The sequence below is a fragment of the Streptomyces sp. NPDC047000 genome, assembly GCF_040644295.1.
Lineage (GTDB): Bacteria > Actinomycetota > Actinomycetes > Streptomycetales > Streptomycetaceae > Streptomyces.
In genome coordinates this window covers 265,809-323,479 of the sequence record NZ_JBEYWE010000003.1, presented here as the reverse complement: position 1 = coordinate 323,479, position 57,671 = coordinate 265,809, and the positions used below count along the sequence as shown (strand labels likewise).

Here is a 57,671-nt window from a genome sequence, read left to right as displayed (position 1 = left end):
CAACGCCCCGTCCTCGCCGACGAACACCACTCCGGTCGCATCGGTCTCCAGGCACTGGCCGAGGGTGGAGGACTCGGCGGCCGTACCTTATGCGACGTCGGGCTGGGGGTCGTCGTCCTGGTCGGCCGCCAGTGCGGTCGGCAGCGGCAGCCCGTACTTGTCGCACAGGAATCGGGTCTGGCAGTACCGCTGGGCGTCGGCGGCCACCCTGCCGAGGATCGCGGAGTTCATGCCGGCGCCGATGAGGACACCCACGAACGGCACGGCCTTGGCGACGCTTTTGACCGGCACCCTGGAGCCGGCCGGGCCCAGCTGCTGCATCAGCTTCTCGAGGGCGGCCAGGAGGCGGTGGTCCTGGCGGAGCTTCTCCGACCACCTTATGCGCCCGTTGACCGCCTTCGCGGCCCGTGCGGTCTCGGACAACGGCTTCACTTTGGCCGCCTGTGCCATGAAGGACCGCTGGACCAGGCGTTGGATGAAATCCTGCTCCTTGGAGTCTTTGGCGTCGTAGCCGTAGGAGTACGCGATGCGCGCTGCGATCGACGTGCTCAGTACCTGGATGACGAGGATGTCCGCTGTTATCGCGGCGAGGGTACCGGCGACGGGGACCATGGCCAGCAGGCCCATGGCGCCGCCTTCGAACGCGCCGGTGGCCCGCCATTTGAGGGTGTTGCGGGTCAGCAGCCGGTCGCAGACCTTGAGGTCCTGGTGCCGTAGTTCGGTGAAACTGTCGAGTTCGATGCCACGTTTACGGGCGAGCTTCTCGACGTTCTTCGGGTCGTTGAGTTCCAGGGCTGAGGCGTTGACCAGTTCGAGCAACGCCACCGCGCCGGCGAGTGCCGGCCGCATGGCCTTGTCGGCGACCGCATCGCCGACAAGGCGGATCGGTTCCGTGACCGCCTCCGGCACAGCGTCGGCAACCCGTCTCACGGCGTTCCCCGCGACCTCACCGGTGCGTCCGAGTGCGGTGCTCGCCCAGTTCGGAAGACCACGGCGGTCGTTGCGGCGCTGCCAGTGTCCGTTGAGCGCGTCCCATACCTCCTCCTCGTACGCGCTCATCGGGGTTGCACCGTCGACGGGTGGGTTGGTGTAAGTACTCATTGGTGTTCTCCATTTCAACTGCTATCGCCGGGGCAACTGTTCTACCGGACGACACGTGGGTGAAGACGCAGTGCGGGGGCGATACCCGAAGTCGGCGGCGCTGGCCGCCGGCGGGTCACGTAGTGGGGCGAGCGTCCGTGACCCAGCCGCGTGGGCCGGGATCGGCTGTTCGCCGCCTGACGGGCCGCCAACCGTCTCACCACTCCGTCAGAGCCCGGCAGGGTCCAGCAGGGCAAGGACTGCAGCGACTTCGGATCGCCAAGCACGCACCTGGTCCTCCGTGGGGCCGATCTCGTACTGGTGGTAGTGGCAGCCGAGGCAGAGCTGGCTCCAGGCCGCCTTCGCCCGGCGGGCGGTCCCGGCTTCGGCGCAGCCGCGGAGCCAGAGGAGCGCGGACCGCATGGACCCTTCGAGGATCGCGGGCGGTGCGCGATGAGCGATGAGACGGGCGGCGACCGCGCTCTCCAGCGCGGTGCGGAGGGCGAAGGCCGCACCGCGGCTCCGGCTCGCCGCGGTCGCGGTGAGCGTGGTGGGCGCGGTGGGCGCGGGGGCCGGTATGTCGCCCCCGGCCCCCGTGACGTCCGAGCCGCCCGGGACGACACCGGAGGTGGCGGGGTCGCACTCGCCGTCGATGAGCAGGTCGGCCGTGTCGAGGAGTTGGCGGATCGTCGCGTTCACTGGGTGGCCTCCGGCTTGCGCACGGTCTGGGCGACGGCCTCGACGTCCCGAACGAACCGAAGGGGGTCGGGCATCGAGGTGCCGGAGGGGTGCGCGCCCTCCTGGCACTGCCGGATGAGGTCCACGGCCCCCACGCCGCAGCGCCTGCGCAGCTCGCGGTAGACCTCACCCGTCCTCGTCGGGTCTCCGAAGAGCCCCAGGGCGGCGATATCCATCAGCTTCACGGCGGCCGTGACGGTCTTCTCCGCCTCCTCCTCGGTCACCCCGGCCCGGTGCAGGCGCAGCCACGCGGCCTCGGTGAGGGCCCGTTCCAGGACGGTGCGGCAGAGGCTGGGCAGCACGTGGGTCATGGCGACCGGCGGGAGATCACGCGTACGGACGAGGGCGCGCGCGTCGTCCAGGGCCTGGCCGACCGGATCGGTCACCCGCTTCACCGTCACCACCGAACGCGCCTGCCGTTCCACCTCCAGGACCGTCACCGCGAGTTCCTGGTTGGTGAAGGCCCGCTGAAGCCGGGTGTCGTGGGTGAACACCACGACCTGGCGGGTCTCACCGAGGTCGTGCAGGACCCTGGCGAGCCCGTGGACCTTCGCGGGGTCCATGGACTGCACGGGGTCGTCGATGACGACGAACCCGAAGGGGCTGTCCGGGGCGGTGGCGCGGGGCAGGAAGAGCGAGAGCGCGAGGGAGTGCAGTTCACCCTGGCTCATGACGCCCAGGGCGGCGGCCTCCGTGCCGTCCACGGACACGTCCATCACGAGCTTGCGCACCGCGGCCTTCTCGCCACCGCTCAGGCGTACGGAACGCAGGTCGACGTTGCTCTGCTGACGCAGTTCCTCCCAGATCCGCTGCGAGTGGTCCTCGAAGGGCCGCAGCCGTTCCTCGCGCAGCTCCGCACCCACCTCCTTGAGCCACTTGCGGGCCGCCTTCACCTGACGCAGCCGGGGCTTGCCGGCGTGCGCGGTCCGGGCCCGCTCGAGCCAGGCGGCGAGGCGGGTGACGCAACGCCGCCACTCCTCGTCGAGCTTCGCCAGCTCGCGGGCGGCGTCCTCCCGCAGGGCCGCGCAGGCGTCGGCGAGGACGAGCGCGGCGGTCTCGGCGCGGGCGGCGAGCCGTTCGGCGTCGTCGATCGCCCGGCAGGCCGTCCACTCTTCCCACGGATCGACCAGCGGGGCGGGCAGCCAAGCGGGGGTCCGGGTGACGAGGTAGCGGACGGTGTCGATCGCGTCCCGCAGCGCGGTGCGGGCGTTCTGCGCGGTGGCGGCCTCCTGCCGCAGGGCCGCCACCTGCTCGGCCGCCCGCTCGGCCCACGTGTCGTCGAGCGGCCGGTCGGATCCGCATACCGGGCAGGTGTCCTCGTCACCGTGCCGACGACTGTGGTCCAGGGCCTTGGAGAGCAGTTCGGCGCGCTGGTGGGCGTCCTCGGCTCCCGAGGCACGTACGTCGTCGAGGACGGCGGCGGCCTCGCGTAGGCCGTCCACGGCAGCACCGACCGCGTCGAGGTCGGGGCCGGTCAGCGCGACGGTCGCGCGGAGTTCCCGGAGACGGCCCTCGTCCGCGTCGGGAAGCCCGGTCACGAGGGCGTGCAGCGTGTCGAAGTCGGGACTCCCCGTGGCGCTCACCGCCGCGAGCGCACGTTCCGCCCGGTCGTCGTTCAGCGTGGACAGCGCCTCGACGAGGGCGGGCAGTTCCGCCTCGGCCGTCCGCACCGCCGTGTTGAGCGTCTTCTCGATGCCCTGGAGTCGCTGGTCGGCGGCCGTCAACTCGCCGAGCCCGAGGATGGTGGCGACCGAGTCGTACAGCTCGGCGGGCTTGCCGCTGACGACCTTGTCGAGATCGGAGTACGACAGGAAAGGCCGGTAGTTGTGCAGCGCCTCTTCCCAGCCGGCGTCCTTGAAGGGCTGGCGCCCGTGCCCCGGCCGCTTGAACTCGACCTCGCACGCCGCGAGGTCGTCGCCCGGCCAGGTGCAGGTCAGCGTGGACGGCCGGGCGTCACCGGCGATGGCGAGGCGGACCTCGACCTTCGGCGCGGTCCCGTCGTGCAGGTTGCGCCAGTGCCGGCTCCACACCTCGCCGCGCTGCTTGTCGAGGCGGGCGGTCCGGCCGGTGAACGCCGTCTCGGCGCCCTCGGCGAAGCTGGACTTCCCCGATCCGTTACGGCCCACCATGAGGGTGACACCGGGCTTGGCGTTCAGCGGCAGGCGCGCCGTGCGCCCGATGCCGCGGAAGCCGCTCACGCTGATGGATTCGAGGAAAGCCCGCTGGTCCGGGTGCGGGCCGGCGGGCGCGTCCCCCGAGCCGGTTCCGGGGCCGCCCTCGCCGTCCGAGCCGCCCCCGTCCAGCGCTTCGCGGAGCATCTCCTTGGTGGCCTGGGCGAGGGTGGACGCTTCGAGGCGGCCGGTCAGCCGGGAGAGCGTCGAAGAGCCGCCACCGGGGGTCTGCCCGGCCTGTTCGGCCTGTTCGGCCTGCTTCTCGTGCTCCGGGGGCTGGTGCTGGTTGGGGTGTTCCGTCATGGCGCTCTCCGCCCTTCCGCGGTCTGTTCCGGTGAGGCGTCTACCGGGCGCGTGCGGTGGCCGGGAGGGGTGAGCCCTCCCGGCCAGCACGCGCCCGGGGTGACGGAACAGACGTTAGGGACGCGGGGGGAGTCGACTCTATGTTTTCAGCGATAACCCGGGTTATCGCAATTCGCCTTTCTCACAGTTGAGTTGGCGCCCCGACGGCCACCTCGGCCCAGATCGTCTTACCGATGGGCTGACGAGGCTCCGACCCCCAGCGCTCGGCCAGGACGTCCACCAGGAGCAGTCCGCGACCGGACTCCCCGTCGGGAGGTGCGGTGGGGAGCGTCGCGGGCGGACGTTTGGCGGCGGAGGCGTCCGCCACCTCCACCCGGATCAGCTGCGCCTGCTCGTCGTACGCCAGGTGGAGAGCGAAGTCGTGGCCGGGGGCGCGGCCGTGCTGCACGGCGTTCGCCGCGAGTTCCGCGACCACCAGGGCCACGGTGCACGACGCGTCCGACTCCGGTGCGTGGCCCCACACGTCCATCTGCCGTACGGCGGCCTGGCGGGCCAACCTCGCGCCCCGGGGCGACGACGTGAACCGCTCCCGGAGGAACGTGGCCCGTGCGGCCCGTTCGGGGTCCTCGTTCGTGGTGGGCATCTGCGTGAGCACTGCGGCCCCTTCCGTGACTGCCGAGCCGCTCTACGTCTCTCGGCGTATGCGGATCATTACGTTCCGTACCCAAGAGTCGACCGATCGCCCTACGCTCGGAAGGTGACAGAGCATTACCTATCCGCTCGTAAGGAACGGAAGTGACGCCTTGGCCAACGGAATCGACCCCACCACCTCCATGGCCGCCCTCTTCGGCTCACGCGTCCGCAAGCTCCGCCTGGCGGCCGGGCTGACCCAGGTCGAACTCGGGCGCATGGTGCACGTCGTGGCCACCCGGATCACCCAGATCGAGCGGGCGTCCGGTGCCAAACCGACGCTGGAGCTCGCGCGGGCTCTTGATGTGGCGCTGGTCGCGGACAACCTGCTGGTGGACCTGTGGCCGTACGTGTACCGGGAGGCGTTTCCGGACTGGTCGCGGAAGTTCATGGAGTACTCGGAGCAGGCGGTGGCCATCCGCGAATACGCGGCCCATGTGGTGCCGGGGTTGTTGCAGACCGAGGACTACGCGCGAGCGGTACTGAAAGTCGGCCGGACGCTGGGTAGCCCAGCGCAATTGGAAGAGCGGGTTGCCCTTCGTATGGGTCGTCAGGAGCGCCTCGGTACGCCGGAGCGTCCCGAACTATGGGTGGTCCTTGACGAGGCGGTGCTTAGGCGCCTGGTGGGCGGCCGCGCAGTGATGCATGAGCAACTGGCCCGGCTGCTCGCGACCGCAACGGAACCTCACATCACCGTGCAGGTACTGCCGTTCGACCAGGGGGAGCACGATGTCATGGGCGGCTCGCTCACTGTCCTAACCCTGCCGGACGGCTCGGAGAACACCTATACGGAAGGCGCGCATTACGGCCAACTCGTCGAGGATCCGGACGAAGTTAGGGGCTTCACGCTGGCCTACGATCGGCTGAGGGCGGCAGCTCTGCCGCCGCTCATGTCACTCGACATGATCCGATCCGTGATGGAGGACAACCACCGTGGAGCGAAGGTCCCATCCCGATCTGAACGGCGCCGCGTGGCGCAAGAGCAGCTACAGCAATCAGGAGGGCGGCAACTGCGTGGAGGTGGCCGACGGGTTCCCGGCCATCGTCCCCGTCCGTGACAGTAAGGTCCCGCAGGAGTCTGTGCTGTGCTTCAAGGCAGTCTCCTGGGCCGCCTTCATAGACGAACTGAAGGCTAGCCCGCACCGTCTCTGAGGCGGCCGGCACCCGATCAACGTCCGCCTTCCCTGCTCACCGGGCCCTTGTCCACGAGGGCCCGGTCTGCGGTCGGCCTGTTCACTTACGTGGGCAATTGCGCTTCTCGTGCCCGTGGTCCGTTCGCCAGATCCTGGAGGCTGGCACAGTCATCACCGGCCCCAGGATCCCGCCTCCCCCCGCCCTACCGCTATTTCGCCCCGGGAGCCCAGAGGGCGGCCACGATCTCCATCTGCTTGAGGACGAGGTCGATCGCCTCGCGCTCCTCCTCCGGCGGGTAGTCGAACATCGCCAGCACGCGGCGGATGCGGGTGCGCAGCTTGGCCCGCACGGGCTCACGGGAGAGCCAGTCGACGGAGAGGTTGTTCCGGATGTCCTTGACCAGAGCGCGGGCGATCTTGGCGAGGGTCTCCTCGCCGCCCTCCATCAGTTCGGCCATGTCGCGGTGCGCGACCGCGTCGTAGAAGGCCAGTTCGGCATGGGTGAGGGGCGGGTCGAACCGCTCGCCGCGGCGGGCCTCGGCCGACACCTCCCTGGCGAGGGCCGCGAGTTCGGCGATGACCTGGGCGCTGGTGAGCTGTTGGAGCATGTACCGCTTCATCAGGTCGTCCAGGCGCTTGGCGAAACTCTCGTTGCGGACGACGTTGTGCTTGGTCACCTCCCGCATCTTCTGCTGGATGAGACGACGCAGCGCCTCCGCCACCAGGTGCGGGGTCTCGGAGTTCTCCAGCTTGCGGACCTGTGCCTCGTTTATGCGGGTGATGTCGAGCCGGCCGATCCCGGCCTCCGCGTACAGATCGGTGATCTCGTCCGCATCGACGACCGAGGCCGCTAGTGCCTGAAGATAGCGCTGGACCTCGGCGCTCAGCGTCTCCCCGCTCGCCTCGCGCTGGGCGGCGTCGAGCTTGATCATCCAGGCTCGGACCTCGCTGAAGAAGGAGATGTCGCGACGCCAGTCGCCCATGTCCTCGCAGCGTTCGGCGATCTCGCGGCTCATCGCGCAGACGTGGTAGAACCGGTCGAGCCGGGCCGCGCTGTCCTTGAAGCGCACGGAGAGCGGCTTGGCACCGGGCTCGACCTGGTTGCCCGGGTTCTTGGGGTCCCGCAGGAAGTCGGCGGTCAGACGCAATGCACGCTTACGGGGGTCGGGGCGACCGGTGTCGGCGAGCCACTCCCGCCAGTGGCACCCGGCCAGGAGCCCCTTGATGGTCGAGAGCTCGTTCTTGACCTCGGTGATGGCCCGCTCGACGTCCGCCCCGAGCGTCTGGTCCTCTCGGTCCTGGTCCGAGTACTCGCGCAGGGCCTTTTCGAGATTGTCGGTGAGGGGCGCGTAGCCGACGAGGAGACCGTCCTGCTTGCCGCGGAAGCGGCGGTTGACGCGGGCCAGTGCCTGCATGAGGTTGGCGCCCCGCATCGGGCGGTCCATGTACAGGGTGTGGATGGGCGGCGCGTCGTAGCCGGTGAGCAGCATCGAATGCACGATGAGCAGTTCCAGCTCGTCGTCCGGGTCCTTGGCGCGGGCCTGGACGACCTTCTGCTGGGCCGGCCGCAGAGCGTGCTTGCGCAGGCGCTTCTCGTCGTCCGGACCACTGTGGAAGACGATCTTCATGACGCCCTGGTCGGGCTCCTTGGCCACCCAGCCCGGACGGCGCTCGGCCAGCGCGTCGAAGAGGGACACGCAGATGTCCCGCGTCATGCAGACGACCATGGCCTTGCCGGGACCGCCCAGGTCCGGCTTAACCAACTCCCGGCGCGTCTCCCAGTGGGCGATCAGGTCGTCGGCGAGCTTCTCGATCCGGTCGGGGGCGCCGTAGACGGTGTTCATCGCCGTGGCGTACTGGATGGCGCGGCGGCGCTCGGCATCGTCCATGCCCTCGGTGAGGCTGTTGGCCTGCTCGTCGATCTTGCCCGGGTCGATGTCCTTGGGCAGGTCGACCTGTATGACGCGGGGCTCGTGGAACACGCGGACCGTGGCCCCGTCGTCGACGGCGCGCTTCAGGTCGTAGACGTCGATGTACTCGCCGAAGACGGCGCGGGTGTCGGCCTCGGCCTTTGAGATGGGCGTACCGGTGAAGGCGAGCAGGGTGGCGTACGGGAGCGCGTCGCGCAGGTGGCGCGCGTACCCGTCGAGGCTGTCGTAGTGCGAGCGGTGCGCCTCGTCGACGATCACCAGGATGTTGCGGCGCTCGGAAAGGAGCGGGTGCGACTTGCCGGCCGCCTTCTCCTCCTTGCTCAGGCCGAACTTCTGGAGGGTGGTGAAGATGATTCCGCCGACGGTGCGGCTCTTCAGCTCGGTGCGCAGTTCTTCACGCGTGTTGACCTGGCAGGGCTCCTGCCCGAGCAGGGTCTTGCTGTCCTGGAAGGTGTCATAGAGCTGGTCGTCGAGGTCGTTGCGGTCGGTGATGACGACGACGGTGGGGTTGTTGAGAGCGGGGTGGCGGGAGACGAGCGCTGCCGTCTCCACCATCTCCTCCGACTTGCCCGCGCCCTGCGTGTGCCAGACGACGCCGGCCTGCCCGCTCGCACGGGACGCCTCGACGACCGCGTCCACCGCCTTGTTGACCGCGAAGTACTGGTGCGGCTTCGCGATCCGCTTGCCGGAGAGGGGCTCTCCGGGCTTGGGCGGGGGGAAGTTGACGAAGTTACGGGTGAGGGAGAGGAAACGGTCCTGGGTGAACAGGCCGTGGAGCGCGAGGTTCAGCGCGTCGAGGCCGTCGTAGCCGGGCTCGTTGGTGTCGACGCGGTCGCCCTCGTGGTCGACGTTCCAGGGCGCGAAGTGCTCGTACGGTGTGAAGACCGTGCCGTACTTGGCGGTGATGCCGTCCGAGACGAGGCAGAGCACGTTGTAGCGGAAGGCGATCGGGAACTCCGAGACGTAAGTCTGGAGTTGTGCGTGGGCTGACCTGAGGGTCGCGTTCTCGTCGGAGGCGCTCTTCAGCTCCACGACGGCCAGGGGCAGGCCGTTGACGTACAGGACGATGTCGAAGCGACGGTGGCTGCCGTCGGTTTCCCGGACGATGACCTGGTTGACAGCGAGGTAGGTGTTCGCGTCGGGGTCCGCGAAGTCGACCAGACGGACGGTCGGGGTCTGCTCGGCGCCGAACTCGTCGGTGTAGGCCAGCCGGATGCCTTCGGTGAGGTGCTCGTGAGCCTGCCGGTTCTCCGGGTACGCCTCGCGGGAGGTGGGGTCGGTGGCGATACGCATCGCCTCGTGGACGGCGGCGGCGGTCAGCTCGGGGTTCAGCCGCTCGATGGCCGCCTGAAGCTCGTCGTGCAGGATCAGGTCGTCCCAGTCCCGACGGTGGCCCGTGCCGGGGGCGAGGTCCTTGCCGGCCTTGGTCTCCCAGGCGAGCTCAACAAGTTCGTCGAGGGTGAGGTGCTCCCAGGTGGACTCGGTCATCTTGGCGTCGAGGTGGGCGGGGGCGGGGTCAATGCCGCCTTCGGGGGTCATACGGCGTCCTCCACGATCTTCTCGGCGTCTCGGACGCGGAGCTTGCCGGACATCAGTTGGGGGAGGAGGGTGTCGCGGAGATCGGCAAGGACGCGAGATTCCTTAATGTGGGCCTCGATTTGCCTATGGAGACACGCGAGATCATCTTCGAGACCCGGTCTCGCCTCAACTTCGACCATTGGCACCAAAATATGATCGAAAGTCTTCATGTTAACTGTCGAAAAAACAGTTCCATGAGCAACGCCTAGAATATTTTCAGCCCCTTTTCGAACCAAATGAAAGAGTATTGCTGGAGGGATTTCGCTGGACCGAAATGCGTAGCAGGACTGATTAATCGCCATCGGCCAGGCAAGGCGAGCCACAGCGCCGACGGTACCGCGAGCAGTCAGAACCACCGACCGTTCGGGCAACGGCTTCACGCGGGTACTGTTCACAGCTTCTTTTGTAATTTGCTCTGCCGTGTCCGCGACGACGCCAGATGCGGCATTGGCCACATCCTTCGCCGATGCCCAGGGAATCCCTAGCCCCCAATAGGAATCCACCTTGCGGTCTGGAGTACCGCCCAGAATGGGCTCCACAAACTCAGACAGCGCCACCAGCCGGGAATCACGCGTACGTCGGCCGAAGATATGGTTGGCCAGATCGTCGGCAGAGGCCGCGATACGCGCGTTAACGCCAATCTTGTCGTCCAGTGCTCCTAGCACTTCAACTATGGCTCGCTGCTCTGCCAGAGATGGCAATTTCAAGGTCATCCTCTTAGCTGAGGCGACATTGAAGTGCTGCTGCACGGCTCCCACCGTGTGGGCTCGAATAAAACTCCCTGCAGTCTCATTGATCGCATAACACAGAAATTGGACATTCACGCCAGGTTTCGGTCTGGCAATTACGAGATCAGCACAGTTCAGCGAGTCAATTCCTTCCGGAATAACTGCTGCCACACCAGGAACTCCGGTTCGAACAATAACCAAGTCGCCAGCCCTAAGTTGCGACTTGGAGAGCTCCACATGAAATCCCTCATCGATATACGCGAGAGAACTCAAGTCTATTCTACCGGGCTTCACATTTTGAGATCGCAGAAATGGAACTCCTCTCGGAACGTAACGCGACGCCATAGAGCCCACATGCCCCACCGTGATCCGGGAACAGAGGTCACCAAGTTCCCGCACTGGCCACTCAGCCATCGATCCTCCCCATCTGCTCCCGCACCACTGCATCCAGGCGAGCCGACTCATCCAGCTGCTGGAACAGTTCCTTCGTCAGCCGAGCAATCCGCTCCTCCACTGGCTCGGCGTCCGGGTCCTGCTCGGCCTCCGCCGCCCCCACATACCGCCCCGGCGTCAGCAGATAATCCTGCTTTTCGATCTCTTCCAGCGTCGCGCTGTAGCAGTACCCCGGCACATCCTCGTACGTTAGGCCCTTGCCCTTGGCTGACTTTGTTCCCCGCCAAGCGTGATACGTGTCGGAGATCTTCTCCAGATCCTGATCGGTGAACGTACGCTCGGTCTTGTCGACCATCGTGCCCATCGCCCGCGCGTCGATGAACAGCACCCGGCTCCGCCGGTCCGTCAACGCCTTCGTACCCTGCGGGGACTTGTCCTTCGTCAGGAACCACAGGCACGCCGGAATGGCCGTCGTACGGAACAGGTTGCCCGGCAGGGCGATCATGCAGGAGACCAGGTCCGCCTCGACCATCGCCGCGCGAATCTCACCCTCGCCCGACTGCTTCGACGACATCGAGCCGTTGGACAGGACCACTCCCGCGCTGCCCCGGTCCCCCAGCTTGGAGACGATGTGCTGGAGCCAGGCGTAGTTGGCGTTGGACTGGGGCGGGACCCCGTACTTCCAGCGACGGTCGTCTGTCTTCCTCGCCCAGTCGGACATGTTGAACGGCGGGTTGGCCATCACGAAGTCGGCCTTCAGATCAGGCAGTTTGTCGTCCGCGAACGTGTCCGCCCAGCGGTCGCCGACGCCCTTGGGGTCCATGCCGTGGATGGCGAGGTTCATCTTGGCCAGGCGCCAGGTGCGCTCGTTGGCCTCCTGGCCGTAGACCGCGATGTCGTGCGTGTGGTCCTTGCCCTGCCGCCGTTCGACGAACTTGCCGCTCTGCACGAACATGCCGCCCGAGCCGCACGCCGGGTCGTACACCCGCCCCTGGTACGGCTCCAGCACCTCGACGATCAGGCGGACCACGCTCGCCGGGGTGTAGAACTCGCCGGCCCGCTTGCCCTCGGCGCGGGCGAACTTCTCCAGGAAGTACTCGTATGTCTCGCCCAGCACGTCCTGCGCCGGGCGGTCGCCGTGGCCGGTGAAGCGGGCGTCGCTGATGAGGTCGACGAGTTCCTTCAGACGGTTCTGGTCGACGTTGTCTCGGTTGAAGATCTTCGGGAGGACGCCGGTGAGGGCCTTGTTGGCCTTCATCACCTCGTCCATGGCCGTGTCGAGGAGCTTGCCGACGCCGCCCTCCGCGCTGGCCGCGTTCTCGGAGATGTAGTCCCAGCGGGCGTTCTGGGGCACCCAGAAGACGTTCTTCTCGGTGTACTCGTCCTTCTCCTCCAGGAACGCCGCGCGGCGGTGCTCCGGGATCTGGGCCAGCTCGGGGTCGGCGGCCAGCTCCTCGCGGCGCTCGGTGAAGGCGTCGGAGACGTACTTGAGGAAGACCAGGCCGAGCACGAACTCCTTGTACTGGGCGGCATCCATGGAGCCGCGGAGTTTGTCCGCGGCCTTCCACAGGATGTCCTGGATCTCCTTGGTGCTGGAGACACTGAGCAGTTCGCCCTGTCCGGCGGCTGCCGCGGCTCGCTTGCGGGGAGGCATCGTTCCTTCTTCCAGATGATCGGAGGGTGGATGGACTACGTACGGTCGGCGGGTTGGGCGGGCCGAGCCCATGGATCGGCGAGGGTGAGCGTGCCGTCCGCCAGGCCGGCGACCGTCAGCCGGCGGGCTTCGGCCAAGGCATCGGCCTGGGCCCGCAGCAGGTGCTGCCGGTAGTCGGCCTCGGCCAGCAGGGCGTCCAGGTTCTGCACCTCGTCCGGTTCGAGGTCGGGGAGCTGGTAGTCCTCGACGCGGCGAGCGGGACGGACCGCGCCGGGGCTGCGGGCGGTGCCCCGAGCCGCGCCCAGCAGGGCCGCCAGGACTCGCGGGGTCAGCGGGCGGGCGGCGTCGGGGTTGACGCGGAGGACACGGGCGGGGAAGGCGACGACCGAGAAGCCGTCGTGGTCGACGTACACACCGAGGCGGGGTGTGAGGGTGTAGACGACGTCGCCCGGTTCGGTGAGCGCCACCCGGTCGTACTCGGCGGCCAGGACCAGCCGGTCGATACGGCGTGCGCCGGCGGGCCGTTCGCCCGTGATCTCCTCGGGGCCGAGGACGGCGTGGTGGCCGTCCGCCGTGAGGTGCCGGTCGTCGACGCGGTGGCCGGGGAGCCGCGTCACCCGGCGTGCGGCGATGAGCTTGCCGAGCGTGGTACGCGCGGGCAGGCGGCCGACCCGGCGCAGTACGCCGCCTCGGTAGGGTCCCTGCTCGTCCTCGTACGCGCGGCTGTCAGCCGCCGCGCGCTCCAGGCGCGCTTCTGCCTCGGCGATCAGGGCGGGACGTTCCCTGACCTCGTCGGACCAGATCGCGTAGGCGGGCGGCGCGGGCGGGGTCAGCGGGCCGCCGAAGGCCCGGTCCAGGACGGCGACGGGGACCACGCGGCCGTAGCGCGGATCGTGGCCGTCGAGCTCCCGGAAACCCTCCGCACGCCAGAGGAGGATGTCCTCGGCGAGCCGCGTGCACACTCCTGCCGTGAGCTGCTCGGAGCTGATGTCGGCCAGTAAAACCATGCCCTTCGCCTCGGGAACGGGGTCACGGGTGAGCGTCCACAGCGCGGGGCGGTAGCCGGGGCGGAAGGGCAGCACACCGCCGGGGAGCGCGACGACGGACTCCACGACGTTGCTGCGCAGGATGGCTGAGCGGAGCCGGGACGCCTCGGTGTCCTTGAGTTCGTCCACGAGTGCGTCGGCCGGTCCCAGGACGAGGGCCGTGCAGCCGGGGCGGAGGAGGTCGGCCACGCGCTCTACCTCCGCCAGGGCCGCGAACGCCGAGCGGTCCTCACCGGGGCGGTAGGGGAGCTGAGTGACGACGAGGTCCGGGTCTGCGAGGCGTTCCTCCAGGTCGGGGCCGGTCTGGACGTCGAGGGCGAGTTCGCTGACGCCCGCGAGGAGGAGACGGCGGCGGATGATACGGGCCAGCCGTTCGTCGGGGTCGGCGGCGAGGACGGTGAGGGAGTCGCGGTCCTCGGTGGCGGCGAGGAGCGCGGCGAGCAGGTCGCCAGCGCGGGCGTAGGGGTCTGCGAGGGTGAGGGACTCGCCGTGCTCCACGCGGACGCGGAGGTCGGTGAGCTGGGTGAGCAGGCGGCGAAGTTCGGGGGTGACCGAGTCCGCGGCAAGGGAGTCCAGGCCGAGCCGGGAGCGGGCGGCGAGCAGCCACTCGTATGCGCCGTGCTCGTCGTAGGCGGCCTCGACCAGGTCCTCGGCAAGGCGAGCGAGGGGAGCCGCGGTGGCGTCGAGGGAGCGCAATTCACGGAGGACGAACTCGTCCTCCGCGTCGATCCGTTCGGCGCGGTGCAGCACGGCGGCCCACACAGAGTCGTCCGCCGCTTCGGCATCGCTCAGAGGTTCCTCGGTGCCATCGGTCAGCGGCCGGCCGTCGAGCCGACGCAGGCACAGCAGGCTTCCCAGCGCCTCGACCAGCTGCCACGGCGTGAATCGGTCCCGCAGCGCGACGATGCCGAAGAGAGCAAGCTCGGCACGGAGTTCCGCCGGGTCGGCGTTGCCCAGGCCGGACGCGATGAGCCACTCGGCGACCTGGGCACCGTCGAACAGGGGCCGTCCCGAGCTCTCGGACACAGCGGGCGGGAAGTCCGGGTAGCGGCGGCGCCAGGTGGACACGACGGGACGCTTCACCCGGGCGAAGGCGGCGATCTCGGACATCGACACCAGCAGGGGTACCGAGGGGCGTACTGTCACGTCGGGTAGACCGGCAACCACGGTATGCATCCCTCCCCCATCCGTCTCGTCGCGTCAGCCGATCCGGCTGCAACACCGGACTTGGCACAGGCCGTAGCTCCGCCTCGTCGCGGCCCTCCGCCGGACAGCACAGAACGATACGACGAATGAGCACATGATGGCTTCGAATCTTCGATAACCCGGGTTATCAGATCTACACCCTCGCCCCAGCCCTAGGTTTCGCGACACTGATCGACATCGTGATGCCGGAGGCAGCCCACCCCTTGGCCGGATGGCAACGGACCGCGCCGTCTCCGTCACTAGCCTGCTTCCAAAAGAATCTTCGGCGATTGCCGGGACAGGGGGATACAGATGGGTGACCTGGCCAAAGCAGTGGCCGCGCTTGAGGACAAGGTCAAGGACGTCCGCATGGTGCGGCAGATCGTGGAGCGTCTCGACACGGAGATAGCCACGCGCATGGATGAGATCGAGACGATCGGGGGTGCCCTCCTTGATGTGCACGGCGATCTCGACCATCAGATCGCCGAGTACGACTACACGGCCGTCGAGCAGTCCGCCGCATCCGTTCGAGGCCTGGTGGACGTGGAAGAGGTCCTTCCCGCGATCGACACCGTGCTGCTGCTCACCGCCCTGCGTGACGACGAAGCACTACCCGATCTGACTCTGACGCTGTCGTCGTTCCAGGATGACGACGACTCCTGGGACCATCCTCGGCTCTCGCAGCAAGACCTGGACCGCACGTTCGAGGCCGCCATGGCACGGGCGGATCAAGGCTGGGAAGACGGCGAGTGGTCGGACCAGGCCGAACAAGAATCCCGGCACGCCGAGTACCGCGCCCACGCCGAGCTGGAGGCGATCAAGGACCGCGCCCATCGGGCGGGGACTCACCTCATGGAGCTCGTCGATCACATCGGTGACACGCTCTGGCCCGAGCTCATAGAAGCTGTGGAGGACGGCAACCGGGACCGCGCGGTGCACGCGCTGGCGGCCGCGTGTGCTGCGGCTCGGGAAACCGAACCCGCCTACAAGCTGTACGAGGTCAACCTCTCGGCCCAGTACGAGGCGTCACCGATGTCCCTCGGCGCCATGGGCGAATCCCTGAGCGGCCTCGAGGCATGGGTGATGTCGCCCAAGGCCGAGTAACACCGTGTCGTCTCCTACACCGTCGAGTTGTAGTGGGCGTGCGCCTGCGACGCCTCGATGAGCGGCAAGACCCCCACAGCCCCGCCAGTGTGTCCCCGTCCGTAGCCGTAGCCGGGGGGAAGCTCATCGGCGGGTGCCAGTGGGGACGGTCGACGGGTCCCAGCTGTCCTCCCCGGGGAGGCCGGCGCCGGAACGGATGGGCGAGAAGCAGTCGTCATGGCGCAGAGACGACCTTGACCCTGCCCATTGCTGCTGGTCCGCTACCACCTGTAGTGCGTCGAGAACCGGGGGTTGGGCACGTGTGCCGGGTGTATCTGAGTCTGCTGGGTCAGTCATGCCGTGGTGCACTCGTCTCCCGGATCGACCGCTTACCAGCGCCGACTGCTCCGTGGAGGAAGCGGGCCCGTCCGATCATCGTCTCGGTGGCGGCGCATACAGCCGGAGCGCTGGTATGAGAACGCGCCGGGGTATCGCGATCATCGCCGTCACCGGCCTCGGTACCGCCGCCACCATGCTGGTGGGCCTCGTGACGAACGCGATCTCAGCGCAGTCGCGCTGGCCGGCGTGGCTGCACTGGCTGCAGGAACACCCGTGGTTGTCCTTCGTGATGCTGGGCGTGCTGACTGCCGCGCTCACGGCGTCGATCGCCGTCTTCGACGACCGTTCGAGGCCGTCGGCAGCTCCTGATCCGACGGTCCGTCCCGACGACGCGAGCGGTCTGCCCGGTGCCGCACGTGTGCTGCGGTCGCTGCCCCGGGACACCGCGGCCTTCACCGACCGTTCCGCCGAGCTGGATTCGCTGGTGCTCTCGGTTCGGGCCGCGCAGGAGAGCGGCGCACCGCTGCCCGTGCACGTCATCGACGGCATGCCCGGCGTCGGGAAGACGGCTTTGGCCGTACGCGCAGGTCACGTCCTCTCCGAGCGGTTCCCGGACGGCCAGCTCTTTCTGAACCTCAACGGGCATACCCCAGGACGCGGCCCCGTTCACGCGGGTGAGGCGCTGGCCTCCCTGCTCGCGGCCACCGGTGTGCCCACGCAGCAGATTCCCGTCGGTGACGAGAGCGGCGCGGTCACCGAAGCCCGGGCCGCCATGTGGCGAAGCCGGCTCGCGGGCAAGAAGGCTCTCCTGATTCTCGACAACGCGGCCAGCTACCGGCAGCTGGAACCCCTGCTTCCCGGTGGGAACGACTGTCTGGTGCTGGTGACCAGCCGGAAACGGTTGGCCGCAGACGAGGAGGTGGTCCTGCCGGTGGATGCGTTGCCACCCGAACACGCGATGGACCTGTTCGTACGGCTCAGCGGGCGGGCGGCGGACCAGCTCGACCACGACGTCGTACATGAGCTGGTGCGGCTGTGCGGCTGTCTGCCGCTGGGAGTGTCCCTCCTCGCCGCACGGCTCAGACATCACCCCTCCTGGAGTGCGGCGAACCTGCGCGACCGGCTGACGGCGACGCAGGACCGGTTGGGAGAACTGCGGGCTGGTGAACGCGGCATCACCGCCACATTCGATCTGTCCTACCGGGACCTTCCGCCCGAGCGGCAGCGGTTCTTCCACCGTCTCGGTTTCTACCCGGGTACGGACCTCGATGCCCACGTCGGCGCGGCGCTCGCCGCAGTCCGGGTCTCCGAGGCCCGTCGGCACCTCGACGCGCTCTACGACGATCACCTGATCGACGAGCACCCCGGTGACCGTTACCGGCTCCACGACCTCCTGCGCGACTACGCCCGCGGTCTCACCACCGAGGGAGACAACATGGACCAGCCACAGGCCGTTCAGCGGGTGTGCACGTACTACCTGTCCGCTCTCGCCGCCGCGAACGACCACATCGTCCGCAGCGGTGCCGCCGTGCCCTCTCCTCCCGAGGCCGGCCAGCAGATGGAGACACCCGCCCTGCCGTCACGAGCGGATGCGCTGAGCTGGCTGGAGAACGAACGCGCGAACATCCTTGCCTGCATCCGAGAAGCGGACCGCTTGTCGCAGTACGAGATCGTCTCCCGGATGGCGGCTGCCATGGCGCCCTTCCTCCGCCAGGCCGGTCCATGGGACCAGGCCATCGGGCTGCACCGGACCGCCGCCGAAGCCGCACGCCGGACCGGCGACCAGCAGGCACTGGCCGACGCCCTCGCCGAACTGGGAGTGGTGCGGCGTTTCATGGCCGCGTACCCAGAAGCGGTCGAAGCGCTCGAAGCAGCGGTGGCGCACTACGACGCTGTTAGCGACCGACGCGGCAAGGCGGACGCCCTGAACCAGCTCGGCATCGTCTGGTACCTGACCGCGGACAACACCGACGCCGCACGCGCCCAGACCGAGGCTCTTGCCGTCTACCGGGAGCTGGGACACCGCCTCGGCCAGGCCAACGCACTGGCCGATCTCGGCATGGTGCGGCGCCAAATGAGCCTCCTCACCGACGCGACGGAGGCACAGAGCGAGGCTCTGTCGATCTACCGTGAGCTCGGCGACCGTTACGGAGAGGCCAACTCGCTGCGCGATCTGGGAATCGTGCACTGCCTCATGGGCGCCTACGACCTGGCGGAACGCCACCACGAAGAAGCCTTCGAGATCTATGCCCGGCTGGACGACCCCGCTCACCAGGCTTACGCCCTGAACGAGTTGGGGGTGGTCCGGCGGCTGACCGGGGACATCGAGGGGGCCCGGACCGCGCACGAACGGTCACTGACACACTTCACCGAACTCGGGGAGCGGTTCGGCAGGGCGAACAGTGTGCGCCTCCTGGGGGTGGTGGAACGGGTCTCCGGGAATGCCGCTGCGGCGATCAGTCTGCTGGAGGAGGCCCTGGGCACCTACCGGGATCTCGGAAGCCGCGGCGGTGAGGCCACCGCGCACAGCGAACTGGGTGCGGCACACGCCATGCGTGGTGAACCCGAACGCGCTGCGGCGGAGTTCGGGCAAAGCCTGGAGATCCGGCGTGCCCTCGGCGACCGGTGCGGCGAGGCAGAGACGCTGAATCACTGGGGGACACTGCTCGCACCGGACGACCCGGCAGGCGCACGCAGCCACTTTCAGCGGGCGCTCGATCTCGCACAGGACACCCGCTGCTCTTTGGAGGAGGCCCGGGCCCTTGAAGGCATCGGCCGCTCCGGCCTGCTGCTCGACGGGCCCGATCAGGCCGTCGGCATGCTGCGGGCCGCTGTCGCCGTGTACCGCCGGCTGGGCGTGAGTTCGGCAGCGGACGACATCGAACAACTACTCGTGTCGCAATCAAGCTGAGTGATCGAACCGAGCGTGGCCGAATCACCCATCCTGACCGCTTCGCCGGGGATGCTACGTTCGCGTGTGACCCATTGCTGCACCCCACCGCATCATGCCTGCCCGATGCGGCCCCTGCGAGGAGTGTTGAAATGACGTCGTCGCCGCCATCTCCATCACCGCCGTCGGCTCCAGAGCCGAGTGCGCGCGCGGTGGCTGCACACCTCGGTGCCGCGACTCCGACGACTCCCGGTGCGACGGTCCTTGACCACGTCGCAGCACGTGTCCAGCAGCGGCTGGATGCCGAACAGTCCGTGACGAACCGGACCGGAGAGGGAGCTCACGGGGCCTCGCTCATCTGGCCCTGGCCCCTGTGAGTACACCCCTTCGATGATGCAGCCCACCGGCCTCCCTGCTTTCCGGACGTTCATCCTCAAGGTCGCCAACCGCTGCAACATCGACTGCGATTATTGCTACGTCTTCAACTCAAAGGACCAGGCGGCCCGTCGGCTGCCCGCCAGAATGAGCCTTGACGTGGCCCGGAACACGGCCCGCCGTATCGGCGCGCACGCCGCCGCACACAATCTGCCGTCCGTCGATGTCGTGCTGCACGGCGGAGAACCACTGCTCGCCGGTATCCGGCACCTCTCCGAACTGCTGGCCACCCTCCGCGAGACAGTCCCGGCCGGCACTCCGGTCCGCTTCGGGCTCCAGACCAACGGCACTCTGCTGTCCGCCGCGTGGCTGGACCTCTTCCAGCAGTACGGGGTCGCCGTGGGCGTCAGTCTCGACGGGCCACCGAGCGCGAACGACCGGCACCGGCTCAGCCATGCCGGGCGTTCGACGGCAGCCTCCGCCCTGCGCGGCATCGATCTGCTGCGGGCCCGGCCACACCTGTTCGCAGGGCTGCTCGCCGTAGTGGACCTGGCCAACGATCCCGTAGAGGTTCATGACCATCTGGCCGCGCTGGCACCCCCCGTGATCGACTTCGGGCTGCCACACGCGACCCACGACGATCCGCCGTACCGTGGCGACCCGAGCGTGCCCGAGTACGGCGTGTGGCTGAGCAAGGTCTACGACGCCTGGCTCGCCCGAACCGAATACCGGCACAGCGTCCGGATGCTGGAGGACATCGTGGCCCTCAGTTCCGGCGTGCACGGGTCGGTGGAGACGCTCGGTCTGGCGCCGCCCACCAGCGTGGTGATCGAGTCGGACGGTTCGCTCGAAGGCGTGGACACCCTCCGCTCGGTCGAAGAGGGCGCCTCCTGGCTCGGGCTCGACGTCTTCCACCACTCCTTCGACGACGCCCTGCGGCATCCGAAGCTCCGGCACCGGCAGCACGGCAAGGACGCACTCGCCGCGAAGTGCCGCGGCTGTCCGATCGTGGACGTCTGCGGCGGCGGCTACCTCCCGCACCGTTTCAGCACTGCCAGCGGCTACGGGAATCCATCCGTCTACTGCGCCGACCTGGAATACCTCATCCGTCACGTCCAAGTCTCCCTGCGGGCGCACGGATGGACTCACCTGAACGACCGAGAAGAGACAGGAGACACGGATGGCCGTGACGATCCGTCCCGCGGAGAAGCGGGACGTCCAGGCCGTGGCCGAACTGATCGAGGAGATCGAGCGGTACTACGGCACGGCCGAGACAGCCATCCAGCCGATCGATGAGCGCCGCTGGCAGGTCGAGGAAGCCCTTTTCGGCGCACCTCCGCTGGCCTCGGCCCTGATCGTCGAGGACGGGAACGGGGAGGTGGTCGGTCTCGCCGCCTACTCCTTCCTCTGGCCTGCCGCCGGTGCCTCCCACTCCCTGTTCCTCAAGGAGCTCTACGTCCGCAGCAGCTTGCGCCGACAGGGCATCGGCGCGCGCCTGATGGGCGAACTCCGCGCCCTGGCCGCGGCACGCCCCGGCTGCAGCCGGGTGGAATGGATGGCCGACCGTGACAATCCGGGGGCGCAGGCCTTCTATACCTCGCTGGGGTTCTCGGAAGCGGGCGGAAAAATTGTGTACCGCGTCGATTCCGGCACGGTGTGAGGACCGAACGGAGCGCAGCGTCACCGTGCCTGCCGAAGAGTGGTCGCGCCCTCGGTGTGATTCGCGGCTGCAGTGTTTATGCGGGCGTGCGGCTCATCTGCACCTCCGCCCACACCGTCTTGCCCAGCGGGTCCCGCGGGGTCCAGCCCCAGCGGGCCGCCAGCGTGGCCACCAGGAGCAGGCCGCGGCCCGACTCGCCGGCGGCGTGGGCCGTGGGGGCCGCCGCGGGCGGGTGTTTGGCGGCGTTGGCGTCCGCCACCTCCACCCGCACCAGGTGCGACCCGTCGTCGTAGGTGAGGTGCAGGCCGAAGTCGTGTCCCGGGGCCCGGCCGTGCCGCACGGCGTTCGCCGCGAGTTCCCCCACCACCAGGGCCACGGTGCACGACGCGTCCGACTCCGGCGGGTGGCCCCACGTGCCCATCTGCCGTACGGCGGCCTGGCGGGCCAGCCTGGCGCCCCGGGGGGTCGACATGAACTGCGCCTTCAGCGCGGTGACTTCCGGGGTCCTGCGCGGGCCCTCGTTCGAGGTGGGCGTTTCCGTCAGCACTGTGGCCCTCTTTCTCGGCTGCCGAACCGGTCTCAGGTGTCTCCGCGTATGCGGATCATTACATTCCGTACCCAAGAATCGTCCGATCGCCCTACGCTCGAAAGGTGACAGAGCATTACCTATCTGCCGGTAAGGAACGGAAGTGACTTCTTGGCCAACGGAATTGACCCCACCACCTCCATGGCCGCCCTCTTCGGCTCACGCGTCCGCAGACTCCGCACGGCAGCGGGGCTGACGCAGGCCGAACTCGGCCGCATGGTCCACGTCGTGGCCACCCGGATCACCCAGATCGAGCGGGCGTCCGGGGCGAGGCCCAGTGGAGGTGGCCCACGGCCGCCCCGGCGCCACCGTTCCCGTTCGTGACAGCAAGGCGCCCCTCGGGCCCGTGCTCGCCTTCCGGCCCTTCGCCTGGGGCGCGTTCGTGAGCGAGTTGAAGGCCGGTCGGCACCGGCTCTGAGTCGGCCGGGTGCCGGTCGTGGCGGGGGGGGTTCAGGTCCGCCGGGTCCTCGTTTCCGAGGGGCCGGTGGGCCACGGGCCTCCTTAAAGAACCGGTGAAAGTACTTCCCACCCACCCACCCTCCCCGTCCGTCACCCGTCCGTCACCCGTCCGGGTGACCGGCTTGCGACGGAGGGTAGTGGGTCGTTACGTTCGCCCCACCCAACCGAAAAGGTTCGGCCCCCGCTGGGACTGGCATCCCGCACGAGGGCCTGACCGATCAGGAAGTCGAGACCTTCCCTATGGCTGACCGCGAGTCTAACGCGCCTCTGTGCGCCGATGCCGGAGCTTCGCTGTCCGGCGTGATCCACGTCCGTACCCGGCTCACCGCCGGATTCACCGTCCTCTCCAACGCCCTCGCCCAACTGCCCGGCAGTGCGGTCGTCGTCGGGGTCGGCGCCTACATCGCCTCGCTGGCCGACGGCTCCCGCGTCTCCATCGACGCCCTGTGCGAGCACTTCGACGAGGGCGAGATCCTCATCTCGCGGGCCCTGCGGGCCCTCGAGGACGCCGGTTACCTGGAGCGGCGCCGTGAGCGGCAGTTCGACGGGCGGATCCGTACCCGCACGTACTTCTACGACGTACCCGGCGGCGACCTGGACCCCGACGACCCGCCGGAACCTCCCCAGCCGACGCCGCCCCGTCCCCGCAAAGCGCCCCGGCCGCAGACGGCGCCCGCAAACGTGCAGGCGGCGCCCACGGTCACGGAGGCCGCGCCCGCGGCCCTCACCACCCCCGCTCCCGCCCCCGCTCCCCCGCAGCCCGAGGCACCGGCAGCCGCCGCCGACATCGATCCGCGGATCCTCGCCGTGTTCACCTCGCTGCGCCGGGTCGACCCCCGTCTGGAGCTCTCCCGGCCGGAAGCCGCGCGGATCGCTCCCGGTGTCGGTGAGTGGCTCGCGGCGGGAGTGGACCCCGTACGGATCGTCTCGCTGCTCACCGAAGGGCTGCCCGACCGGTTCCACGGCCGTCCGGCCGGGATCCTCGCCTACCGGCTCCGCGAGACGCCCCTGCCACTGCTCCCCTCGTCGGCGGCGACGGCGCCGCCCGCCCAGGGAGACCGGCCGGCCGCCGTCCACCGCCTCCAGAACTGCGACGGCTGCGACCGCGCCTTCCGCGCACCGGAACCGGGCGGTCGCTGCCGGGACTGCCGACAGGGCGAAGAGCACCCCGCCGCTGCCGCCTGAACCGATGACGAGACACGCTTGACCAGCCCGGAGGCGAGAATGACACTAGGTGTACGACAATTGTCATACACACGGGGAAGGGAGGGAGGAATGACCTCCACGGCCAAAGGGAAGCGCCGTACCTCCTCCACGCACCAGAAGCAGGGTGGCAGCGGTGCGAGCAGCGTGGCTCAGGTACGGCTGCGCCCTGACGAGCTGGCGGATCTGCAACGGGTGATGCAGACACTCGACCTGCATTCGCTCTCCGACGCCCTACGCGAAGGGCTTCGGCTGCTCTCCCGGGAGGCAGCCGAAGTCGCCGCGGCTCAGCAGATCCGCGACTTCTATCAGGGCGCCCTGGCCCCGATGCCCGATGCGGTACCGCCGGCGACGGCGGACGAACTGGCGGCGGCAGACGAGGCCGAGTGGTGAACGCCGGCTCGGCCTTGCGGGGCGAGGTGTGGGGTTGCGCCCTGCCCAGCCCCATCGGCCCCCGTCCGGTGGTCGTCCTCACGGTGAACCGCGTTGCCGAACCGCTGTCGGCGCTGACGGTCGCCGTGGTCACCGGAACGCCCGGTCCGACCGTCACGCACGTTCCGATCGGTCCCGACTGCGGGGTGACCAAGTACGACGAGTCCTATGTGAACTGCACCGACCTGCACACCGTGGACAAGCCAAGACTCCGGCGGCGTCTCGGCCTGCTGTCACCGAGTGAGATGCGGAGTGTCGAGGAGCGCGTCCGCGTGATCCTGGGGCTGACGTAGCCGCCACGGCCGGGGCGTGCCGCGGCGGGTGCGGGGTCGGGTGGGAAATCGGTTGGCGGGGTGTCGTGGCCCCTGCTACGTTTCCGGAGGCCGTGCGAGAGAACGAGGAGGTGGTACCCGTGAACGCAGTATCGACATGGGTGCTCCCCTCCGGGGCCACGGTCGGGCGATAGATCGTCCGGGAGCGCCGTTCCAGAGCCCTCCCGAAAGGCACGATCGTGCACTTCACTTCCGAACAGCGCCTCGACGACGGCGTCCTCGAGCGCGAGTTCCTCCTCGGCGAGACCCCCGGCACCCTGTGGACATCCGGCTCCGCACCGGCCCCGCTGATCCTCATGGCCCACAACAACGGCCTGCCCAAGAGGGAACCCCGGCTGGTGGCCCGGGCCCGGCACTCCGCGGCGCGCGGTTACGCGGTGGCCGCCATCGACACCGCCGGGTGCGGTGACCGGCCCCGTTCCTCCGCCGACGAACAGATCCGCGCCGAACTCCGCCGGGCGATGCGGGCCGGTGAGCCGGTCGACGAGATCTTCGAGTCCTTCATCGGCCCGCTGGTCGAGAAGGCGGTCCCGGAATGGCGGACCACCCTGGACGCCCTTCTCTCGCTGCCGGAGACCGGCGGCCCGGTCGGGTACCAGGGGTGGACCGCCCTCGGCATCCGGCTGGCGGCGGCCGAGCCGCGCATCGCGGCCGCCGTCCTCTTCGCCGGAGGCTATGTGCCCCGCGCCGTGCGCGAGCAGGCCGGGCAGATCACCGTTCCGCTGCTGCTCCTGTTGCAGTGGGACGACGAGGGCAACCCCCGGCAGCGGGCCCTCGACCTGTTCGACGCCTTCGGCACCGAGGAGAAGACGCTGCACGCCAACCTGGGCGGGCACACCGGCACCCCGTGGTTCGAGACGGAGGACGGGGAACGGTTCTTCGACCGGCATCTGAGGTGACGGCGGGCCGCCGCGGCGTGTCCCGGTGACCGGTGCGGGGGTGCCCTTCCCGAGGGCCCCCCGCGTCGTCCTTCGGCGTCACTGGTTCCAGCTTTCGTCGTACGGGTCGTGGGGGACCGGGACCGGTTCGGCCGTGGTGACGTTCAGGTAGGGGATCGGGGCCCCGTTGATGGGGTCCGTGGTGCGGCGGGGGGTGTAGGTGCCGGTGATCCGCAGCCAGGTGTCCGGCTGGAGGACCGGGGGGATCTTGCCCGTGAGGGCCAGTTTCACCGGCTGGGCGTCCGCCGCGCAGCAGTTCAACGCCATGCGGACCAGGTACGGCCTGCCCTTGGCGTCCAGGGACACGAACCCGGTGATCTGGAGCGTACGGCCCGTCAGATGGCGGCCCCTGTCGTACGCCGCGCGGCCCGCGTAGTCCACCAGGCTGAGGCGCAGCACCCCGCGCTCCGGCAGTTTCGGGTAGCCGTACGGCTGTTGCAGTGCCGTACCGGTGCGTACCGCGCTGTACGAGCCGAGCGCCGGGGGCGCCACCAGGATCAGGGCGAAGAGGGGGAGGAGCAGGAGCCAGGAGACGCGGGGTTCGTGGTGGGGGTGGCCGGCGTCCTCGCGGTTCCTCGCCCGCCACTCGTACCACGTCGTCGCCAGTGCCGTCAGGAGCAGGACCGCTCCCGCCAGCAGGAGCAGCGGGCGCAGGCCCGCCTTCACGTAGCGGAGGTACAGGTCCGTCGTGCCCGCGTGGAGCAGGGCCCCTCCGGTGAGGAACAGGACCGCCGTCTGCGCCTGCCTGTTCACAGCAGCACCGCTCCCGTCAGCAGGGCGCCCGCTATCGCCAGTACGAACGTCGTCGGGGCGAAACGGAGGGCGAAACCGCGGCCGAACGTGCCCGCCTGCATCGCGAACAGTTTCAGGTCGATCATCGGGCCCACCACCAGGAACGCCAGCTTCGCCGTCAGCGAGAACTGCGTCAGCGACGCCGCCACGAACGCGTCCGCCTCCGAACAGATGGACAGGAGGACCGCCAGGACGGACAGGGCCAGGATCGCCAGGACCGGGTTCTCCGCCGCCGTGCGCAGCCAGCTCGCCGGGGCCACCGCCTTCAGCGTCGCCGCCGCCATCGCGCCCACCACCAGGAAACCGCCCGCGTGCATCACGTCGTGGCGGACCGAGGACCAGAACGCCTCGCCCTTCGTGCCGCCCTCGTGGGCGTGGTGCTTCGGGGGGCGTATCCAGTCCGTGCGGCCCATGCTCTGCCACAGCCAGCCCATCGCGCACGCCACCAGCAGGCTCCCCGCGAAACGCGCCACCACCATCTCCGGGTCGCGGGGGAACGCCACCGCCGTCGCCGTCAGCACGATCGGGTTGATCGCCGGGGCGGAGAGCAGGAAGGCGATCGCCGCGGAGGCGGGGACCCCACGGCGGACCAGGGCACCCGCCACCGGGACCGACGCGCACTCGCAGCCCGGCAGCACCGCCCCCGCGAGTCCCGCCACCGGCACCGCGAGCGCCGGGCGGCTCGGCAGCGCCTTCGCGAAGAAGGACGGCGGGACGAACACCGCCAGCGCCGCCGACAGCAGCACGCCCAGGACCAGGAACGGGAGCGCCTGCACGACGACCGCGACGAAGACCGTCGTCCAGCTCTGCATCACCGGGGCGGACAGGGCCCTGCGGACCGGGCCCTGGGCCAGTACCAGCGTCAGCAGCAACAGGGTGAGCGTGATCGGGGAGTTGAGGGTCCAGCCGTCGGAGCGTCCGCCGCCGTCGGCGGGTTCCGGGTGGTCCGGGTGGTCCGGGTGGTCCACGTGATCCGGGTGGTCCGGGTGGTCCGGGCCGTCCGTCGTCGGAGGGGGCTTCGTGAGGGTCACGGGTGCGTACCTCCGGTGGCGCGGGTGTGCTGGTGCGGGTCTCCGTCCTTCGGATACGGGCCACCACTTGTGCACGTTCAGCGGATGCTGGAACCACGCGTCTTCCTGGGGCAGTCTTTGCCCTCGTGGGGAGCGTTCCGTACCAGAGCCATCAGGGACAGAGTGGGCGCGGGCCGGCCGGCGGGCGGCCCGCGCACATGATCGTGTGCGGTGACGACGGGCTCGTGCACCGGCTCGCCGCCGAACTGCGCGAGGTCTACGGCGAACAGGTCACCCTCGTCGTACCGCCCAGCCGGAGTGCCGTGCGGCCGCCCGTCGTCGGGCGGGCCCGTGCCGCGTCCGCCGTGATCCTCGGTCAGGTCGACCGGGTCGTCAGCGCCGCCACCGGGCGCAACGGCACCGGCACCGGCGGGAGCGGCTCCAGCGGTGGCGGTGGCGGCAGTAACGGTTCCGCCGGGCAGGTCATCGAGGCCGCCGAGGTGAGCGAGAGCGTGCTCGTCGCCGCCGGGGTCGAACGCGCCGTCGCGCTCGGCCTCGTCCACGAGGACGACGAGACCAACATCCGCGCCGCCCTCACCGCCCGCCGGCTCAATCCGCGGATCCGGCTCGTCCTGCGCCTCTACAACCGGCGGCTCGGGCTGCACATCGAGGAACTCCTCGACCAGGCCGCCGCGCTGGCGACCACCGACGGCGGCGGCCCGGACGCGTCCGGCGGCGATCCCTCCACCATCGTGCTCTCCGACGCCGACACCGCCGCGCCCGCCCTCGCCGCCACCGCCGTCGCCGGCACCAGCAAGGTCGTCCAGACCGACCGCATCCTGCTGCGGGCCGTCGAACGGCCGCCGCCCGCGCCCGGCCAGGTCGCCGATCCCGGGCTGTGCACCCTCGCCCTGCTCTCCGCGACCAGCACCGACCCCGCCGGGGCCGACGGCTCCGAGGAGAGCGGGGAGCAGGGACGGCCCCGGCTGCTGCCGGACGAGGCCGCCGTACGGGCCGCCACCGGGCGCGCGACCGTCGTCCTCGAACAGGTGTCGTACGCCGCCGGTCCGTCCGCGTCCCGGTCCGCCGGGAGCACCACCAGAGAAGCGTTCAGGGGCGCGTTCGGGGGCGCGGTGGGCGGGGTCGTGCCCGCCTTCGCCTCCCTCTTCTCGCGGCGGCTGCGCTGGTCCCTCGCCGGGGTGCTCGCCTGCGTGGTCGCCCTCGCCGTGGCGCTCTCCCTCGTCACCGGGATCCATCCGCTCAGGGCCTTCTATCTGACCCTCCTCGATCTCTTCGCCATCGACGACCCCGCCATCGGGGACTCGGTGGGACGGCAGGTACTCCAACTCCTGTCCGGACTCGTCGGGTTGCTGCTCCTTCCCGTGCTCATCGCCGCCGTGCTGGAAGGGCTCGGGACCTTCCGCAGCGCCTCCGGGCTGCGCAAGCCTCCGCGCGGCCTCGCCGACCACGTCGTCCTTCTCGGGCTCGGCAAGATCGGGGCCCGGGTGCTGATGCGGCTGCACGAGCTGCACATCCCGGTGGTGTGCGTCGAGTCCGGGACCGACGCCCGCGGGCTCGCCGTCGCCCGCCGGCTGCGGGTACCGGTCGTCCTCGGGGACGTCACCCAGGAAGGCGTCCTCGAAGCCGCCAAGATCCATCGCGCACACGCGCTCCTCGCCCTCACCAGCTCCGACACCACCAACCTCGAAGCCGCGCTCTACGCCCGCTCCGTACGGCCCGATCTGCGGGTCGTCCTGCGGCTCTACGACGACGACTTCGCCACCGCCGTCTACCGCACCCTCCGCGCCGCCCATCCGCAGGCCCTCACCCGCAGCCGCAGCGTCACCCACCTCGCCGCTCCCGCGTTCGCCGGGGCCATGCAGGGGCGGCAGATCCTGGGGGCCATCCCCGTGGAGCGGCGGGTGCTGCTGTTCGCCGTGCTGGACGTGGGCGGGCATCCGCAGCTGGAGGGGAAGGCCGTACGGCACGCCTCACGGGCCGGGTCCTGGCGGGTACTGGTCCTCGAACGCGGCGGTGACGGCGGCGGCAGCGGCAGCGGTGGTGGCGGGGGCAACGGTGCCGGCGGGGGCGGGCGGGCCGAGGGCCAGTCCGGTCCGTACGGTCAGTCCGGTCAACCCGTCCGGCTCGTCGGTGACTTCGACCAGGACGACGCCGACTACGTCCTGCGTGCCGAGGACCGGGTGGTGCTGGCGATGACCCGGCGCGGCCTCGCCGAACTGCTGGGCCGCCGGGGACGGGAGCGGGAACGGGAGGGCGAGCCGACCGGCACGTAACCCTCCGGCTCAGCTCCGGCCCGACCCCGGCTCCGGCCCTGGCTGCGGGCGCCGAGGAGGCCGGGCCGGTGGGCCGCGACCCGGGGCGAGCTCCACCACCGCCCCCGGCAACGTCCACCGACCACCGACCACGACCGCCGACCACCGGCCCCCAGCCACCGACCACGACCGTCGGCCACCGGCCACCGGCCACCGGCCACCGGCCGTCAGTCCTTCGCCGCCGGGATCGGCCTACGCCCCGTCAGTGGTCCGCTCCCCCTTCCCCAGGTGCCGCTCCGCGAAGTCCAGTTCCAGCCGCACCTGCTTGATCCGCTCGTCCACCACCAGCGACCCGTGCCCCGCGTCGTAGCGGTACACCTCGTGGACCGCGCCCCGCGCCTCCAGGCGCTTGACGTAGTTCTCGATCTGGCGGATCGGGCAACGCGGATCGTTGACGCCCGCCGAGATGTAGACCGGGGCCCTGACCTCCTCCACGTACGTCAGCGGGGACGACGCCTCGAAGCGCTCCGGTACCTCCTCCGGAGTGCCGCCCAGCAGCGTGCGGTCCATGGCCTTGAGGGCTTCCATCTCGTCGTGGTACGCCGTGACGTAGTCCGCGACCGGCACCGCCGCGATGCCCAGCGCCCACGCCTGAGGCTGGACGCCGATGCCCAGCAGCGTGAGATAGCCGCCCCAGCTGCCTCCCGTGAGGATCAGGCGCGCCGGGTCGGCCAGACCCGAGGCGACCGCCCACTCCCGCACCGCCGCGATGTCCTCCAGCTCGATCAGGCCCACCCGGTGCTTCAGGGCGTCCGTCCACGCGCGGCCGTAGCCGGTCGAGCCGCGGTAGTTGACCCGCACCACCGCGTACCCGTGGTCGACCCAGGCCGCCGGGCCCGCCGCGAAGGAGTCGCTGTCGTGCCAGGTCGGGCCGCCGTGGATGTCGAAGACCGTCGGCAGCGGGCCCGTCGCCCCGGCCGGTTTCTGGACCAGCGCGTGGATACGGCCCCCGGGGCCCTCCACCCACACGTCCTCCACCGGCACCGACCCCGGGGACCGCATCCCCGGCGGGTCCAGCACCACGTCCCCGCTGGTCGAACGCACCACCGACGGCTCCGCCGACGACGACCACAGGTACTCCACGCTGCCGTCCGGCCGGGCCGTCGCGCCCGAGAGGGAGCCGGGCGGGGTCGGGACACTCGTCAGCTCACGGCTCGCCAGGTCGTAGCGGAACATCTCGCTGCGGGCCTCGAAACCGTGCACGACCAGCAGTCCGGAGCCGTCCGGGCACCACTCCGCGCTGACGTCGCCCGGCAGGTCGAGCGCCAGGTCGCTCTCCTCACCCGTGGCCACGTCCCACACCAGCGGCTCCCAGCGGCCACGCCTCTGGTGGCCGATCAGCAGCCGGGTGTCGCCGTCGACCGGCGCGAACCCCAGCACCTCCAGGCCCAGTTCCTCGGTGCCGCCCCTGGTGTCGTCCAGCTCGGCGACCGTCGTACCGTCGAGGTGCATCACGCGCAGCGCCGAATGCATCGCGTCGCCGTGCTCGGTGTGCTCGATCGCGAGCAGCGAGCCGTCGTGCGACAGATCGCCCACGCCCGCGGACTCCCGGTGCCGGTACAGCTCGACGGGGTTCTCCCCGACGCGCGCGAGGTGGATCGTCGTGCCGTCCTCGTCCGTGGAACGGCCCACCACCGCGACCTTGCCGTCCCGCGACAGGGCCAGACCCGCCGGGTAGGAGGGGTCGAGACCCGGGGTGGCCGGTTCGTCGGGACCGCCCTCGAAGGGCTGGCGGCGCCAGACACCGAACTCGTCGCCGTCCTTGTCGTCGAACCACCAGATCCAGCGGCCGTCCGGGGAGAGCACACCGTCCGTCGTGCCGTTCGGCCGTTTCGTCACCTGCCGCTGCTCACCCGTCGAGCGGTCCCAGGCGTACAGCTCGTACGTCCCCGTCGCGTTCGACATGAACAGGGAGCGCTCCGGCGCGTCCTCCGCCCAGTCGGGCAGCGACACCCGCGGCGCCCGGAAGCGCTTCTCCCAGTCCGGCATTCCCGGCGTGTCCGGCATCTCGGGCGCCCCCGGCCCAGCCGGCTTCCTCTCGCCCCGCTCGGGCGGAGCTGATCCGTTGCTCTCAGTCATGGGGCCATCTTGCCTGGTCGGACCGACACCATGTGAGACGGCTTTCACAGCCTGTGGATAACTTTGCCGAGCGGAAACGGCATCCGGAGCCGCCACGGCCGTCCGGTCCCGCCCCGCGGCCCCACCCCGGGGCCAGGCGCCCGGCCCCGGGGCCGTACCGTTGACGCGTGTACCGGTTCCTGCTGACGCCCCGCTGGTGGGGGATCAACGTCTTCACCCTGCTGGCCATCCCCTTCTGCGTCTTCATGGGTTCCTGGCAGCTGAGCAGGTTCGAGGGCCGGGTGCAGGAGCACCGGGACCAGACCCGGCAGATCGCGTCCGCCTCCCACGAGGCCGCGCGACCGCTGACGGACCTGCTGCCCGTCACCAAGGCCACGTCCGGCAAGCGCGCCGCCGTCACCGGCCGGTACGGCAAGCAGCTCCTCGTCCCCGACCGCACCCTCGACGACCGCACCGGCTTCTACGTCCTCACCCTGCTGCGCACCGGCTCCGGCAAGGCCGTCCCCGTGGTCCGCGGCTGGCTGCCCGGCAGCCCCGACCCGGCGAAGGCACCCGCCGCGCCCACCGGCGAGGTCACCGTCACCGGCACCCTCCAGGCGTCCGAGACGCCCGGCGACAACGGGGTCAGCGGCGCAAGCGGGCTCCCCGCCGGGCAGACCGCCGCGATCAGCTCCGCCTCGCTGGTCAACCTCGTGCCGTACCGGCTGTACGACGCCTGGATCACCCTCGACCGGGGCGACTCCGGGATGAAGGCCGTACCCGCCACAGCGCCCGCGGGCTCGGGGCTCGACCTCAAGGCGTTCCAGAACCTCGGCTACACCGGCGAGTGGTTCGTCTTCGCCGGCTTCGTCGTCTTCATGTGGTTCCGGCTGGTGCGCCGCGAGGTGGAGTTCGCCCGGGACGCGGCACTGGGGATCGTGCCGGAGGACGACGCGGACACGGACCCGGCGGAACCGGGCGCCGGGCCGGGTGCGGATGCCGTGGCCACGACTCCGTAGCGTGGCCCCGGCTCCGTGGGCGGTGGAGCGGCTACGGGGTCTGGGCGTCCAGGAACGGTCCGGTGCGGTAGACCGTCCCCGCGCAGGCGCCGGACACCGTCGCCGAGACCGCCGGCGAGCCCGTGAGCGGCGTGTAGGTCACCACGACACTGCCGTCCGCCGTACCGTCCGCGCGGAGCAGCTGGGCCGCCGTCCCTCCGGTGCCGCTGGAGGTGACCGTCCCGGTCCCGCCGCCCGTTCCGGCTCCGGTCTCCGTCGAGGGCGACGGGTCCGGCGAGGCTCCGCCACCCCCCGTGCCGGTGCCGCCACCGGTGGTGGGACAGGTCTCCGAGGGAACCCAGCCGAACTGCACGTCGTAGGTGTCACCGGGACCGAGCGACAGCTCGAACGTGCCGTCGGCGGGCGAGGCCGACAGGCCGGTCGCCGCGTCCCCGGGTGTGTGCCGGACCACCGTGATCTTGCCGGCGTCCGCGGCCCCCTGGGCCAGCGTGGCGACGTCGCCCTGCTCGGTGAGCCGGCAGGCCGTACCGGACACGTTGACGACCCGGAAGGTGCCGTAGACGTTGCCCGCGGAATCGGGGCTCGCGACGGTCGAGGTCGCCGAGCCCAGCTGCGCCGCCGTGCACAGCGGAACGTCCGTACCCGGGCTGGCCGAGGCGCTCGCGCCGCCGCCCGGACCGCCACCGGTGCCGGAGGACTTGCCCGTGTCACCGCTCTGGCCGCCGCCGTCGTCCTTGCTCTGGCCGCCCGTGCCGCCGGAGGTGCTGGAGCCGCCGTCCGGGTTCTTGCCCTGCCCCGTGCCGCCCTGGGCCTGTGAGCTGCTGCCCGCGATCGACGGGTCGGCGCCGGAACCGGTCACGTCCGAGACGTGCAGCACGGCCGGGATCGCGGTGCCGAAGAAGAGCGCGGCGGCCGCCATACCGATCACCGCCTGCCGCTTGCGGGCCCGGCGGGCCGGGACGGCGCGGCGCAGATGGTCGAGGGCGCCGTCCCGCGGGCGCATGTCCTGGACCGCGCCGTGCAGCAGGGCGCGCAGCGCCTGCTCGCCGGGTTCCAGGTCGTCAAGCCCATCAAGTCCGTCAAGTCCGTCAAGGCGACCGTCAGGATCGTCGAGACCGTGGCCGTCGTGGCTGCCGGTGCCACCGGGTCCGGTGCCGCCGACGAGGCCGAGGCCGGCGAAGCCGAACGGGGCGGTCGCCCCGGAGCCCTCCCCGTCGGAACCCTTCCCGGTCGGGCTCGTTCCCCCCGAGTCCGACCGGGCCGAGTCCGACCTTGCCGAGTTCTCCCCGTCCTGGGTGCGCCCGTCCGGGGCGGTCCCCTCGGGGGCGAGATCGTCGGGGCCGTGGTTCACAGTTCTGTTCCCAGCGTGCGTGTGCGTGTGCTCTTGCTCGTCGTGCATCGGCTCGTGCCACTCGTACGGCGCGTGAGGCTCGTGCCGCTCCTCGCGGTCGCGCCTCTGGTCCTCACCCGTCATGCCCGCGCCTCCATGGAGATCCGCAGCGCCGCGATCCCCCGGGAGCCGTACGCCTTCACCGAGCCCAGCGATATGCCGAGCGTCTCGGCCACCTGGGCCTCGGTCATGTCGGCGAAGTAGCGCAGCACGAGGACCTCGCGCTGGCGGCGCTGAAGGCCCTTCATCGCCTTGATCAGCGCGTCGCGCTCCAGCTGGTCGTAGGCGCCTTCCTCGGCGCTGGCCATGTCCGGCATCGGCTTGGACAGCAGCTTCAGGCCGAGGATGCGGCGGCGCAGGGCCGAACGGGAGAGGTTGACGACCGTCTGGCGCAGATAGGCGAGGGTCTTCTCCGGGTCCCGGACGCGTTTGCGCGCCGAGTGGACGCGGATGAACGCCTCCTGGACGACGTCCTCGCAGGACGCCGTGTCGTCGAGCAGCAGGGCGGCGAGACCCAGCAGCTGACGGTAGTGCGCCCGGTAGGTCTCGGTGAGGTGGTCGACGGTGGTGCCGGCGACGACGGTGTCGTCTGCGGCGTCACGCTGGCTGGGGACGCGGGCCGGCCGCGCTGCGGGCATGGGGGCGATCACCGGCATGCCGCCGGGCACGCCGGGCACGCCCGGTCTGCGGGGTCGGAACGCCACCGGGCGGGGCCGCAAGGCCGTACGGCCGCGGGCCGCACTGAAGTCGAGTACCTCTGCCACGTCTGTTTGACGCGTCTGCCCGCCCGGAGGTTGTACGCGCCGCGCATCACCTTGCCGGGACATCCCCCGCCGTGCCCGCCGCCGCCGTGTCGGCCGCCTACGCCCCCGTCGTCGTACCCGTTACCTACGCCTCCATCGTCGTACCCGTTGTCCCCGCACGCGCCGCCGTTCCCGACGACATCGCTGTCGTCCCCGACGACATCGCTGTCGTGCCGGCTGCCGTACCTGACGTCGCTTCTGCCGCAATCACCCACGCACACATATGCGGTCACGCCCGCAGAATCGTCACACCCGGCCTCCGGCGGCACCTCCGAGGGCACACCCACCGATGCCGCCAATGCCGCCATACCGACCGATCTTCCCCTGTGTCCCATATGAACGGGCGTCCCCACGCCCTGATCACGGCGTCCCCACGCCGGGATCATCACGCCCCAACGGCCCCGCAGGGCTATCGCAAAGACGCTCCCCGTCCCGCGCGCGGTTGCGGAGGGCAGGAAAAAAATCTTCGGACCAACCGATCAGAACATCAACCGATTCACATCCGACCCACAGATCCTACAAATGAATCCGGCTTGGGCCAGGGCTTTTCCTCCGCTGACGGTCCCTCACCGCAATTCGGCCGCCACCAGTTCCGCGATCTGCGCGGTGTTGAGAGCCGCGCCCTTGCGCAAATTGTCCGCGCACACGAAGAGTTCGAGCGCCGCCGGGTCGTCGAGGGCCCGCCGCAGCCGGCCGACCCAGGCCGGATCGGTGCCCACCACGTCGGCGGGAGTGGGGAACTCCCCGGCCGCCGGGTCGTCGAACAGGACCACCCCGGGCGCCGTGGCGAGGATCTCGCGGGCACCGTCGACGGTGACCTTCCGCTGGAACCGGGCGTGGACGGTGAGGGAGTGCGCGGTCACCACCGGGACGCGGACGCAGGTGACCGCGACCGGCAGGCCGGGCAGTCCGAGGATCTTGCGGGACTCGTCCCGCACCTTCATCTCCTCCGACGACCAGCCGTCCGCCCGCAGCGATCCGGCCCACGGTACGACGTTGAGCGCGACCGGCTCCGGGAACGGCCCGGTGTCGTCCCCGACCACCCGCCGCAGGTCACCGGGTCCGGTGCCCAGCTCCGTGCCCGCGACCAGGGACAGCTGGCGGCGCAGCGTCGCCACGCCGTCCTGCCCGGCGCCGCTGACGGCCTGGTACGACGACACCACCAGTTCACGCAGCCCGAACTCGGCGTGCAGCGCGCCCAGGGCGACGATCATCGACAGCGTGGTGCAGTTGGGGCTGGCGATGATGCCGCGCGGGCGGCGGCGCGCCGCGTGCGGGTTGACCTCGGGCACGACCAGCGGCACGTCCGGGTCCATCCGGAAGGCGGCCGAGTTGTCCACGACCACCGCGCCCCTGGCGGCGGCGACGGGCACCCACCGGGCGGCGACCTCGTCCGGCACGTCGAACATCGCGACGTCGACGCCGTCCAGAGCCTCCTCGGTGAGCGCCGCCACCTCGACCTGTTCGCCGCGCACGGCCAGCTTGCGGCCGGCCGAGCGCGGCGAGGCGATCAGCCTGATCTCGCCCCAGATGTCCGCGTGGTGGGACAGGATGCCCAGCATCACGGTACCGACGGCTCCGGTCGCCCCCACGACCGCGAGGGTCGGCCGTCCGGTGCGCGACATCAGCGTCCGGTGCCTCCGTAGACGACCGCTTCGTCGCTGTCGGAGTCCAGCCCGAAGGCGGTGTGCACGGCACGGACGGCGTTGTTGACGTCGTCGGCGCGGGTGACGACCGAGATACGGATCTCGGAGGTCGAGATCAGCTCGATGTTCACACCGGCGTCGGACAGCGCGGTGAAGAAGTCGGCGGTGACACCGGGGTTCGTCTTCATACCGGCGCCGACGAGGGAGATCTTGGCGATCTGGTCGTCGTAGCGCAGCGACTCGAAGCCGATGCCGCCGCGGTTCTTCTCCAGCGCGTCGATGGCCTTGCGGCCCTCGGCCTTCGGCAGGGTGAAGGAGATGTCCGTCAGGCCGGTGGCCGCGGCGGACACGTTCTGCACGATCATGTCGATGTTGATCTCGGCATCGGCGATCGTACGGAAGATGACCGCGGCCTCACCGGGCTTGTCGGGCACACCGACGACCGTGATCTTGGCCTCGGAGATGTCGTGCGCGACACCGGAGATGATGGCCTGCTCCACCTGCTTGTCCCCTTGCTCGATCGGCTCGCTGCTGACCCACGTGCCCTGAAGACCGCTGAAGGAGGAGCGGACGTGGATCGGGATGTTGTAACGGCGCGCGTACTCCACACAGCGGTGCAGCAGCACCTTGGACCCGGAGGCGGCGAGCTCCAGCATGTCCTCGAAGGAGATCCAGTCGATCTTCTTCGCCTTCTTCACGACCCGCGGGTCGGCGGTGAAGACGCCGTCGACGTCGGTGTAGATCTCGCACACCTCGGCGTCGAGGGCGGCGGCCAGCGCCACGGCCGTGGTGTCGGACCCGCCACGGCCGAGCGTGGTGATGTCCTTCTTGTCCTGCGAGACGCCCTGGAAACCGGCGACGATGGCGATGTTGCCCTCGTCGAGCGCCTTCCTGATCCGGCCCGGCGTGACGTCGATGATCCGCGCTTTGTTGTGGACCGAGTCGGTGATGACACCTGCCTGGCTGCCGGTGAACGACTGGGCCTCGTGGCCCAGGTTCTTGATCGCCATGGCCAGCAGGGCCATGGAGATCCGCTCTCCGGCGGTCAGCAGCATGTCGAACTCGCGCCCGGCAGGCATCGGGGACACCTGCCCGGCGAGATCGATCAGCTCGTCCGTCGTGTCGCCCATCGCGGAAACGACGACAACCACCTGGTTGCCGTTCTTCTTCGCTTCCACGATCCTCTTGGCGACGCGCTTGATGCCCTCGGCATCGGCTACGGATGAGCCTCCGTACTTCTGCACGACCAGGCCCACGTGCGCTCCTCGCTCAGTCCGTCTCTTGCGGACTCAGTCTATCGAGCGCGGCCGGAACGGCCCTCCACGCTGCCGCATCGTGAGATTCCGGACGTCCTGCCTCCGGCGGTCCGCCAGGTTCTCCACAGTCGCCCGACGTGGAAGGCCCTGCGGGCGCCGCACCGGGCCGGTGCGGCGCACACGGTGCGTCAGCGGTGGTCGGCGTGGTTCGCCTCGCGCAGGCCCAGCGGGCCGGCGATCTCCTCCGCCATGACCTCGCCCGCCTCGAACTCCAGGGTCTCGTCGCCCATCGGGGACTGGTCGGTGTCGAGGCCGTCCAGCTCCTGCAACGGCTGGTCGAGACGGACGTGGGCCAGCAGGGAGTGCAGGGCGCGCAGGGTGGCGGAGGCGGTGGAGCCCCAGTTGGAGAAGTAGGAGAACTGCCACCACCACAGGGCCTCGGTGACCCGGCCCGCACGGTAGTGGGCCATGCCGTGGCGCAGGTCGGCGACGACGTCCGCGAGGTCGTCCGAGATCCGGGCCGGTACCGGGGCCTTGCGGGGCTCGTAGGGGTCGAAGACCTCGGAGTAGACGTCGATCGGCTCCAGCAGCCGCGCCAGGTTCTCGCGCAGGTCGTCGACGTCCTGCTCGGGGCCCAGGTCGGGCTCGTAGCGCTCGTCGGGGACGATGTCCTCGTGCGCGCCGAGACGGCCGCCGGCCAGCATCAGCTGGGAGACCTCCAGGAGGAGGAAGGGGATCGCCGAGTCCGGCTCGTCGCCCTTGGCGACCTCCCCCACGGCCACCAGGAAGCTCTCGATCTGGTCGGCGATCTGGACCGCGAAGTCGTTCGGGTCCTGCGTCGCGGAGTGCAGCGTGGCGTCGGACATCGTGGCGTCAGACATCTAGGAGTCGTCTCCCCTCGAAGGCGCGGCCGAGGGTCACCTCGTCCGCGTATTCCAGGTCGCCACCCACCGGGAGGCCGCTGGCCAGGCGGGTGACCTTGAGGCCCATGGGTTTGATCATGCGGGCGAGATACGTGGCGGTGGCCTCGCCCTCCAGATTGGGGTCCGTGGCGAGGATCAGCTCGGTGACCGTGCCGTCGGCGAGACGGGCCAGGAGTTCCCTGATCCGCAGGTCGTCCGGGCCGACCCCCTCGATCGGGCTGATCGCGCCGCCCAGTACGTGGTAGCGGCCCCGGAACTCGCGCGTCCGCTCGACCGCGACGACGTCCTTCGGCTCCTCCACCACGCAGATGACCGTCTGGTCCCGGCGCGCGTCACGGCAGATGCCGCACCGTTCCTCCTGCGCGACGTTCCCGCACACCGCGCAGAAGCGGACCTTCGCCTTCACCTCCAGGAGGGCCTGCGCCAGACGCCGCACGTCCGTGGGCTCGGCCTGGAGGATGTGGAAGGCGATCCGCTGCGCGCTCTTGGGACCGACGCCGGGCAGCCGCCCCAGCTCGTCGATGAGGTCCTGGACCACGCCTTCGTACAACGGACTGCCCTTCCTGAAGTCTTACGGTACGTACCGTAGATGCCCGCGGCCCGTCTTAGAAAGGCAGACCGGGGATACCGCCGCCGCCCAGGCCCTGGGCCAGCGGTCCGAGCTTCTGCTGCTGGAGGTTCTGGGCGTTCTGGCCGGCCGCCTGGACCGCCGCGACGATCAGGTCGGCGAGGGTCTCGGTGTCCTCCGGGTCCACCGCCTTCGGGTCGATCACCAGGCCGCGCAGCTCACCGGCCCCGGTGACCGTGGCCTTCACCAGACCGCCGCCCGACTGGCCGTCGACCTCCGTGTTCGCCAGCTCCTCCTGCGCACGCGCCAGATCCTGCTGCATCTTCTGGGCCTGCTGGAGCAGCTGCTGCATGTTGGGCTGGCCACCACCGGGAATCACGATCAGCTCCTGCTCTCTTCTTCCGTCGCCACGGGGGAGACGGATGCGGTCCTCCGTCGTCACGGGGAGACGGATGCGGTCGAGGTGCGGTTGCACGCGGTTCCTCGTCGTGCTGTGCCGCGCTTCCTGTCGTGCTTGCTGCTGCGCTTGCTGCTGTGCCTGCTGCTGTGCTTCGTCGTGCGCTTCCTGTTGCGCTTCGTGGACGAGCCTACGTGGTCCACCACGGCATCGCGGCGTCACTCTTTCGGGTGAGACCGGCGGTCGCCCTCTACCTGATCAAGGCCCACTTGCGGGCGGAACGGCCGTGGAGGCGTCCGCTCAGCCACCCATTGGGCGGTAGGAAAGACGCGCGCGTCGTCGCAGTCGGCCGGTTCGGGTCGCGGCCGGTGCCGGGTCGTGGTCAGTGTCGTGGTCAGTAGGGAGTGCCGGGTGGGTCAGCCGGAGATGCAGCCCGAGGGTCCGCGTCAGGACGACCGGGGCGACCGGGACGGGCCGGGCGGGCGGCACGAGGTCCCGGCCGGGCCGCCGCCGGGTGATCTGACCGGGCGGGCGCTCCCTCTCGGCGACTGGGGCGAGCCCGCCGAGCGGCTCGACGAGCTCTACCGGTGGGTGGAGCGGGGCGCGCTGGAGACCGCGGCCTGGTACCTCGCGGACCGCGTGTGGAAGCGGCGGTTCGCCCGGCTGCTGCGGGGCGGCGCCGCCGTGGGGACGGTGGTGGGCGCGGCGCTGCCGCTGCTCGATCTGACCGGCCTGGTCGGCGGGACGGCCCCCTGGGGATATCTGGCGCTGCTGACGGCGGGGGCGTGCGTGGCCGGGGACCGCTTCTTCGGGGTGACGTCCGGCTGGATGCGGAACGTGGCCACCGCGCAGGCCGTGCAGCGCCGGCTACAGATGCTCCAGTTCGACTGGGCCTCGGAGAGTGTGCGGGAGGTACTGGGCCCCGCGGAGGGCACCGCGGGCGAGGCGGCCGAGCGGTGCCTGGGGGTGCTGCGCCGGTTCTCCGAGGACGTGACGGAGCTGGTGCGCTCGGAGACGGCCGACTGGATGGTCGAGTTCCGGACCGGTCCCGCGCCGATGGGCCTCCAGTCGGCGGTCTCCGCCGGAGGACGGCAGGACGGCTCCGCCGCCCCCGGCCGCTACAGCGGTCCCCTCAACGCGGCCCGCCCCAACATGCCCCGCCAGCGGCCACCGGAGCCTCGGTGAGCAGGGGCACGTGACGGCTGCGGGGACCGCCCACGGGCTTCCGGACGGCGTCCTGGCCGCCTCACCGGGACGTTTCCCCGGCCGGGGTCCCCGCTGAGATCGCCCTGGGCCTCGAACCGGAACGCGCACTGTTTGATCCCTTGCACCACGTCGTGGGGGCACGACCGGCTTCCGGGGGGGGACCGGCTGAGGCTCCGGGGGCCGGTCACGGTTGTGGGCCGCCGCAGAGGGTCATGCCCTCCGGGGTCCAGCACGGGATGTGGCCGTGGGTGCGGATGACGTCCTGGCCGCTGCCCCGGGTGAGGTAGGTGAGGAAGCTGGACACCAGGGAGTCGGCGGGCGGACGGCCGTAGGTGTAGGCGTACTCGATCTCGCGGTATGGGTAGGTGCTCGTGCCGTGCTCGATGGCGTCGGCGGACGGCGGGTCGCCGTCGATGTCGAGGACGCGCAGACCGGGCGCCCGGGTCGCGAGGTTCAGCTCGCTGTAGCCGACGGCTCCGGGGAGCCTGGCCACCTGGGCGAGCACCTGGTCGGTGGAGTCCAGCTCGCAGCGGATCACCGGGGCCGACGGGTCGTCCTGGTGGACGCAGTCGACCGACGAGTTGGCGATCTCGTTGCGGGCCAGCACCCGGCGCTGGAACACCTGCCGGGTACCGGAGTTGGCGTCCCGGCTGACCAGGTGCACCTCCAGGTCGGGGCCGCCCAGCTGCTTCCAGTTGGTGATCTGCCCCGCGTACAGCCGCCGTACGTCCGTCAGGGTCAGGTTGGTCAGCGGGACGTCGTCGTCGACGACGAGGGCGAACACCGACACCGCCACCCTGTTCTCCCGCAGTTGCGGCAGCCCCTCGGGTTTCGGCCCGTCGGACAGGGCGATCAGGGGCGGTGATGCCTTCGCCGACCGGGCGCCGGCGGTGGTGAGTTCGCGTACCCCGGCCGTGGAGCCGTGCGGGTCGACGGTGATCGAGGAGCCCTCGCAGTCGTGTTCGTACTTCTGCGCCGCCTCCCTGACGACCGGTGCGAACGCGGTCGAACCGGTGACCGTCAGGCTGCCCCGCTCGCAGCCCACCGGGGGCGGGTTGTCGTCGCGGAACACGACGATCCCGGCGAGGACGAGGACGCAGGCCGTGAGCACGACGGTGATGATGCGGGCGGCGCGGCTGAAGACGGGCGGCGTGTCGTCGGGCGTCGCGCTGCGGTTGGCGTGCACCTCGCCCCCGTTGATGCCGCCGTTGAGCCGGATCTCGCGGCCCACGTCACCGCCGGTCAGCAGCACCAGCAGCTTGAAGTGGTCGCCGTGGTTGAGCGGGACGCGCGGGATGCGCAGGGTGCTGCCCTCGTAGCCGAAGCCGCGGTCCGGGGCGAAGTGGTCCGTCAGATGGTCGACATCGATCGGCTGGGTGACCGAGACGCCGCGCACCGTGCGGTCGGTGAACACCGCGGTCAGACCGTGCGGTCCGGGGCTGGTGTAGTCGTCGCGGCCGATGCTGAGCGAGCCGTCGTTCTCGATGCGCAGCAGGACGAGGGTGGCGTCCGCCATGCCCTCCATCTCGTCGAACACGCCGATACGGCGGTTGGGGCGCCCGGAGCGGGTGTTGCCGCCGATCGGGCTGTCCATCTGGACGCGGTAACCGATCCTCTTGCGGCGCGGCACCCGCCGCTCGTACCAGACCATCACGACGGACGCCACGATGCCGAGCAGCGCGGTGCCCACGGCGACGACGTTCTCCGGGCTCAGCCAGTCCATGGTGGGTGCCCCCGCAACTCCCCGGATCCGGATGGTCCGGTCACCCTAGGTGAGGAACCGGGGACGTCACGGAGCCGGTGGGCGAACTCCGGGTGACGTTACGGCGAGCAATGTGTGATGTACCGTCACATTGCCTGTTTCGGCGCTCAGTTGACCTTGCTGTAGACCAGTTTCGCGCCGTTGTCGCTGCTCACGCGTTGCAGGCTGCCGTCCGGCAGCAGGCTGACCTCGCTGGCCGCACCCGGGGTGCACGATCCCGACGGGCCCGAGGCGACGGTCGACGGGCCGATCTCCAACGGCCCCGTGCCATCCGGTTCCTGGGCCAGCGGCGCCTCGAACACGCAGTGGTAGCTGCCGCCGCCGGAGGTCGGGCCGTCGGCGACGAGGCTGAGCACCGTGTCGCCCACCGCACCCTGGGCGATGGTCAGTTCGCGGGTGCTGTGCCCGGCGGCGTTGTCGATCGTCGTCGTCCAGGTGCCCAGGTACCCGGCCGGGACCGGACCGTCGGACTCCGAGGGGGAGGGCGAAGCGGACGGGGACGGGGACGGGGACTCCGGCTGTGTGGTGGTGGAGGTTCCGGGGGTGGTCGGGGCCGTGGCGGTGGCGTCGCGGGCGGGACCGTCGCCCTTGTCGTCGGTGCCGCCGCGCTGCATCAGGGCGTACACCGCGCCTCCGGCGCCGAGCGCGACGACCAGGGCCATCACGACGAGCAACGCGGTGGAACGCCCGGTGCGGCGGGGCGGCTCGGGGGCGGGGGGCGTTCCGAAGGGGGCGGGGCCGTAGGGGGGAGTGGGGCCGTAGGGCGCGGTCGCACCGTACGGCGGGGTCGGGCCGAAGGCGCCGGGGGTGCCCGGGGTGCCGTACGGACCGTACGGGGCCTGGGCCGGAGGCTGGGGGTAGCCGTACGCGGGGGCCGGCGGCTGGGGCTGCGGGTAGCCGTACGCGGGGGGCTGCGCCGGGAGCTGCGGGGGTGTCCGGCCTGCCACCACGGTGGGGAGGTGGGCGGTGGGCGCCTCGCCCGGCGGGGCGGGCGGGAGCGGCATGGGGGAGCTGGGGTTCGCGGGACCCTGGACCCAGCCGGCGGCCGGGACGGTGGCGGGGGCGGCGGCTGCCTCACCGGCTCCTTCGGCCGCAGGAGTGACGGCGGGTGCGGGTGCGGGTTCCGCCGCGGATTCGGGTCCGGTCTCAGGTCCGGGCTCAGGTCCGGCTCCAGCCCCGGGCCCGGCAGCGGCAGCGGCAGCACCCGTGGGTGTCTTGGCGGTTTTGGTGAGCGACGGCCCGGCAGGCGCCGCAGCGCCGTCCGGCGGCCCGGAACCGGGGGTCCCGGACGTGCTCCCGCCGCTCCCGGCGGCCTCCTCCGGAACGGGCAGCCCCTCCCCCTCCGTGCCCTCCGGGTTCTCCGTCTCCAGCAGCCGTACCGCGTGCCGCCCCAGCTGCGCCACCAGGGCGCCCGGCAGCCACGGGTCGCGGGAGCGGCCGTCGGCGACCGTGTCCCCGGCGCCCGTGCGGGCGAGGATGTCACCGAGGGCGGGGCGGGCGGCGGGGTCCTTGCGCAGACAGTCCCGTACGAGGTCGCGGAGCCCCTCGGGCAGGCCCGTGAGGTCGGCTTCCTCCTGCGCGATCCGGAACATCAGGGCGTGCACCGCGCTGTTGGCGGCACCGAAGGGCAGCTTGCCGGTGGCGGCGTAGGCGAGCACGGAGCCGAGGCAGAAGACGTCGCACGCCGGGGTGATGCGGTCACCGCGCACCTGCTCGGGCGCCATGAAGCCGGGCGAGCCGACCAGCGCGCCGGTGCGGGTCAGCCCGCCGTCGGCCACCGTCTCCAGGGCACGGGCGATACCGAAGTCGATGACACGGGGGCCGTCGATGGTGACGAGCACGTTGGACGGCTTGAGGTCGCGGTGGACGATCCCGGCGGCGTGGACGTCCTGGAGGGCGTACGCGAGACCGGCGGCCAGTATCCGTACCGACCGCTCGGGCAGCGCCCCGTGGTCGTGCCCGACGACCTGCTGGAGGCTGGGCCCGGCGACATAACCGGTGGCCACCCAGGGCACCGGGGCCTCGGTGTCGGCGTCCAGGACGGGCGCGGTCCAGTAACCGCCGACGCGCCGCGCGGCCTGCACCTCCTGGCGGAAACGGGCGCGGAACTCCTCCTGCCGGGCGAGTTCCTCGCGCACCAGCTTCACGGCGACGGTACGGCCCCGTTCCGACCGGGCCAGGTACACGTACCCCATGCCGCCCGCGCCCAGCCGCGCCAGCAGCCGGTACGCCCCGATCCACCGCGGATCCTCCGGCCCCAGCTTCTCCATGGCTGCGCCCGCCTTTCCCCCCTTGAGGTGCAATGGCCGAAGAATAGTGGGGTCGTACGAAGATCCGTACGCGAAGCGGTCGGGCCGCCCCCGGTGACGTCCCCGGTGACGTCCTCGGCCGCCCGCACGGATCCCGCCCCGTCGACAGTCTGTCGCGGAAACCCCCGTACCTCAGACAGGACGCCCATACCGCCCCCGCCGCCGACGCGCCTACGCTCGCCCGCATGACCCAGAACCAGCCAGCCGCCGCTGCCGCCGTCCAGCCCGACCCCGCCGCGGGTGCCGCCGTCAAGGCCGCGGACCGTGCGCACGTGTTCCACTCCTGGTCCGCGCAGGAGCTCATCGACCCGCTCGCCGTCGCCGGTGCCGAGGGCTCGTACTTCTGGGACTACGACGGCAACCGCTACCTCGACTTCACCAGCGGCCTCGTCTACACGAACATCGGCTACCAGCACCCGAAGGTCGTCGCCGCGATACAGGAGCAGGCCGCGCGCCTGACGACGTTCGCGCCCGCCTTCGCGATCGAGGCACGCTCCGAGGCGGCCCGGCTGATCGCCGAGCGCACACCCGGCGACCTGGACAAGATCTTCTTCACCAACGCCGGCGCCGACGCCGTGGAGCACGCGATCCGCATGGCGCGGCTGCACACCGGGCGGCCGAAGGTGCTGTCGGCGTACCGGTCGTACCACGGCGGCACCCAGCAGGCGATCAACCTCACCGGAGACCCGCGCCGCTGGGCGTCGGACAGCGGCAGCGCCGGAGTCGTCCACTTCTGGGCACCGTTCCTCTACCGCTCCCGTTTCTACGCGGAGACGGAGGAGCAGGAGTGCGCGCGGGCCCTGGAACACCTGGAGACGACGATCACCTTCGAGGGGCCCGGGACGATCGCCGCGGTCATCCTGGAGACGATCCCCGGCACCGCCGGGATCATGGTGCCGCCGCCCGGCTATCTGGCCGGGGTGCGGGAGCTGTGCGACAAGTACGGCATCGTGTTCGTGCTGGACGAGGTGATGGCGGGGTTCGGGCGGACCGGCGAGTGGTTCGCGGCCGACCTGTCCGGCGTCGTACCGGACCTGATGACCTTCGCCAAGGGCGTGAACTCGGGCTACGTCCCGCTGGGTGGCGTGGCCATCTCGGCGGCGATCGCCGAGACCTTCGGCAAGCGGCCCTACCCCGGCGGGCTGACGTACTCCGGCCACCCGCTGGCCTGCGCGGCCGCCGTGGCGACGCTCGGGGTGATGGCGGAGGAGGGCGTCGTCGAGAACGCGGCACGGCTCGGCGCCACCGTCCTGGAACCCGGGCTGCGCGACCTGGCGGAACGGCACCCCAGTGTGGGCGAGGTGCGTGGCGTCGGCATGTTCTGGGCCCTGGAGCTGGTGCGCGACCGTACGACCCGGGAACCCCTGGTGCCGTACAACGCGACGGGCGAGGCGAACGCCCCGATGGCGGCGTTCGCGGCGGCGGCGAAGAAGGAGGGACTGTGGCCCTTCGTCAACATGAACCGGACGCATGTGGTCCCGCCGTGCAATGTGACGGAGGAGGAGCTCAAGGAGGGCCTGGCGGCCCTGGACACGGCGCTGACGGCGGCCGACGCGCACACGGTGTGACGGCCCCCGGGACCGGTGCGGCCCCGGACGGGACACCGCCTGTGACCGGTGGGATCCGGGACGTGACACCGTCTGTGACCCCGGATGTCGCCGGTAGCCGGATGTGACACCGTAACTGCCGGGTCGGGAAGCCGAACGCGTAAGGTGGCGTGCCCGTAGACATATACGCAGGCACGCCACTCGCACGCGCAAGGGGGACCCTCCGACCATGTCCGGCTCCACCGGCAACGCTGCCGTGACCCGCAGCACGCTGCGGCAGCAGATCGCGGACGCGCTCCGCGACGAGGTGCTGGCCGGGCGTCTGCAACCGGGCCAGGAGTTCACGGTCAAGGAGATCGCCGAGCAGTACGGGGTCTCGGCGACACCCGTCCGGGAAGCCCTGGTCGACCTGTCGGCGCAGGGCCTGCTGGAGGCCGACCAGCACCGCGGGTTCCGGGTCACGGAGTACTCGGTGGACGACTACCGGGGCCTCATCGAGGCACGCAGCCTGGTCACCGACGGTATGTTCCACGCGCTCGCGGCCGGGCACCCGGCGTTCAAGGACCTCGGCCGGCCGGCGTCCGTGGCCGCCCTGGCCGGCGTGCGCCGGCGCGGCGAGGAGGCGCAGCGCGCCGCCACCGCCGGTGACCTGACCGTGCTGATCGGCTACGACCTCCGTTTCTGGCGCGAGTTGAGCATTCTGTTCGGCAATCCGTTTCTGGCCGACTTCCTGCACCGGCTGCGCGTCCAGTCATGGGTGTGCGCGGTGCAGCATCTGCGCAAGCTGCCGGATCTGCGCGGCGAGCTGTGGGCGCGGCACACCGACCTGGTGGACGCGCTGGCGCACGGGGACGCGGTGGGGGCGCGGGAGATCGTGACGGAGTACAACGCCCACTCGCTGGAGCTCGTCGAGCGGCTGGCGGCCCGGTGAGCGGGCCGGTGGAGGCACAGGGGACGGTCCGGGAGCGCAGGGGTGAGGGCACGGTCGAGCTGTCGGTCGTCGTGCCCGCGTACAACGAGCAGGAGCGGCTCGGCCCGACGCTCGACGCGATCACCGGGTATCTGCGGGACAGCCAGAGCCGCTGGGCGAGCTGGGAGGTCGTGGTCGCCGACGACGGCTCGACCGACGGCACGCGCGAGGTGGTCACCGCCCGCAGGGACCCGCGGGTGCAGTTGGTCACCAGTCCGCACAACCGGGGCAAGGGCAGCGCGCTGCGCCTGGGGGTGGCGGCGACGCGTGGGCGGCGGGTCCTGGTCACGGACGCCGACCTGGCCGCGCCGATCGAGGAGCTGGAGCACCTCGACAAGGAGCTGGAGCAGGGCGGCGCGGCGGCGATCGGCTCGCGTTCGGTGCCGGGCGCGAGGATCGACCGGCACCAGCACCGGCTGCGCGAACTGCTGGGCAGGGCCGGGAACGTACTGATACGCGCGGTCGCGGTGCCGGGCGTCCGGGACACGCAGTGCGGTTTCAAACTGTTCGACGGCGAGCGGGCGCGTACGGCGTTCGCCGCGTCCCGGCTGGACGGCTGGGGAATCGATGTCGAGGTGCTCCAGCACTTCCACCGCGCCGGCTGGCCGATCACGGAGGTCCCGGTGCGCTGGTCGCACCAGTCCGGCTCGAAGGTACGGCCGCTGGACTACGGCCGTGTCCTCGCGGAGCTGATACGGCTGCGGGTGACACGACTGCGGGAGACAGGGCCGCGGGAGCCACGGCCGACGCTGCGGCCGGCGGACGTCCTGGTGGCGGTGCTGTTCCTGCTGATGGCGGTGGCCCTGTACTCGGGCCGCTTCTTCGACCCGGCCCACCGCTACCTCCCCGACTCCCTCCAGGACCAGAACCAGTGGGAGTGGTTCTTCGCGGTGACGGCGGACAACGTCGCCCACCTGCACAACCCGCTCTTCACCGACCTCCAGGGCTTTCCCGACGGCGTGAACCTCATGGCCAACACGGTCATGCTGGGCCTGTCGGTGCCGTTCGCGCCCCTCACCCTCGCCTTCGGCCCGGCGGTCGCGCTGAGCCTGTGCATGACGCTGGGCCTCGCGGTGACGGCGGTGGCGTGGTACCGGCTGATCGTGCGGCGGGTGGTGAGCCGCCGGTCCGCGGCCTTCGCCGGCGCGTCCCTCGCCGCCTTCGCCCCGCCGATGGTGAGCCACGCCAACGCGCACCCGAACTTCGTGATCCTCTTCATGGTCCCGCTGATCATCGAGCGGGCGCTGCGCCTGTGCGAGGGCACGGACGTACGGCGCGACGGTGTCGTCCTGGGCTTACTGACGGCCTATCAGATCTTTCTGGGCGAGGAGCCGTTGCTCCTGGCGGCGCTCGGCATGCTGCTCTTCGCCCTGGCGTACGCGGCGGCCCGCCCGAAGACGGCGAGAGCGGCGTGGCGGCCCTTGCTGCGGGGACTGGCACTGGCCGGGGCGGTCTGCCTCCCGGTGATCGCGTTCCCCCTGTACTGGCAGTTCGCGGGCCCGCAGAGCTACGGGAGCGTCCTGCACGGCGACAACGCGGGCAACAGCCCGCTGGCGCTGATCTCGTTCGCGGAACGCTCGATGGTCGCGGGCGACGCCACGCAGGCGAACGCGCTGTCCCTGAACCCCACCGAGCAGAACGCCTTCTACGGCTGGCCCCTGCTGATCCTGGCCGTGGGCGTGACCGTACGCCTGTGGGACCGGGCGCTGGTGAAGGCGCTGGCGTTCACGGTCGCCGCCGCGGCCCTCCTCTCCCTCGGCCCGTCCTTCCGCATCCCCCGCACGGACATCGTCTTCCCGGGCCCGTGGGCCCTGCTGGCGCACAAGCCGCTCTTCGAGTCGGTGATCGAGGGCCGGGTGGCGATGGTGTGCGCCCCGGCGCTGGGCATGCTGCTGGCACTCGCGGTGGACCGGCTGGCGGCGACCCGCAAGCCGGGCACGCAGTACGTGGGCCTGCTGGCGGTCTCCCTGGCGGTCATCCCGATCGTCCCGGCGCCCCTGAAGGCGGTGGACCGCACCCCCGTGCCCTCCTTCATCACGGCCGGCATGTGGAAGTCGTACGTCCGTGACGGCGAGTCCCTCGTCCCGGTCCCGCTGCCCGACCCGGGCGCGGCGGAGGCCCTGCACTGGCAGACGGAGGCGGACCTGGGCTTCAAGCTCCCCGGCGGCTACTTCAACGGCCCCTACGGCGAGGACCACATCGGCATCTACGGCGCCTCCCCCCGCTACACCTCCAACATGCTGCGCGACGTCCGCTACACGGGCGTGGTCCCGACGATCGGCAAGAACTGGCAGGCCCAGGCCAGGCGGGACTTCGCGTACTGGAAGGCGGGAGCACTGGTGGTGGCACCGCAGCCGCACGACGACGCGCTGCGGCAGGCGGTGGAAAAGCTGGTGGGCCGTCCTGGTAGGTGGACGGGCGGGGTGTGGGTATGGGACCTGCACGAGCAGAACTGACCGCAAGCCGCCCGCACCGGCACACCGCACGACCCGCACCGCACCACTCGCACCGCACCACTCGCACCGCACGACCCGCATCGCACCGTCTACGCTTCCCTGACCACCGTGCGCGCCCGCGCACCGCGCGCTATGCGAGGAGACGAGACCCTTTGGCCTGTGACCTCTGGCTGGTACCGCTCGTGGACGTGCTGTGCCACACCCCGGACAACCCCTTCGCCGACGAACTCGCCCAGTACAACAAGGCGCTGGCGGAGAACGGGCTGCCGCCGGTGCCGGTGTACCAGTACATGCCGGGACTGTCCGGCGACGTGGCCCCGGTCGCCGGTTTCGACTACGACGCGCTGCATTTCCTGCGGCGGGCCTACCTCCTCCAGGTGTGCGGCCTGCCGGTGACGCCGGTGGGGGAACTGGGCGGGGACTACGAGCAGTTGCTGGAGATGTTCGAGTCGACGGCCCAGCAGTCCCACCTGGTCTGGCACTACGACCACGCGGGCGCGTACGTCCCGGTCGACTTCCCGGCCCCGCTCTCCAACGACGAACTCCTCGCCGGCGGAGGCCCCCTGGGCAGCTCGCAGACCCTCCTGCGGGAACTGGAACTCGTCGCCCCGACGATCGGCATCGACCCGGCGAACCCCCCGGCGGCCCCGGCCCCTCCCCTGTCCCCCACCGAACTGGAGGAACCGGCGGCGGCACCCCCCTACGACCCGAGCCCCTTCGCCCGCGAACGCCACGTCTGGCTGGGCCTCCACGCGGCGACGACCCGCAGCCTGGCCCAGGGCTCCATGATCGTCTTCAGCTGACGGCACGCTTCAGCTGACGGCACGGTCCGCCACGCCACCCGCAAGAGCGCCTCGGAGGTCTCCGGGTGCGCTCCGGCCGAAGGGTCAGCCGATCCTGCCCCGATGACGGGAACTTGCGGCCCGGCGACCCTGGATCTGCAGTACGGCGCCGAGCACGACCAGGGCCATGGCCACGGCCGCCAGATCGAGCCCCACCCCGCTGGACCATCCGGCCAGCTTCGGCACCCCGTCCAGGGCCAGACCCCCACCCGCCGCCACAAAGCCCCAACCGGCCTTGCCGGGATGCCGGTGCTGCGCCGCCCGCCAGCCGTTCAGGATCAGCACCCCGCAGCCGACGATGAAGCACCCGCTGAACAACATGATCCACGCCGCCATGTCACCCCTCCGACGGGAAGCCTACCGGCGACGGCGAACAGCGAACGGCGAACGGCGACGTCAGCAGGACGACGGCTGCCGTCGGTCCCGGAAGGGGGGTGGCGGCAGCCGTCGTCGTGGGGTGGGTGGGGGGTTACAGGAAGGAGTTGATCTCGATCGTCTCCGTGCGGCCCGGGCCCACGCCGATCGCGGAGATCGGGGCTCCGGACATGTCCTCCAGGGCCTTGACGTACGCCTGGGCGTTCTTCGGGAGGTCCGCGAAGGTCTTGGCCTTCGAGATGTCCTCCGACCAGCCCGGCAGGTTCTCGTAGACCGGCTTCGCGTGGTGGAAGTCGGACTGCGAGTACGGGAGGTCCTCGACCCGCCTGCCGTCGATCTCGTACGCCACGCACACCGGGATCTGCTCCCAGCCGGTCAGGACGTCCAGCTTGGTGAGGAAGAAGTCCGTCAGGCCGTTGACCCGGGTCGCGTAGCGGGCGATCACCGCGTCGAACCAGCCGCAGCGGCGGTCGCGGCCCGTCGTGACGCCCCGCTCGCCGCCGATCCGGCGCAGCGCGTCGCCGTCGGCGTCCAGCAGCTCCGTCGGGAAGGGGCCGGAACCCACGCGGGTCGTGTAGGCCTTCAGGATGCCGATGACCCGGTTGATCTTCGTCGGGCCCACGCCGGCGCCCGTGCACGCGCCGCCCGCCGTCGGGTTCGACGACGTGACGAAGGGATACGTGCCGTGGTCGATGTCCAGGAGCGTGCCCTGGCCGCCCTCGAACAGGACGACCTTGTTCTCCTCCAGCGCCTTGTTCAGGACCAGCACCGTGTCCGCCACGAACGGCTTCATCTTCTCGGCGTAGTCCAGCAGCTCCGCCAGCACCTGGTCCACGGCGATCGCACGGCGGTTGTAGAGCTTGGTCAGGATCTGGTTCTTGACGTCGAGCGCCGCCTCCACCTTCTGGGTGAGGATCGACTCGTCGTAGAGGTCCTGGACACGGATACCGACACGGTTGATCTTGTCGGCGTAGGTGGGGCCGATGCCCCGGCCCGTCGTACCGATCTTGCGCTTTCCGAGGAAGCGCTCCGTCACCTTGTCCACGGTGACGTTGTACGGCGTGATGATGTGTGCGTTCCCGCTGATCATGAGCTTGGACGTGTCGACGCCTCGCTCGTTCAGACCGCTCAGCTCGGAGAGCAGGACCGACGGGTCGATGACGACACCATTGCCGATGACAGGAGTACAACCGGGCGACAGTATTCCGGAGGGGAGCAGGTGAAGGGCGTACTTCTGGTCGCCCACGACCACCGTATGGCCGGCGTTGTTGCCGCCCTGGTAGCGCACCACATAGTCCACGGAGCCGCCGAGCAGGTCCGTTGCCTTCCCCTTGCCTTCGTCACCCCACTGAGCACCGAGCAGCACAAGTGCGGGCACGCGCGTACACCCCTTCCGGGCGGGGCATGTCCAAGGTCAGGGGCGTGCGCGTAAGGTTCATCGCCGCGTACCACCGCGACCGCCTTTGGTCGCACAACCGTCGGACCGGATGCCCCGGAATAGACGAAGCCCCTGGCGCAATAGCGCAAAGGGGCTCTTGCACAAAGATGCTACCCGAGGAAGCGAGGCAAGGCCGAGGTGGCGACTTCCGCGGCTTCCGACCACTTGCTGGTCGTCATCGATCCGGCCGCCCGGCGGATGGACGGAGAGTCCGTCCGGATTGCGAAAGACGTGCTCAGCGCGGGTGCGCACACCAAGATGTGCCTCCCGGAGGACGCCACCGAGTTCGCCCGCGCCCTACAGCGCCGCGGCTCACGGCGGCTCGTCGTCATCGGCGACGATCATGCGCTCATCCGCGCCGTCTCCCTGCTGCACCGGCAGCGGGAGCTGGCCGGATGTGTGCTCTCCATGGTGCCCGTGGGGGGTTCCCTGGGCGTGTCCGAGGGCCTCGGCGTGCCCCCGGGGGCCGTCGCCGCCGCCCGTGCCGTGCTCGACGGGGTCGAGCGGCGGCTGGATCTGCTGGCCGACGACAGTGACGGGGTCGTGCTCGGCGGCGTGTGCATTCCGCCGGCCACCGGTCACGTCACCGGTCACGTCACCGGTCACGAGGGGACGGCCGGGGAGCGGTCTCCGCTGCCCGCGGCGGCCACGGCACCGGAGAACGGCCACGGACACGAGGCCGGTGCCGGTGCCGGTGCCGGTGCCGGTGCCGGGCACGGAGACGCGCGGGGGCAGGGGCAGGGGGACGAGCGCGAACACTGGCACGGACTCGGGCTCGGACATGGGCACGGGCACGGGCATCCGTGGTTGCTCACCACCTATCAGTCGCTGGTGCGGAGCCTCAGCACGCTGCCGTTCCGGACGGCTCCCGGCGGGCCCGTTCCGGCCGTACCCGTGCATGAGCCCGCGCGGCTGCGGGTGCAGGTCGACGGGGCGACGATCATCGACCTCGACCAGCCCGTCTCCGGGATCTCCGTCACCGCAGGGCACTCCGGGCTCGCCCAGGTCGCCGTGCGGCCGTGCTCGGACGGGGCCGAGGCCGCCCTGCTGCTCGCCTCCGGGCAGACCGTCACCGTGACCGGGTCCGACTTCCGCTACCGGGCCGACGCCGCCGTCTCCGGTCCGGTACGGCGGCGGACCTGGCGGGTGCTGGAGGGGGCCTGGGGGCTCACGGTGCCCGCGTCGTCGTAGGGCCGGTGCCGGTGCCGTCCGCGGGCTCGTACGCGCTGCCGCTGCCGTCGGGCTACCGCCGGCGCAGGCCCCGCAGGAGGAAGCCGACCATGCGGCGCGGGCTGTAGCGGGGGTCGTCGTCGCTGCCGACGCACAGGTTGCCGATGCCCCACATCAGCTCCAGCGGCCGGACGTCCGGGACGACCTCGCCCGCCTCCACCGCCGCGTCCAGCAGCTGCGCGCACACCGGCACCAGACGGTCCAGGAAGTAGCCGTGCAGCGCCTCGAAACCGCTGCTGTCCGACTGCATGGCACCGGCGAGCCCGTGCTTGGTGACCAGGAAGTCCACGAACCGGTCGACCCAGCTGCCCAGCGCCTCGAACGGTGAGTCCGCCTCCGCCAGCAGCACCGGGCCCGCCTCCGCGCACGCCTCCACCTGGTGGCGGTAGACGGCGACGACGAGATCCGCCCGGGTCGGGAAGTGGCGGTAGATCGTGCCCATGCCGACGCCCGCCCTGGCCGCGATCTCCCGGATCGGCGCGTCCACACCCGACGTGACGAACACAGCGGCGGCGGCGGCCAGCAGCGTCTCCTGGTTGCGGCGCGCATCGGCCCGCCGGGGACGGGCGGGGGCCGCGGAGGTCTCCCCGGAGCGGCCGTCGTCTGCCGTGGGCACCGCGTTCTCCTTCCGGTCGTCGAGCGGGCGGGCGCGGTGCGGTGCGGTGGCCGCCGGACGGTGAGGACCGGGCGGTGTCCACCGGCGGAACGGAACGCGTTCCGTTCCGCATCGGCGCCCCTTATAGGGAGCATCGCTCCGTTTGCCGTTCGGCACACCTTAGCGCGCCGGGTCCGGGTGACCGCGGGGCGACGGCGGGCGGGGTCACGTGCCGAAGACCCGCTCCCGGTGCACCCGCCAGCGTTCCATCATCTCCGCGATCTCACCCTCCACGAACTCGAAGAAGGCGAGCGTCTCGGCCATGCGGCGGCCCGCCGGGGTGTCGGGGCCGAGGCTGGTGACGCCGTCGCGCAGGGCGTTCTCCCAGCGCTTGATGACGGCCTCACGGTTGGTGAGGGCCTCGTACCACTGGTTGCCGCGCACCCGGTAGCGCTCGCGGCGGGAGCCGGGTTCGCGTTCCCGGGCCACCATGTGCTGCTGGGAGAGGTAGCGCACGCCGCCGGACACCGCGGCGGGGCTGACCCGCAGCTGTCCGCCGAGTTCGGCGGAGGTCATCGTGCCGTCGTCCGAGGCGAGCAGCGCGGCGAAGATCCGGGCGGGCATGCGCTGCATACCGGCCTCGACCAGCTGGGCGGCGAAACTCTCCACGAACTGGGACACCGCCTCGGGGTCCCGCTCCGGTCCACGCTCCGGCCCCGGCTCGGGTTCGCGCACACGGGGTTCGTGTTCGGCTGCTTCCGTCATGCCTTGATCATCTCCCCACGCATCACCCGGCGACCGTCCGTTTATACGCTTCCTTAACTTCACAAATTTCTGAAGTAAGCGTACGTTCTGAAGCATGACCACGGCAAACTCCGCCACCTCCGCCATCGAGGTGTCCGGCCTGCACAAGTCCTTCGGCCGGACGCACGCCCTCGACGGGCTCGACCTGACCGTCGAGACCGGCGAGGTGCACGGCTTCCTCGGCCCCAACGGCGCCGGCAAGTCGACCGCCATCCGGGTACTGCTGGGCCTGCTGCGTGCCGACGCCGGCACCTCGCGGGTGCTCGGCCGCGACCCCTGGAAGGACGCGGTGGAGGTGCACCGCAGGATCGCGTACGTCCCCGGGGACGTCACCCTGTGGCGCAACCTGTCCGGCGGGGAGGTCATCGACCTCTACGGCAGGCTGCGCGGAGGGCTCGACACGCGGCGGCGCGCGGAACTGATCGAGCGCTTCGAGCTGGACCCGACGAAAAAGGGCCGCACCTACTCCAAGGGCAACCGGCAGAAGGTCGCCCTCGTCGCCGCCTTCTCCTCCGACGTGGACCTGCTGATCCTCGACGAGCCGACCTCGGGCCTCGACCCCCTGATGGAGGAGGTCTTCCAGCGCTGCGTGGAGGAGGAGCGCGGGCGCGGCCGTACGGTGCTGCTGTCCTCGCACATCCTCAGCGAGGTCGAGGAGCTCTGCGACCGGGTCAGCATCATCCGCAAGGGCCGCACCGTGGAGACCGGTTCGCTCGCCGAACTGCGCCACCTCACCCGCACCAGCGTCTCCGCCGAACTCGCCGGTCCGCCCAACGGGTTGTCGCAGCTGCCCGGCGTCCACGACCTCGACATCCAGGGCAGGCGCGTACGCCTCCAGGTCGACACCGACAAACTCGACGCCGTGCTGCGGCAGTTGAGCGAGTCCGGAGTGCGCTCGCTGACCTCGACACCGCCGACCCTGGAGGAGCTGTTCCTGCGGCACTACCAGGACGAGGTGTCCCGATGACGACCCTCACCGCGACGACGCCGATCGGCAGAAGCTCACGCCAACTGGCGGGCACCGGAGTCCTGTTGCGCTTCGCGCTGCGCCGCGACCGGGTGATGATCCCGGTATGGGTCGCGGTGGACGCGCTGATGGTCCTCTCCATGCCGAACACCCTCAAGGCCCTCTACGCCACGACGGCCGAACGCGCCTCCCTGGCCCACCAGGTGGCCGCCAACGCCTCCTACCGCGCCCTGATCGGGCCGGTGTTCGACACCTCGGTCGGCGGGATGACGGCCTGGCGGTCCGGTGTCTACGCGGGCTCCCTGGCCGCCGTGATGAGCCTGCTCGTCGTCATCCGGCACACCCGGGACGAGGAGGAGAGCGGCGTCCAGGAGCTGGTGGCGTCCGGCATGGTCGGCCGCCGCGCCTCCCTCACGGCGGCCCTGCTGGCCGCGGCCGTCGCCGACGCCGTCCTCGCGCTGCTGATCACGGCCGGACTGGCCGCGCAGGGCGCGGCGGGGGCGCTGGCCTTCGGGCTCGGGCTCGGAGCCGTCGGCCTGTTCTTCGCCACGACCGCCGCGATCGCCGCCCAGCTCACCGAGAGCGCCCGGCTGGCCCGCGGGATCGCCTCGGCGGCCCTCGGCGCGGCCTTCGTACTGCGCGCGGCGGGCGACTCGGCGTCGGACGACGGCTCCTCGCCGGCGACCTGGCTCTCCCCGCTGGGCTGGCTGGAGAACCTGCGCGCCTTCGCGAACGAACGCTGGTGGGTGCTCCTGCTGTTCGCGGCGGCGGTGGCCGGCCAGGCGGCCGTGGCGTACGGGCTGGCGGGGCGCCGGGACGTCGGCATGAGCTTCTTCCCCACCCGCCCCGGCCCGGCGCACGGCGGCCTCGCCTCGGCGGGCGCGCTCGCCTGGCGGCTCCAGCACGGCAGCGTGCTCGGCTGGTCCATCGGCTTCTTCCTGGCCGGTGTGATCTACGGCGGGCTGACGGAGGGCGCGGCGGACCTCGTCGGCGACAACGAGAACGCGCGCGAGGTCTTCCAGCGGATGGGCGGCCAGAGCGGCTTCACGCACGCGTTCCTCGCGGCCATGATCGGCATGCTGGGCCTGATCGCCTCGCTCTACGTCGTCTCGTCCGTGCTGCGGCTGCACGCCGAGGAGACCTCCGGCCGGGCGGAACCGGTGCTGGCCTGCGCGGTGAGCCGGGTGCGCTGGGCCGCGGGCCATCTGACGATCGCCTTCACCGGCTCGGCCCTGATCATGCTCCTCGCCGGCCTGGGCTTCGCGGTCGGCTACGGCAAGGAGGTCCCCGCGATCCTCGCCGCGTGCGTGCTCCAGCTGGCGGCGGTGTGGGTGATCGGCGGAGTGGCGGTGCTGCTCGTCGGGGTACTGCCCCGCGCGGCGGCGGCGTCCTGGGGCGTGGCGGTGGCGGTCCTCCTGATCGGCTGGGTCGGCCCGGCCCTGAAGGCCCCCCAGCTCGTCCTGGACCTCTCCCCCTTCGGCCACCTCCCCAAGCTCCTCGGCGCCCCGATGCACTGGACCCCGGTACTGCTCCTGCTGGCCCTCGCCGCAGCCCTGGTGACAGCGGGGCTGACGGGGCTCCGGCACCGGGATGTGATCACCAACTGAGCCGGAGGGGCCGACTGAGCCGGAGGGGCCCGAAGCGTTCCGCCGGACGGGTGGTGGTCAGCGCACCTCCACCTCGAGACCCCGCAGCCCCCTGATCACGAAGTTCGGCTTGCGCTCCGGTTCCGCCGTCAGGGCCAGGGCCGGGGCCCGCCGGAGGAGGGCGGTGAGGGAGGCGGTGAGTTCGAGGCGGGCCAGCGGGGCGCCGATGCAGTAGTGGATGCCGGCGCTGAAGGAGATGTGCGGGTTGTCCGGGCGGGCGAGGTCCAGCCGGGCGGGATCGGTGAAGACCGCCGGGTCGTGGTTGGCGGAGCCGAAGAGCATGGCGATCTCCGCGCCCCGGGGGACCGTCGTGCCGGCGATCTCGAGGTCGTCCAGGACCCAGCGCTCGAAGAGCTGGAGCGGGGTGTCGTAGCGCATCAGCTCCTCCACGGCCGTGGGGAC

Annotated in this window: 48 protein-coding genes and 1 pseudogene (1 of these 49 only partly in view); 23 read left to right on the top strand and 26 right to left on the bottom strand. The window is 70.8% G+C overall.

Annotation, left to right across the window (positions count from 1 at the left end; genetic code table 11):
• Positions 1–87: 87 nt before the first annotated feature.
• The 4 genes from ABZ862_RS07875 to ABZ862_RS07860 all read right to left on the bottom strand — a co-directional run bounded on the left by ABZ862_RS07875 (position 88) and on the right by ABZ862_RS07860 (position 4,935).
• Positions 88–1,101 carry an EcsC family protein gene (locus ABZ862_RS07875; protein ID WP_360953993.1) on the bottom strand — a complete coding sequence of 338 codons (1,014 nt, stop codon included), beginning with the start codon at positions 1,099–1,101 and terminating at the stop codon, positions 88–90.
• 207 nt (positions 1,102–1,308) lie between these two features.
• Positions 1,309–1,779, bottom strand: coding sequence for a hypothetical protein (locus ABZ862_RS07870; protein ID WP_360953990.1), 471 nt, complete (start codon positions 1,777–1,779; stop codon positions 1,309–1,311).
• Positions 1,776–4,292, bottom strand: a complete 2,517-nt coding sequence (locus tag ABZ862_RS07865) for an AAA family ATPase (protein ID WP_360953987.1) — start codon at positions 4,290–4,292, stop codon at positions 1,776–1,778. Before ABZ862_RS07865 ends, ABZ862_RS07870 begins: the two co-directional genes overlap by 4 nt.
• 181 nt (positions 4,293–4,473) lie before the next feature.
• Entirely contained in the window at positions 4,474–4,935 is a 462-nt protein-coding gene (locus tag ABZ862_RS07860) for an ATP-binding protein (protein ID WP_360953984.1), read from the bottom strand.
• Between the two features lie 190 nt (positions 4,936–5,125).
• Between ABZ862_RS07860 and ABZ862_RS07855 the strand changes: the two genes are divergently transcribed.
• Both ABZ862_RS07855 and ABZ862_RS07850 read left to right on the top strand, forming a co-directional pair.
• The gene (locus tag ABZ862_RS07855) at positions 5,126–6,040 is read left to right on the top strand and encodes a helix-turn-helix transcriptional regulator (RefSeq protein ID WP_360954527.1); all 915 of its coding nucleotides are present in this window, start codon (positions 5,126–5,128) and stop codon (positions 6,038–6,040) included.
• Positions 5,997–6,134: a DUF397 domain-containing protein gene (locus ABZ862_RS07850; protein WP_360953981.1), complete on the top strand. Its 138-nt coding sequence runs from the start codon at positions 5,997–5,999 to the stop codon at positions 6,132–6,134. Before ABZ862_RS07855 ends, ABZ862_RS07850 begins: the two co-directional genes overlap by 44 nt.
• A gap of 190 nt (positions 6,135–6,324) precedes the next feature.
• Here the strand turns inward: ABZ862_RS07850 and ABZ862_RS07845 are convergent, their stop codons facing one another.
• From ABZ862_RS07845 to ABZ862_RS07830, 4 genes are read right to left on the bottom strand one after another with little or no spacing between them, the layout of a single operon-like run.
• On the bottom strand, positions 6,325–9,585 hold the full coding sequence (locus ABZ862_RS07845) for a type I restriction endonuclease subunit R (RefSeq protein ID WP_360953978.1): 3,261 nt from the start codon (positions 9,583–9,585) through the stop codon (positions 6,325–6,327).
• Positions 9,582–10,766, bottom strand: coding sequence for a restriction endonuclease subunit S (locus ABZ862_RS07840; RefSeq protein ID WP_360953975.1), 1,185 nt, complete (start codon positions 10,764–10,766; stop codon positions 9,582–9,584). The genes ABZ862_RS07845 and ABZ862_RS07840 overlap by 4 nt, the downstream gene beginning before the upstream one ends.
• Positions 10,759–12,399 (bottom strand): class I SAM-dependent DNA methyltransferase, encoded by a 1,641-nt coding sequence (locus ABZ862_RS07835; protein ID WP_360953972.1) that lies wholly within the window; start codon positions 12,397–12,399, stop codon positions 10,759–10,761. Before ABZ862_RS07835 ends, ABZ862_RS07840 begins: the two co-directional genes overlap by 8 nt.
• A gap of 35 nt (positions 12,400–12,434) precedes the next feature.
• The gene (locus ABZ862_RS07830; protein ID WP_360953970.1) at positions 12,435–14,591 is read right to left on the bottom strand and encodes a hypothetical protein; all 2,157 of its coding nucleotides are present in this window, start codon (positions 14,589–14,591) and stop codon (positions 12,435–12,437) included.
• 351 nt (positions 14,592–14,942) lie between these two features.
• Between ABZ862_RS07830 and ABZ862_RS07825 the strand changes: the two genes are divergently transcribed.
• From ABZ862_RS07825 to haaN, 5 genes are all read left to right on the top strand, one after another.
• On the top strand, positions 14,943–15,734 hold the full coding sequence (locus ABZ862_RS07825; RefSeq protein ID WP_360953967.1) for a hypothetical protein: 792 nt from the start codon (positions 14,943–14,945) through the stop codon (positions 15,732–15,734).
• Positions 15,735–16,185: 451 nt separating this feature from the next.
• Positions 16,186–18,963 (top strand): cyclophane-containing RiPP biosynthesis TPR protein HaaT, encoded by a 2,778-nt coding sequence (gene haaT / locus ABZ862_RS07820; protein ID WP_360953964.1) that lies wholly within the window; start codon positions 16,186–16,188, stop codon positions 18,961–18,963.
• 131 nt (positions 18,964–19,094) lie between these two features.
• Positions 19,095–19,319, top strand: coding sequence for a HaaA family cyclophane-containing RiPP peptide (haaA, locus tag ABZ862_RS07815; protein ID WP_360953961.1), 225 nt, complete (start codon positions 19,095–19,097; stop codon positions 19,317–19,319).
• A 13-nt stretch (positions 19,320–19,332) separates the two neighbouring features.
• The gene (locus tag ABZ862_RS07810; RefSeq protein WP_360953958.1) at positions 19,333–20,613 is read left to right on the top strand and encodes an FxsB family cyclophane-forming radical SAM/SPASM peptide maturase; all 1,281 of its coding nucleotides are present in this window, start codon (positions 19,333–19,335) and stop codon (positions 20,611–20,613) included.
• Positions 20,498–20,977: a cyclophane-containing RiPP N-acetyltransferase HaaN gene (gene haaN, locus ABZ862_RS07805; RefSeq protein WP_360953955.1), complete on the top strand. Its 480-nt coding sequence runs from the start codon at positions 20,498–20,500 to the stop codon at positions 20,975–20,977. Before ABZ862_RS07810 ends, haaN begins: the two co-directional genes overlap by 116 nt.
• Before the next feature lie 76 nt (positions 20,978–21,053).
• Here haaN and ABZ862_RS07800 read toward each other — a convergent pair whose 3' ends face one another.
• The gene (locus ABZ862_RS07800; RefSeq protein ID WP_360953952.1) at positions 21,054–21,524 is read right to left on the bottom strand and encodes an ATP-binding protein; all 471 of its coding nucleotides are present in this window, start codon (positions 21,522–21,524) and stop codon (positions 21,054–21,056) included.
• 150 nt (positions 21,525–21,674) lie between these two features.
• On the opposite strand from ABZ862_RS07800, the pseudogene ABZ862_RS07795 reads away from it, so the two are divergent.
• From ABZ862_RS07795 to ABZ862_RS07770, 6 genes and pseudogenes are all read left to right on the top strand, one after another.
• A pseudogene (locus ABZ862_RS07795) lies at positions 21,675–21,842 on the top strand (helix-turn-helix domain-containing protein); the annotation flags it as partial.
• The gene (locus ABZ862_RS07790; protein ID WP_360953949.1) at positions 21,841–21,981 is read left to right on the top strand and encodes a DUF397 domain-containing protein; all 141 of its coding nucleotides are present in this window, start codon (positions 21,841–21,843) and stop codon (positions 21,979–21,981) included. The pseudogene ABZ862_RS07795 and the gene ABZ862_RS07790, both read left to right, overlap by 2 nt.
• Positions 21,982–22,262: 281 nt before the next feature.
• Positions 22,263–23,207: a helix-turn-helix transcriptional regulator gene (locus ABZ862_RS07785; protein ID WP_360953946.1), complete on the top strand. Its 945-nt coding sequence runs from the start codon at positions 22,263–22,265 to the stop codon at positions 23,205–23,207.
• A gap of 90 nt (positions 23,208–23,297) precedes the next feature.
• Positions 23,298–23,618, top strand: coding sequence for a hypothetical protein (locus ABZ862_RS07780; protein WP_360953943.1), 321 nt, complete (start codon positions 23,298–23,300; stop codon positions 23,616–23,618).
• Positions 23,615–23,950 carry a type II toxin-antitoxin system PemK/MazF family toxin gene (locus tag ABZ862_RS07775; protein ID WP_360953940.1) on the top strand — a complete coding sequence of 112 codons (336 nt, stop codon included), beginning with the start codon at positions 23,615–23,617 and terminating at the stop codon, positions 23,948–23,950. Before ABZ862_RS07780 ends, ABZ862_RS07775 begins: the two co-directional genes overlap by 4 nt.
• A 218-nt stretch (positions 23,951–24,168) precedes the next feature.
• On the top strand, positions 24,169–24,888 hold the full coding sequence (locus ABZ862_RS07770; protein WP_360953937.1) for an alpha/beta hydrolase: 720 nt from the start codon (positions 24,169–24,171) through the stop codon (positions 24,886–24,888).
• 78 nt (positions 24,889–24,966) lie between these two features.
• On the opposite strand, the gene ABZ862_RS07765 is transcribed toward ABZ862_RS07770, so the two are convergent.
• Both ABZ862_RS07765 and ABZ862_RS07760 read right to left on the bottom strand, forming a co-directional pair.
• Positions 24,967–25,680 carry a TIGR03943 family protein gene (locus tag ABZ862_RS07765; protein WP_360953934.1) on the bottom strand — a complete coding sequence of 238 codons (714 nt, stop codon included), beginning with the start codon at positions 25,678–25,680 and terminating at the stop codon, positions 24,967–24,969.
• Entirely contained in the window at positions 25,677–26,687 is a 1,011-nt protein-coding gene (locus ABZ862_RS07760; RefSeq protein ID WP_360954524.1) for a permease, read from the bottom strand. Before ABZ862_RS07760 ends, ABZ862_RS07765 begins: the two co-directional genes overlap by 4 nt.
• Before the next feature lie 260 nt (positions 26,688–26,947).
• Here ABZ862_RS07760 and ABZ862_RS07755 point away from each other — a divergent pair, with 260 nt between their 5' ends.
• Positions 26,948–29,023, top strand: a complete 2,076-nt coding sequence (locus tag ABZ862_RS07755; RefSeq protein WP_360953931.1) for an NAD-binding protein — start codon at positions 26,948–26,950, stop codon at positions 29,021–29,023.
• Positions 29,024–29,254: 231 nt separating this feature from the next.
• Here the strand turns inward: ABZ862_RS07755 and ABZ862_RS07750 are convergent, their stop codons facing one another.
• On the bottom strand, positions 29,255–31,141 hold the full coding sequence (locus ABZ862_RS07750) for a prolyl oligopeptidase family serine peptidase (RefSeq protein ID WP_360953928.1): 1,887 nt from the start codon (positions 31,139–31,141) through the stop codon (positions 29,255–29,257).
• A gap of 167 nt (positions 31,142–31,308) precedes the next feature.
• On the opposite strand from ABZ862_RS07750, the gene ABZ862_RS07745 reads away from it, so the two are divergent.
• A complete protein-coding gene (locus ABZ862_RS07745; protein ID WP_360953925.1) occupies positions 31,309–32,139 on the top strand; it encodes an SURF1 family protein in 831 nt (276 codons plus the stop codon).
• A gap of 31 nt (positions 32,140–32,170) precedes the next feature.
• On the opposite strand, the gene ABZ862_RS07740 is transcribed toward ABZ862_RS07745, so the two are convergent.
• From ABZ862_RS07740 to ABZ862_RS07710, 7 genes are all read right to left on the bottom strand, one after another.
• Positions 32,171–33,613, bottom strand: coding sequence for a hypothetical protein (locus tag ABZ862_RS07740; protein ID WP_360953922.1), 1,443 nt, complete (start codon positions 33,611–33,613; stop codon positions 32,171–32,173).
• On the bottom strand, positions 33,610–34,293 hold the full coding sequence (locus ABZ862_RS07735) for a SigE family RNA polymerase sigma factor (protein WP_360953919.1): 684 nt from the start codon (positions 34,291–34,293) through the stop codon (positions 33,610–33,612). Before ABZ862_RS07735 ends, ABZ862_RS07740 begins: the two co-directional genes overlap by 4 nt.
• A gap of 605 nt (positions 34,294–34,898) precedes the next feature.
• Entirely contained in the window at positions 34,899–35,957 is a 1,059-nt protein-coding gene (locus ABZ862_RS07730; protein WP_360953916.1) for an aspartate-semialdehyde dehydrogenase, read from the bottom strand.
• Positions 35,957–37,234, bottom strand: coding sequence for an aspartate kinase (locus ABZ862_RS07725; RefSeq protein ID WP_360953913.1), 1,278 nt, complete (start codon positions 37,232–37,234; stop codon positions 35,957–35,959). The genes ABZ862_RS07730 and ABZ862_RS07725 overlap by 1 nt, the downstream gene beginning before the upstream one ends.
• A 188-nt stretch (positions 37,235–37,422) precedes the next feature.
• Complete coding sequence (locus ABZ862_RS07720) at positions 37,423–38,100, bottom strand: DUF5063 domain-containing protein (RefSeq protein WP_360954521.1); 678 nt, start codon at positions 38,098–38,100, stop codon at positions 37,423–37,425.
• Between the two features lie 7 nt (positions 38,101–38,107).
• Positions 38,108–38,707 (bottom strand): recombination mediator RecR, encoded by a 600-nt coding sequence (recR, locus tag ABZ862_RS07715; RefSeq protein WP_360953910.1) that lies wholly within the window; start codon positions 38,705–38,707, stop codon positions 38,108–38,110.
• Positions 38,708–38,762: 55 nt separating this feature from the next.
• The gene (locus ABZ862_RS07710) at positions 38,763–39,104 is read right to left on the bottom strand and encodes a YbaB/EbfC family nucleoid-associated protein (protein ID WP_360954518.1); all 342 of its coding nucleotides are present in this window, start codon (positions 39,102–39,104) and stop codon (positions 38,763–38,765) included.
• Positions 39,105–39,533: 429 nt separating this feature from the next.
• On the opposite strand from ABZ862_RS07710, the gene ABZ862_RS07705 reads away from it, so the two are divergent.
• Positions 39,534–40,307: an SLATT domain-containing protein gene (locus ABZ862_RS07705; protein WP_360953907.1), complete on the top strand. Its 774-nt coding sequence runs from the start codon at positions 39,534–39,536 to the stop codon at positions 40,305–40,307.
• A gap of 205 nt (positions 40,308–40,512) precedes the next feature.
• On the opposite strand, the gene ABZ862_RS07700 is transcribed toward ABZ862_RS07705, so the two are convergent.
• On the bottom strand, positions 40,513–42,051 hold the full coding sequence (locus ABZ862_RS07700) for a substrate-binding domain-containing protein (RefSeq protein ID WP_360953904.1): 1,539 nt from the start codon (positions 42,049–42,051) through the stop codon (positions 40,513–40,515).
• A gap of 146 nt (positions 42,052–42,197) precedes the next feature.
• Positions 42,198–44,360 carry a protein kinase gene (locus ABZ862_RS07695; RefSeq protein WP_360953901.1) on the bottom strand — a complete coding sequence of 721 codons (2,163 nt, stop codon included), beginning with the start codon at positions 44,358–44,360 and terminating at the stop codon, positions 42,198–42,200.
• 224 nt (positions 44,361–44,584) lie between these two features.
• Between ABZ862_RS07695 and ABZ862_RS07690 the strand changes: the two genes are divergently transcribed.
• The 4 genes from ABZ862_RS07690 to ABZ862_RS07675 all read left to right on the top strand — a co-directional run bounded on the left by ABZ862_RS07690 (position 44,585) and on the right by ABZ862_RS07675 (position 50,175).
• A complete protein-coding gene (locus ABZ862_RS07690) occupies positions 44,585–45,967 on the top strand; it encodes an aspartate aminotransferase family protein (RefSeq protein ID WP_360953898.1) in 1,383 nt (460 codons plus the stop codon).
• A 208-nt stretch (positions 45,968–46,175) separates the two neighbouring features.
• The gene (locus ABZ862_RS07685; protein ID WP_360953895.1) at positions 46,176–46,877 is read left to right on the top strand and encodes a GntR family transcriptional regulator; all 702 of its coding nucleotides are present in this window, start codon (positions 46,176–46,178) and stop codon (positions 46,875–46,877) included.
• Positions 46,874–49,372: a dolichyl-phosphate beta-glucosyltransferase gene (locus ABZ862_RS07680; protein WP_360953892.1), complete on the top strand. Its 2,499-nt coding sequence runs from the start codon at positions 46,874–46,876 to the stop codon at positions 49,370–49,372. Before ABZ862_RS07685 ends, ABZ862_RS07680 begins: the two co-directional genes overlap by 4 nt.
• 152 nt (positions 49,373–49,524) lie before the next feature.
• Positions 49,525–50,175, top strand: a complete 651-nt coding sequence (locus tag ABZ862_RS07675; protein ID WP_360953889.1) for a hypothetical protein — start codon at positions 49,525–49,527, stop codon at positions 50,173–50,175.
• An 84-nt stretch (positions 50,176–50,259) separates the two neighbouring features.
• On the opposite strand, the gene ABZ862_RS07670 is transcribed toward ABZ862_RS07675, so the two are convergent.
• Positions 50,260–50,550: a hypothetical protein gene (locus ABZ862_RS07670; protein ID WP_360953886.1), complete on the bottom strand. Its 291-nt coding sequence runs from the start codon at positions 50,548–50,550 to the stop codon at positions 50,260–50,262.
• A 133-nt stretch (positions 50,551–50,683) separates the two neighbouring features.
• Positions 50,684–51,967, bottom strand: a complete 1,284-nt coding sequence (locus ABZ862_RS07665; RefSeq protein WP_360953883.1) for an adenylosuccinate synthase — start codon at positions 51,965–51,967, stop codon at positions 50,684–50,686.
• A gap of 198 nt (positions 51,968–52,165) precedes the next feature.
• Between ABZ862_RS07665 and ABZ862_RS07660 the strand changes: the two genes are divergently transcribed.
• Entirely contained in the window at positions 52,166–53,218 is a 1,053-nt protein-coding gene (locus ABZ862_RS07660; protein WP_360953880.1) for a diacylglycerol kinase, read from the top strand.
• Between the two features lie 52 nt (positions 53,219–53,270).
• Here the strand turns inward: ABZ862_RS07660 and ABZ862_RS07655 are convergent, their stop codons facing one another.
• Both ABZ862_RS07655 and ABZ862_RS07650 read right to left on the bottom strand, forming a co-directional pair.
• Positions 53,271–53,873 (bottom strand): TetR/AcrR family transcriptional regulator, encoded by a 603-nt coding sequence (locus ABZ862_RS07655; protein ID WP_360953877.1) that lies wholly within the window; start codon positions 53,871–53,873, stop codon positions 53,271–53,273.
• A 204-nt stretch (positions 53,874–54,077) separates the two neighbouring features.
• Entirely contained in the window at positions 54,078–54,617 is a 540-nt protein-coding gene (locus ABZ862_RS07650; protein WP_360953874.1) for a MarR family transcriptional regulator, read from the bottom strand.
• 94 nt (positions 54,618–54,711) lie between these two features.
• Here ABZ862_RS07650 and ABZ862_RS07645 point away from each other — a divergent pair, with 94 nt between their 5' ends.
• Both ABZ862_RS07645 and ABZ862_RS07640 read left to right on the top strand, forming a co-directional pair.
• Positions 54,712–55,623 (top strand): ABC transporter ATP-binding protein, encoded by a 912-nt coding sequence (locus tag ABZ862_RS07645; RefSeq protein ID WP_360953871.1) that lies wholly within the window; start codon positions 54,712–54,714, stop codon positions 55,621–55,623.
• A complete protein-coding gene (locus tag ABZ862_RS07640; protein WP_360953868.1) occupies positions 55,620–57,230 on the top strand; it encodes an ABC transporter permease in 1,611 nt (536 codons plus the stop codon). The genes ABZ862_RS07645 and ABZ862_RS07640 overlap by 4 nt, the downstream gene beginning before the upstream one ends.
• A gap of 57 nt (positions 57,231–57,287) precedes the next feature.
• On the opposite strand, the gene ABZ862_RS07635 is transcribed toward ABZ862_RS07640, so the two are convergent.
• A protein-coding gene (locus ABZ862_RS07635; RefSeq protein WP_360953865.1) for a cytochrome P450 crosses the window boundary here: on the bottom strand, positions 57,288–57,671 show its end. Its footprint extends 837 nt past the window's final position; 384 of the gene's 1,221 nt are visible here — the last part of the coding sequence; its start codon lies off the right edge, out of view — the gene reads right to left on this strand; the stop codon is at positions 57,288–57,290.

What these genes read in the sequence shown, in the direction of transcription:
- ABZ862_RS07875 (WP_360953993.1), bottom strand. Translation starts at nt 1,101, where the DNA reads ATGAGTACTTACACCAACCCACCCGTCGACGGTGCAACCCCGATGAGC.
- ABZ862_RS07865 (WP_360953987.1), bottom strand. Translation starts at nt 4,292, where the DNA reads ATGACGGAACACCCCAACCAGCACCAGCCCCCGGAGCACGAGAAGCAG.
- ABZ862_RS07860 (WP_360953984.1), bottom strand. Translation starts at nt 4,935, where the DNA reads ATGCCCACCACGAACGAGGACCCCGAACGGGCCGCACGGGCCACGTTC.
- ABZ862_RS07855 (WP_360954527.1), top strand. Translation starts at nt 5,126, where the DNA reads ATGGCCGCCCTCTTCGGCTCACGCGTCCGCAAGCTCCGCCTGGCGGCC.
- ABZ862_RS07845 (WP_360953978.1), bottom strand. Translation starts at nt 9,585, where the DNA reads ATGACCCCCGAAGGCGGCATTGACCCCGCCCCCGCCCACCTCGACGCC.
- ABZ862_RS07840 (WP_360953975.1), bottom strand. Translation starts at nt 10,766, where the DNA reads ATGGCTGAGTGGCCAGTGCGGGAACTTGGTGACCTCTGTTCCCGGATC.
- ABZ862_RS07835 (WP_360953972.1), bottom strand. Translation starts at nt 12,399, where the DNA reads ATGCCTCCCCGCAAGCGAGCCGCGGCAGCCGCCGGACAGGGCGAACTG.
- ABZ862_RS07825 (WP_360953967.1), top strand. Translation starts at nt 14,943, where the DNA reads ATGGGTGACCTGGCCAAAGCAGTGGCCGCGCTTGAGGACAAGGTCAAG.
- haaT (WP_360953964.1), top strand. Translation starts at nt 16,186, where the DNA reads ATGAGAACGCGCCGGGGTATCGCGATCATCGCCGTCACCGGCCTCGGT.
- haaA (WP_360953961.1), top strand. Translation starts at nt 19,095, where the DNA reads ATGACGTCGTCGCCGCCATCTCCATCACCGCCGTCGGCTCCAGAGCCG.
- ABZ862_RS07810 (WP_360953958.1), top strand. Translation starts at nt 19,333, where the DNA reads ATGATGCAGCCCACCGGCCTCCCTGCTTTCCGGACGTTCATCCTCAAG.
- haaN (WP_360953955.1), top strand. Translation starts at nt 20,498, where the DNA reads ATGGCCGTGACGATCCGTCCCGCGGAGAAGCGGGACGTCCAGGCCGTG.
- ABZ862_RS07785 (WP_360953946.1), top strand. Translation starts at nt 22,263, where the DNA reads ATGGCTGACCGCGAGTCTAACGCGCCTCTGTGCGCCGATGCCGGAGCT.
- ABZ862_RS07780 (WP_360953943.1), top strand. Translation starts at nt 23,298, where the DNA reads ATGACCTCCACGGCCAAAGGGAAGCGCCGTACCTCCTCCACGCACCAG.
- ABZ862_RS07755 (WP_360953931.1), top strand. Translation starts at nt 26,948, where the DNA reads ATGATCGTGTGCGGTGACGACGGGCTCGTGCACCGGCTCGCCGCCGAA.
- ABZ862_RS07750 (WP_360953928.1), bottom strand. Translation starts at nt 31,141, where the DNA reads ATGACTGAGAGCAACGGATCAGCTCCGCCCGAGCGGGGCGAGAGGAAG.
- ABZ862_RS07740 (WP_360953922.1), bottom strand. Translation starts at nt 33,613, where the DNA reads ATGACGGGTGAGGACCAGAGGCGCGACCGCGAGGAGCGGCACGAGCCT.
- ABZ862_RS07730 (WP_360953916.1), bottom strand. Translation starts at nt 35,957, where the DNA reads ATGTCGCGCACCGGACGGCCGACCCTCGCGGTCGTGGGGGCGACCGGA.
- ABZ862_RS07720 (WP_360954521.1), bottom strand. Translation starts at nt 38,100, where the DNA reads ATGTCCGACGCCACGCTGCACTCCGCGACGCAGGACCCGAACGACTTC.
- ABZ862_RS07700 (WP_360953904.1), bottom strand. Translation starts at nt 42,051, where the DNA reads ATGGACTGGCTGAGCCCGGAGAACGTCGTCGCCGTGGGCACCGCGCTG.
- ABZ862_RS07695 (WP_360953901.1), bottom strand. Translation starts at nt 44,360, where the DNA reads ATGGAGAAGCTGGGGCCGGAGGATCCGCGGTGGATCGGGGCGTACCGG.
- ABZ862_RS07690 (WP_360953898.1), top strand. Translation starts at nt 44,585, where the DNA reads ATGACCCAGAACCAGCCAGCCGCCGCTGCCGCCGTCCAGCCCGACCCC.
- ABZ862_RS07685 (WP_360953895.1), top strand. Translation starts at nt 46,176, where the DNA reads ATGTCCGGCTCCACCGGCAACGCTGCCGTGACCCGCAGCACGCTGCGG.
- ABZ862_RS07670 (WP_360953886.1), bottom strand. Translation starts at nt 50,550, where the DNA reads ATGGCGGCGTGGATCATGTTGTTCAGCGGGTGCTTCATCGTCGGCTGC.
- ABZ862_RS07650 (WP_360953874.1), bottom strand. Translation starts at nt 54,617, where the DNA reads ATGACGGAAGCAGCCGAACACGAACCCCGTGTGCGCGAACCCGAGCCG.
- ABZ862_RS07645 (WP_360953871.1), top strand. Translation starts at nt 54,712, where the DNA reads ATGACCACGGCAAACTCCGCCACCTCCGCCATCGAGGTGTCCGGCCTG.
- ABZ862_RS07640 (WP_360953868.1), top strand. Translation starts at nt 55,620, where the DNA reads ATGACGACCCTCACCGCGACGACGCCGATCGGCAGAAGCTCACGCCAA.